Source organism: Actinocrinis sp. (assembly GCF_035946395.1).
In the GTDB taxonomy this organism is placed as follows: domain Bacteria; phylum Actinomycetota; class Actinomycetes; order Streptomycetales; family Catenulisporaceae; genus Actinocrinis.
Map to the genome: position 1 here is coordinate 1 of NZ_DASYZI010000119.1, position 51,112 is coordinate 51,112.

A 51,112-nucleotide genomic window follows, 5' to 3' on the forward strand; every position below is an offset into this window, starting at 1 on the left:
GCGAACCGGTACGCGGTGCTCTACCGGATCCACGACGCCAAGCGTCCGCAGACCCGCGCCGACCGGATCGCCAAGTTCGTCGCGATGCTCGAACGTGGCGAGACCCTGCATTGAGTGCATTGAGTGCACTGAAGATCTTGCACCGACCGCCCGGTCCGCTCCGGTTCGCCAGTGAACATCGATCGAGGCAAACCGGCATGAGCCGGGCGCGCTTCCAAGGTCTTCATCGGGCTTCCAGGCCACTTCTCGCCCACGGCTTTCCGGCCACAGCCCAACGCGCCGACAGCTATGGCTCAACCCGGAGCGCCGTCAGGCACGGCTCGGGTACAGCTCAGCCCAGGCAGGACGGGCCGAGCAGGGCCTTGAGGTCGCCCATCAGCGCCGGGGACGGCGTCACCCGCAGGTGGTCGCCGACCTTGAGCACCGTCGTCGAGGTCCGGCCGCGCATCCGTACCCTGACCTCGGTCATCCCCGGATGGCTGGCCAGCACCTCGCGCAGCCGGGGCGCCGACTGCGGAGTGATCTTCGCGTCGTGCACGTGCAGGATCAGCGGCGCGTTGGCCTCGGCCTGCGCCAGGTCCGGCACGGTCAGTTCGAGCGCCATCAGCCGCGGCACGTCCTCGCGCCGCTCCACCTTGCCCTTGACCAGCACCACCGCGTCCTCGGACAGCGCGGTCGCGTAGAGCTGGTAGCTGTTCGGGAAGAACATCACGTCGATCGAGCCCTCCAGATCCTCGATCGTCGCGATGGCCCACTGGTTGCCCTGCTTGGTCATCTTGCGTTGCAGGCCGCTGATGATCCCGCCGATGGTCGCGGTCGCGCCGTCCGGGTACATCTGCGCCTCGGCGTTGAGGGTGGCGATCGACGCGTCGGACTTCGAGGCCAGCAGGTGTTCGAGCCCGGAGAGCGGATGGTCGGAGACGTACAGGCCGAGCATCTCCCGCTCGAAGCCGAGCAGGATGCCCTTGTCCCACTCGGTGGCGGAGAAGTCCAGCTCCAGGCCGGGCGCGGCGCTCGACTCCTCCTCGCCGAGCAGCGCGCCGAACAGCGAGTCCTGCCCGATCGCCTCCTGCTTCTTGACCTCGACCACGCTGTCCACCGCGCGCTCGTGCTGCTCCAGCAGGCCGCGGCGGGTGTGGCCGAGCGAGTCGAAGGCCCCGGCCTTGATCAGCGACTCGATGGTGCGCTTGTTGCAGACGACCGCGTCCACCTTGTTGAGGAAGTCCTGGAACGAGGTGAACCGCCCCTTGCCGCGGCGCGAGGCCCGGACCGACTCGACCACGTTCACGCCGACGTTGCGGATCGCGGACAGCCCGAAGCGGATCTCGCTGCCGCGCGGGGTGAAGTCGGAGTCCGACTCGTTCACGTCCGGCGGCAGCACCTTGATGCCCATCCGCCGGCACTCGCCGAGGTAGACCGCGGACTTGTCCTTGTCGTCCTTGACGCTGCTGAGCAGCGCGGCCATGTACTCGGCCGGGTAGTTGGCCTTCAGGAACGCGGTCCAGTACGCGACGAGGCCGTAGCCGGCCGAGTGCGCCTTGTTGAAGGCGTAGTCGGCGAACGGGACCAGGATGTCCCAGATGGTCTTGACCGCCTCGTTGGAGTAGCCGTTCGCCTTCATGCCCTCGGAGAAGGGCACGAACTCCTTGTCCAGGACCTCTTTCTTCTTCTTGCCCATGGCCCGGCGCAGCAGGTCGGCCTTGCCGAGCGAGTACCCGGCCAGCACCTGCGCGGCGGCCATGACCTGCTCCTGATAGATGATCAGGCCGTAGCTGACGTCGAGGACCTCCTTGAGCGGCTCGGCCAGCTCCGGGTGGATCGGGGTGATCGGCTGGCGGCCGTTCTTGCGCTCGGCGTAGTTGATGTGCGAGTTGGCGCCCATCGGGCCGGGGCGGTACAGCGCGATGACGGCGGAGACGTCCTCGAAGTTGTCCGGGCGCATCTGGCGCAGCAGCGAGCGCAGCGGGCCGCCGTCGAGCTGGAACACGCCGAGCGTGTCGCCGTGGCTCATCAGCTCGTAGGTGGGCTTGTCGTCCAGCGGGATCCTCAGCAGGTCGACCTTGGTGCCGGTGGACTGCTCGATGTTGCGTACCGCGTCGTCGAGGATGGTCAGGTTGCGCAGCCCGAGGAAGTCCATCTTGATCAGGCCGAGCGATTCGCAGGTCGGATAGTCGAACTGCGTGATGATCACACCGTCGGCCGGTCGCATCATCACCGGCACATAGTCGGTGATCGGCTCGGCAGAGATGATCACACCGGCCGCGTGCACGCCGGGCTGGCGGATCAGCCCCTCGATGCCCTTCGCCGTGTCGACGACCTTGCGCACGTCGACGTCGCCCTCGTAGAGCGCGCGGAACTCGCCGGCCTCGTTGTAGCGCTTGTGTTCGGGGTCGAAGATGCCGGACAGCGGGATGTCCTTGCCCATCACCGCCGGGGGCATCGCCTTGGTGATCCGGTCGCCCATCGCGAAGGGGTAGCCGAGGACCCGCGAGGAGTCCTTCACGGCCGCCTTGGCCTTGATCGTGCCGAAGGTGGCGATCTGGGCGACCTTGTCCTCGCCGTACTTCTCGGTGACGTAGCGGATCACGTCGGCGCGGCGGCGGTCGTCGAAGTCGACGTCGATGTCGGGCATCGAGACGCGGTCGGGGTTGAGGAAGCGCTCGAACAGCAGGTTGTACGGGATCGGGTCGAGGTCGGTGATGCCGAGCGCGTAGGCTACCAGCGAGCCGGCCGCCGAGCCGCGGCCGGGGCCGACCGGGATGCCGTCGTCCTTGGCCCAGTTGATGAAGTCCGCGACCACGATGAAGTAGCTGGGGAACCCCATCTGGATGATGATGCCGAGCTCGTACTCCAGCCGCTGCCGGTAGGCCTCGGGGTCCGGGTAGCCGCCGGGGAAGCGCCGGTCCATGCCGTCGTAGGCGAGCTTGCGGAACCACTCGTCCTCAGCCATCCCGCCCGGCGCGGGCAGCCTCGGCATCAGGTTCTTGAACTCGAACATGCCCGCGGTGTCGACCTTCTCGGCGATCAGCAGGGTGTTGCGGCACCCCTCCAGCCACACGTCGCCGGACTCGACCGCGCGCATCTCGTCCGCGCTCTTGAGGTAGTAGCCGTCGCCGCCGAAGCGGAACCGGTTCGGGTCGTCGATGTTGGCGGCGGTCTGGATGCACAGCAGCACGTCGTGCGAGACCGACTCTTCACGGTAGGTGTAGTGAGAGTCGTTGGTGACCACCGGCGGGATGTTCAGCTCGCGGCCGATGCGCAGCAGGTCCTCGCGCACCCGGGTCTCGATGTCCAGGCCGTGCGACATCAGCTCCAGGTAGTAGTTGTCCCTGCCGAAGATCTCCTGGTAAGTCGCGGCGGCCTCGACCGCCTTGTCGTACTGGCCGAGCCGCAGCCGGGTCTGCACCTCGCCGGAGGGGCAGCCGGTGGTGGCCATCAGCCCCTCGTGGTGCTCGGCCAGGATCTCGCGGTCCATCCGCGGCCACTTGCGGTGGAAGCCCTCGGTGTACGAACGGGAGGACAGCTTGACCAGATTCGCCAGGCCGCGCGCGTTCGCCGACCAGATGGTCATGTGCGTGTAGGAGCCGGAACCTGACACGTCATCGGACTTCTGGCTGGGCTGGCCCCAGTAGATCTGCTTGGTGGTCTGCCGGGCCTCCGGGGCAACGTACGCCTCAATGCCGATGATCGGCTTCACCCCGGCGCCGACGGCCTGTCGGAAGAAGTCGTTCGCCCCGTGCAGGTTGCCGTGGTCGGTCATCGCGACGGCGGGCATCCCGAGCTCGGCGGCCCGTTTGAACATGTCCTTCAGCCGCGCGGCCCCGTCGAGCATCGAGTACTCGGTGTGAACGTGCAGGTGAACGAACTGATCTGCACTCACGCCACAGCCTCCGATGCCCGACCAGGAACTCTCCAGGAACTACGAGATACGGGCAACGCTATCGCGAGCGACCGACACGACTGCACCACACGGCGCTGCACGACGTACGAGCTTGCGGTAGACCTTGCCAACGTTGAACTCAGCGGTTTTCACGCCGGCTTGGAGCCCGTCGGCCACCTGCTGGTTGGTCAGTCCCGCCGCGACCAACCGCGCCACGCGGGACGACGCCGTCGCGACGTCACACGAGCGGCGGCCGGTCTCACCGCGCCGAGCAAGACCGGCCATTTCGCGCGTCCCGCGCGAGAACGAAGCTATCAGCCGAGCATCGCCGCCATACAGGGCGGGGTCCGCATCGAAGCAGGGTACTGCCGTTGCTCCGCTACCGGGTGTGGGACTGGATGAAGGCGTTGACCTTGGCCAGCAGCGTGCCGAGCAGGTCGAAGCCGTGCAGGTCGGTTCCGGGCACGATGTCGAGGACCTTGTCCTTCTCCAGCGTGGCGTTGTAGAGGTTCGTTTCCGCCGCCGCGAATCCCGTGTCGCCCGCGCCCGCCGAGTAGAAGACCGGGACGGCGAGCTTGGCCGCGGCGGCCGACGCGTCGAGCGGGTAGTACGACTCCGGGCCCGAGACGCTGATCACGGCCTGCACCGGCGGTTGCAGTTCGGCGGCCGTCTGGAGCACCGTCGTGCCGCCCATCGAGGCGCCGAGCAGGACGATCCGCGTCGCGCCGTGCGCCCGCAGGTACGCGACTGCGCCCTCGGTCTCGGTGACCTGGTTGGTGTCGTCGAGCGTCGGGGCGATCGCCCGGTATCCCTCCGCGGCGAACTGGTCCGCCCAGCCCATGCTGTCGCACAGGGTTTGGCCGGACTCGTGATCCACCACGATGCCCACCGTGGCCGAGCCGACCGAGCTGGCCGAGCCGGGGGACGCGGTCGCGGGGGCCGGGCTGCGTACGTATGCTTCCACGGTCTCGTTTCCGTCGGCCCTGCGGAAGTGCACGATCCGCTTCGCCAGCGCGTTGCCGGAGTAAATGCACGCCGCGGTGATCGAGGGTGAGGGTGATGCCGACGTGGCGGCCGCGGTCGGCGACTGCGCGCCGGAACAACCGGCCAGCCCCGACAGGACGGCGGCGGCCGACAGCACGCCGGCCGACCGCGAAGTTCTGGTATTGATGGCTCGTGCCATGTTTCGCTCCCGTTGGACCGTGGACATGGCGCGACCCGCACTCTCGCGCTCTGTGTCAGTGTGGTTGAGCAGGCGAAGCCAGGCACGGGAAGGCTACACAATGCCGCAGTACGAAGGCGGAAGGACCGGAAAGGCCACGGCGGCCGCCGAAGTCGTGAACACGGCGCAGTCTGAGGCATGGAACGGGGAGACCGGGCGGCACTGGGTGGAGTTCCGGGATCGGCGCGAGGCCCAGTTGCGCAACTTCTCCCCGCACTTGTTCGCCGCCGCGGACATCTCGGCCGGCGAGCGCGTCCTGGACGTCGGCTGCGGTTGCGGCGGCACGACACTGCAAGCCGCGCGGCGGGCCGCCGACGGAAAAGTGCTCGGGGTGGACCTGTCCGCGCCGATGCTGGCCGAGGCCCGCGGACAGGCAGCGGCCGAAGGCATCGGCAACGTCGTGTTCGAGCAGGCCGACGCGCAGGTCCACCCGTTCGCGCCCGGCGGTTTCGACGTGATGCTCAGCCGGTTCGGCGTGATGTTCTTCGCCGACCCGCACGCGGCCTTCGCCAACATCGCGAACGCCCTGCACCCCGGCGGACGATTGGCGTTCCTGTGCTGGCAGGCGGCGGACGCCAACGAGTACTTCACCCTTCCGCGCCGCGCGATCTCCCCGCACCTCGCGTTGCCGGACCGCAGCGGAGCACCCGGCGAACCGGGCCCGTACTCCCTGGCCGACCCCGCCGACGTTCGCAGCTTGCTGACCGGCGCCGGTTTCGTTGCGATCGGGATCACCGCCGTGGCCGAGCCCACGTGGATCGGCGCCGACGTCGAGGACGCCGTCAAGTACCAGCTGAGCACCCCGACGAACCGCGCCGCCTTTGGCGCAGCCGACCAGCATGCGCGCGACGTGGCAGCGGCAGCACTGCACGACGCCCTGCTCCCGCACGCGACGCCGCGCGGCGTCGAGCTGGGTACCGCCGCATGGCTGGTCACTGCGCGCAAGCCGCAGTCATAACGGTCAGCACAGCGGACCGGCGGCGGCCTGCCCGACGGCCGGAGAAGATCACGGCCGGGCCCCCACAGGCCGTCCGTAACACGCCCGGCGCCCGGGACGCCTGTCTCCTCGTGCTATTTCGATTGGCTACGAAAGTAGATGATGACCGTACGTTTCCAGCCGGGCACGGCCGGCTGCCGCGTGCTGGACGCGCGGAGGCGCTGTGTCGGGTGGTGACGACGAAGTGAGGGTGGTGGCACCGGACGGCCTGATCGCCGAGCGGTACCGGCTGCTCGGCCCGCTCGGCTCGGGGGCGAGCGCGACCGTGTGGGCGGCGGTGGACGAGACGCTGGGCAGGCAGGTGGCGCTCAAGGTCCTGTCCGGTCCGACGGCTGCCGACGAGGGCGAACGCGGCCAGTTGCGCCGGGAGGCGCGGGCGCTGGCCGCCTTGGCGCATCCGCACATCATCGTCGTGTTCGACCTCCTGGAGACGCCGGGCCTCGACGGAGCGGTGCAGCCGGTGCTGGTCACGGAACTGCTCGACGGCCGGAGCCTGGCCGCGCGGCTGGCCGAGGGGCCGCTGCCGTGGCAGGAGACGCTGTCGCTGTGCGGACAGCTCGCCGACGCGCTGGCGGCAGCGCACCGGGCCGGGATCACTCACCGGGATGTGACGCCCGCCAACATGATGCTCACCGACTCCGGGGTCAAGCTGCTGGACTTCGGAATCGCGCAAGCGACTGCGGAGGACGGCACGGTCGAGGGCGCGACCGTCGGAACTCCGGTGTGCATGGCGCCCGAGCAGCTGACCGGACACAGCGCGCTGCCGGCTTCGGACATGTACGCGTTCGGCTGCGTGCTCCACTGGTGTTTGACCGGTCAGCCGCCATACCGGGACCGAGACATCACCTGGCTCAGCCACGCGCACCTGCACGGCGCGCCGCCTCCGCTCGTGATCGCCGGGCTGCCGCAAGGCATCAGCGAGCTCTACCTCGCCTGCATGTCCAAGGACCCTACTCGGCGGCCCACGGCCGAGCAGGCCGTGCAAACGCTCGCGCTGTACGGCTCGGTGCCCGCTGCGGACAAGGCACGGGACGTGAATGCCACGCAGGTTCTGCCGTTGTACGGCACAGCGGACGCGGCCGACGCCACCACCGCTGCTACTGCGGGCCTCGGCATTCTCGGCATCGGTGCTGCGGAAGCTGGCACCGGGGGGACTGGCAGCGGCGGGACCGGGGAAGGTGACGCGGCGGACAACGCCACCGTCACGCCCCGCGTCGCGCGGCGGCACGCCGGGCCGAGCGCCGGAGTCGACCGGCGCAGGTTGGCCCCCGTCGGGCTGCTGGTGGCGGCGCTTCTCGTCATCGGGCTGCTGATGCTGGGGCTGGTACACACGATCACCGGCGGTGGAGCGCCCGCCGATCAATCGGCAAGCGGCGGTTCGGCAGCGGCCACTGCCGGTGCGTCCCCGACGTCCACCGTGGTTAGCGTGTCCCTGCCGAGCGGTTCCGCGGGCGCATCCTCGTCCGCGCAGCCGTCCGCGTCAGCGAGCCGGACCTCGTCCGCTCTCTCCGTGTCACCGCTGCCCGGCCCCGGGGGCGACCCGCTCGGCTACCTCCGGGCGCTCTCCGGCCAGATCCAGACCCTGGCCGCGCAGGGCCCCGGGACGCTGTCGGCGAACGCCGGGCAGAACCTGAGCAATTCGGTCGGGGGCCTTCAGAGCGCCGTGTCCTCGGCGCAGCAGAACGGCGGGCGGAAGCAGTGGCGCAACGTCAGCGGCATGATCGGCGGCGTGCAGCGGCAGGTCTCCGGCTACGCGTCCGCCGGGCAGATGTCCTCGGCCGCCGCGAATCTGCTGTCCGGAGAATTGCAGCGGCTGGCCGGAAGCCTGCCTGCCAATGGCGATTGACCACGCGGACCCGACCGAGTGCGCGGACACGGCGCGCCCGCGCACGCTGACCGCCGTGCGCCCGCGCCGGCCGCTGTCCTTCGCGTTCAGCGCATTCGGCGCGGATTCGCCGCGTGACGCGCAAGATCGCCCGCTTCCGCCGGCGAAAGAACCCGGACGTGGCGCGACAACGCTGACGTCTGAGTATCGTGTGTGGCCGGATCAGCGCGGCGGCGGTCGCCGCGTCCGCACGGGAGACCCGGGCGCCGAGAGCGAGGACAAAGGCGTGGACGCCGCCGGCTTGGACGACGCGCTGAACGCGGCGCGGCGGGGCGAGGAGCGCGGGTTCACGGACCTGTGGATCTTCCTCAATCCGCTGATATTGCGCTACCTGCGGGTCGTGGTCGGCCAGGCGGCCGAGGACGTCGCGTCGGAGACCTGGTTGCAGGCCGCTCGCGACGTGCGCGGGTTCCGGGGCGACGGCGCCGGGTTCCGGGTGTGGCTGTTCCGGGTGGCGCGCAACCGGGGGCTGGACGAGTTGCGGCGTTCGGGGCGCCGGCTGGAGGATCCGGTGGGCCTGCCGGGCGATTCGCCGCAGGCGCCGCGCGCGGGGTCCGCCGCGGACGACACCGCCGCCGAGGCCGTGGAGCGGCTGTCCACCGAGCGCGCACTGGAGTTGATCGCGCGGCTGCCGAAGAACCAGGCCGAAGCGGTCATGCTGCGCGTGATCATCGGCCTGGACGCGAAGCAGAGCGCGAACGTGCTCGGCAAGCGGGCTGGAGCGGTACGGATCGCCGCGATGCGCGGCCTGCGCAATCTCTCGGTTTTCCTGGCCGACGGGACGCCGCAGCCGGCTCGGCAGGACGCGCGCGAGTCAAGACAGGTCACGCGTGAACTCGGCGTCGAGCTCGAAAGCGCCGGGCCCCGAGGCCGCCGAATCGACGAGGTGACCTCGTGAGCGGCGCCGCGTTCCCGAACGGCACGCCGGACGACGGCCGGTCGCCGCGCCGCGCCGCGGCCCGGCGGACTGGGCCGCGGCGAATCGGGTGGCGCGCAGCGGGTCGCATCCTGAGCGGCCAGGATGGCGGGCGCGGCACGGAGGATCTGCGCACGCTGATCATGATCGCGTCAGAGCCCGTGCCCGCGCCGACCGGCCACGCCGGTACCGGGCATGCTCAGCCCGTGCTCCCGCACGGATTGCTCGCGGCGTTTCACGAAACCGCCGCAACCTCAGCGGTGGGTGCTGGAAGGCCCGTTCGCCGACGCTCCACGGCACGCGTGCTCGTCGTACGGTTCGCCGCGTCGATTCTCGTGGTCTGCGGCGTCGGCGTCGCCGCCGCGAGCGTGGGTGTGCTTCCGGCCGGAATGCAAAGGATTGCGCACGACTACCTCGGCGTCGGCGCAGCTCCTTCGTCGTCCACCGGCCACCCGTCGCCGAACGCTGCGACGAGCGGCACGCCGACCGGCGGCACGGCGACGACACCGCTCACGACAGGTGCGGTGCCCACGAGCGCGATGGCCGCGTTGTGCCGGCAGATCTCCCAAACCGGCTCCGACTGGCGTGGCGACCTCAGCGCCGCGGATCAGACGACGCTGATCACAGCCGCAGGCGACGAGCACAAGGTCAAGGCGTACTGCGCACGACTGCTCGAAACTCTGGGCAACGACGTGAAGGCAACACCGTCCCCTGAGACCAGCCCGCCGTCCTCGATACCCAGCGTCAAGCCGACGCAGACGCGCGGTAACCCACACGTCTCCCGCTCACCGACGCCGCGCAGCACCAATCACTGATCGCTGTCAACCGACACGCGCGGGCTGCCGAACGCACGTTCAGGCCAGCGTGGCAGAAGTAACAGCGCCCCGTGTAACACGGCGACCGCGCCAAGCGCCTCTCTCCCGCGAGACGCGCGCGGATTCGTCCCCCCCGGCATCCGCTATCGCATCTCCACAAGGGCCTGCGGCGCCGCGACCCCCCATCCCCTGGGCGCCGCAGGCCCGTCTCGGTGACATCGACAGCGAGGACCGGTGACAGAGGCGTGAACTACGACACGCACAGGACAGGCGTGGCTCCCATGCCTGCCTCCGCACCGGCGACCGCTCCCCCGCCCGGCTCCGAGCCCGATGTCGCGGATGTCGTGCCCGCACCGGTCTTCGTCGACGCGACCGGTCGGCGACGGCGCGCGATCCGTACCACCGCCTTCGCCTTCATCGCGCTCGTCGGCGCCTACGGGGTCGCGGTGGCCCTGAGCTTCCTCGGCGGCCCCGTGCCGCCGAACGCGCTGCTCCCGATTCCCGGCCCGCCGAGCGCCGCCAGCGGCTCGAACTCCACCGGCAAGCCGGACGCGTCGACGCCGCACACCGTCGCCGCGCACGCGGGATCCGGCACGCCCACTGGCACGGCACCCGTCTCCGGCCTCACGAACTCCCCGGGTTCGTCCCAGGCCGCCTCGCCGTCGCCCTCGCCGAGCGGCGACCGCCGCGTGCCGCCCGGCAAGGTCGGGAAAAGCGCCTCACCGGGCCCGAGCAGCGGGCACGGCCACTGATGGCCGGCAGACGGCGCGCCGCACGGGCCGTACCGCCGCGCGCGCACTGGCTGCTGGTCGCGTTCTCGCTGATCTCGTTGTTCGGCATGCTGCTGATCTACGGGCTCGTGCACCACGAGGTCGGCGGAGAAGGCTCCAGCGGCCCGCACATCCCCGTCTCGTCCGACCAGGTCCCCGCCGCGATCGCGCAGGGCGGCCCGGTGATCGACACCCGCGGCGGCGCGCAACGTTCCTACCCCGCCCTTCCCGGCCATATCGCGCTGTCCTTCGACGACGGCCCGGACCCGCAGTGGACGCCGCAGGTCCTCGCCGTGCTGGCGAAGTACCACGTGCCGGCGACCTTCTTCCTGGTCGGCGGCCGCGTCGCGCAAAACCCGCAGCTGGCCCGCGCCGAGGTGGCGGCGGGCAACCAGGTCGGCATCCACACCTTCACCCACGACGATCTGGCCATGGCGAGCGAGTGGCGGCGCAGCTTCGAGTTCTCGCAGACCCAGTCCGTGATCGACGCGGCCACCGGCGTGTCCACGGCGCTGCTGCGCCCGCCGTACTCCTCCGAACCCGACTCGCTCGACAACGCCGACTGGGCCGCGCTGCGGGACGCGGGCGCGCACGGGTACCTCGTCGTGCTCACCAACCGGGACAGCGAGGACTGGATGCGCCCCGGCGTCGCGCGGATCGTCGCGAACGTGCTGCCGGCGCAAGGAACCCCGGGGCTGCTGGTGATGATGCACGACGCGGGCGGCGACCGCTCGCAGACCGTCGCCGCGCTCGACCGGCTCATTCCGCTGCTCAAGGCGCGCGGCTACACGTTCACCACCGTCAGCGGGCTCATCGGCGCGCCTTCCCCGCAGACACCGGCCGTGTCCAGCCAGCAGTGGCGCGGACGAGTCCTGATCCTGGCCGTGCAGAGTTCCGATTTCACGGTCACCGCCCTCGGCTGGATCATCCTGGTGGCCGGCGTGCTCAGCATCCTGCGACTGCTCCTGCTGCTCGGCACGGCGCGCCGGCACGCCCGCCGCAGGCGCGGGCCGTGGGGCCCGCCGGTATGGGAGCCGGTGTCCGTGATCGTCCCCGCCTACAACGAGGAGGCCGGGATCGAGGCCACGCTGATCTCCTTGCTCGACAACGAGCACCCCATGGAGATCATCGTGGTCGACGACGGCTCGACGGACGGCACCTCCGCGATCGTGCGGCGTTTCGCGAACGACGGCGTCCGGCTGATCCGGCAGCCCAACGCGGGCAAGCCGGCCGCCCTGAACAACGGGATGGCGAACGCCCGCGGCCGCATCATGGTGTTGCTGGACGGCGACACGGTCTTCGCCCCGGACGCGATCCACCAGCTGGTTCAGCCGTTCTCGGATCCCGGGATCGGCGCGGTCTCCGGCAACGCGAAGGTGGCCAACCGCACCGGGCTGCTCGGCCGCTGGCAGCACATCGAGTACGTGGTCGGATTCAACCTCGACCGCCGGTTCTACGACCTGGCCGGATGCATGCCGACGGTGCCCGGCGCGATCGGGGCGTTCCGCCGCGAGGCGCTGGCGGACGTCGGCGGTCTGAGCGACTCGACGCTCGCCGAGGACACCGATCTGACCATGGCGATCATCCGCGCGGGCTGGCGCGTGGTCTACGCGCAGGACGCCATCGCGTGGACCGAGGCCCCGGCGAGCCTCGGGCAGCTGTGGAAGCAGCGCTACCGCTGGTCCTACGGCACGATGCAGGCGATGTGGAAGCACCGCCGCAGCGTGTTCGACGGCGGCGGCTCCGGGCGGCTCGGCCGCCGCGGCCTGCCCTACCTGGTGTTGTTCCAGATCCTGCTGCCGCTGCTCGCCCCGCTGGTCGACGTGTTCGCCGTCTACGGGCTCATCTTCGGCGACGTGGTGAAGATGACCGAGGTCTGGCTCGGCTTCCTCGCGGTGCAGACCGCCGCGGGCTGGTACGCCTTCACCCTCGACCGCGAACGGCACCGAGTGCTGTGGAGCCTGCCGCTGCAACAGTTCGTCTACCGGCAGCTGATGTATCTGGTGCTGATTCAGTCCGCGGTCACGGCGGTCATCGGGACGCGGCTGCGCTGGCAGCGCATGGACCGCCAAGGCGTGGCGCGGGCACTCGGCGGCGACCGAGTCGGCGGGCTGGAATAGAGCTCGTGCCCTGCGCTCACCAGCGGCGCGGTGAGCGCAGGGCACGTATGTTCTCGTATGTCCTGACCCGCTGTCGCTCGTTACTGCTGGCGCAGCGCGGGCATCGGAATCGGCACGCTGAGCGCGGTGGATCCAACGCCGACGCCGCCCAGGCAGGTGTTCGGCGGATCGGTGTTCACGCCGCGGGTCGACGAGACGTCCGCGGCCCAGAACATGTAGCCGAGCATTCCGGCCGTGGTGCCGGCACCGGCCGGGGCGACGGACTCGACCCAGGAGCTGGAGGCGTTCTGCACCGACGAGGCGAAGTTCGTGCACTCGGGACGCACCGTGTTGCCCTCGGAGATGAACAGCGAGCCGGTGAACTTGGCCGGGGCGAGCGGCGGGATCGGCGGCGAGTAGGTCGGCTTGCCGTCCACGTGCTCCAGCCAGTTGGACTCGGCGCTGCTCGCCGAGGGCTGCTTCGAGGGCACCATCGCGTTGGCGTAGTCGAGCACCGGGCTGCTCGTCTTCAGCCAGTTCGCGGTGGCGTACTGATCCAGGCCGACCAGCCAGCGGTCGCCGGCGGCCACGTCGATCGTCAGCCGGGCGGTCGGGTCGGCGCCGGTCGCATCATAGGGGTGCGCCGCGCGATAGGCCGTGACGAAGGCTTGCAGGCCCGTGAGATTCGGGCTGTTTCCGTTCTCGTAGTCGATCTCGATGCCGACGCCCAGCTGCGTGGCCAGCGCGGCGGCCTTCTGCCCGAGCAGGGTCCCGTTCTGCGCGAGCGCGGTGTCCCAGTCGTTGGTGTAGGTGATGCCGCCGATGGAGAGCATGACCCGGATGCCGTGGCTGGTGAAGTAGTTCACGATGGTGGAGGTCATGCCGACCGGGACGCCGTTGGCGTCGCCGCTGTCGTTGGTCCCGTTCAGCAGCCGCAGCGGGTTCACGAAGCTCAGCACGACCAGGTTCACCGACGGCTTGCCGTCGCCGCGGTCGATCAGCCAGTGGTTGTTGGCGTCGAAGTCGGCGATCGTGCGCACGCTGCCCCACAGGCAGGCGTCGTTGCTACAGTGCCAGGCGCCGTAGATCTGAATCGGTGTCCCGGTGGCCGCCGCGGCGCGCGGCGCGGCGGCGGCACTGCCGGGTGCTGCCACCGCGGGCAGCGCGACGGCAGCGGCACCAAGCAGCAGAGCGGCCGCGGACAGGTTGAACCTGCGCGTCAGCATGCGCATGTAAGCCTCCAGTCACGTGGGTATAGACCAATCTCGCACACACCATGCGACTGGTTTAGACCTTTGTCAATCAGCTCCCGGCCATGGCTCGATGGCGGACGCCGGGCGTGCCGGTCCGAGTGAAACCGGCACGCCCCGGATTCGCAGGCCGAGCCGGTGTCAGAGGTTGAACGCCGACGTCATCGTCGGGGCGGACGCGGCCTGGCCGAGGAACGGCAGGCCGAGCAACTGCTCGGCGGTGGCCAGCAGCGAGTAGTGGTTGAACAGCGTCCCGGACTTGGTGCCGGCCGGCGTGCTCGGGCTGATCACGATCGTGGCGACGTGGCAGCTCTGGTCGGTCGTGTTGGAAGCACAGCTCTCGCCGGTCGAGCCGCCGGAGCCCTCGTCCCAGGTGATGAAGACCGCGGTACCGCCGCTGGTGTACTCGGAGCTGTTCAGGATCGTCGGCAGGTTGCTCGACAGCCAGCTGTCGCCCTGCGCGACGGTGCCGTCGTGCATGTCGTCGATCAGGTTGGGCGTCACGAACGAGAAAGCCGGCAGGGTGCCTCCGGACAGGTCTGCGGCGAGCGTGCTGTAAGGCACGTCGAACGTGGAGCAGCCGCTGAGGGTCGTGAAGTAGGGCGGCGGGTTGTGCCGCACCGCGTACTCGCCCGAGTTCGACTTGTCACAGTTCGAGGGCATCGACTCCTCGTAACTCTTCCAGCTCTCGCCCTGGCCGAAGACACTGGCCGTCGAGGTGCTGCAACGCTTTGACGGGCTACAGTCGCTGTCGAAGGTCGACAACGAGCCGACCGCGAGCCCCGAGGTGGCGCCGACGTAGTTCGGCAGGCTCGGGTGGGAGAGGTTGAGGTAGTCGGTGGCCAGGCCACACCCATTTGCAATGCTATTGATGTACGGTGCCTGACTGCTGCCGATGATGTCGCTGTAGCTGTGGTTTTCCATCCACACCCAGATGACGTGAGTGTAGTGCGGAGCGGTGGCAAGTGTGCCGCACGGGCCTGTGGCAGCCGCTGCGGGCTGCGCCTCGTTTGCTCCGACGAGACCGCCGAGCGACAACAGCGCGGCGGCGGCCGTGGCGAGGATCCTGCTGCGCATGTCAGGTTCTCCAGGGGTTGCTGAGAGCATGGAATACGTTCCCTGATCCGCTTGGCGCGGTCGAGTCCACGTCGCAGCCTGCTGCCACTCCCCTGGCCGCGCAAGTCCGATCGGAAAGGGTTTGCCCCGTATTCGTCTACGCTTCGGCTGCGTTCCGCACAGATGCCGCACACCGCTTCCGACCCCAGACCGACAGCCCGATCGGGTTCTGATCGAGGGTCTGGTCAAGATCGGAACCAGGCCCGGGCTATGCCAGGCCGATACCCAGGCCGAGCGCCGCCGCGGCCAGTCCGGCGACCAGGCTCCCGGCCAGATTGGCCAGCGCGACCAGGCCCGAGCCCTCCTCCATCAGCCGCACCGTCTCGTAGGCGAACGTGGAGAAGGTGGTGTAGCCGCCGCACACTCCGGTGCCGGCGATCGCGACCGTGCCCGGCGCCAGCCCGTGGTGCGTGGCCAGACCCGCGAGCAGGCCGAGCACGAACGAGCCGCTTAGGTTGATCAGCCAGGTGCCAGCCGGGAACACCCGATCGCGTCGGCGTGCGACCGCCTGGTCCACCAGGTAGCGGGCCACCGCTCCCACCGCCGCGCCGAGCCCCACGGCCGCTGCCAGCATCATGCGGCGTCCCCCACCAGCTCGCGCTCTTCGTCACGCACGCTCGCGCGGACGCGTGCCCGGTGCGCCGCGATCGCCCGGCCGACCGTCAGGCCGAGGCTGGTGGCCGCCAGTCCGGCGACCAGCGAGCCGAACAGGTCGACCGCGGCCATACCGAAGCGGCCGGCGCCTATCAGCCGGTCGGCGTCGAGCATCCAGGTCGAGAAGGTGGTCAGCGCACCGCAGAACCCGACGCCGAGCAGCGGGCGCAGGTACACCGTCGGCGGCAGGATCTCCAGCACGACCACCACGAGCAGGGCGAGAATGAACGAGCCGGCAAGGTTGACGCCGAAGGTCGCGGCCGGGAAGCCCCCGCGCGACGTGGGCACGGCGAGCCCGACCTCGTACCGGGTGATGCCGCCGACGAACCCGCCGACCGCGATCGCCGCGAGTATGCGCAGGTGACGGCCACGGTCACGGTCGCCGCCCCGGTTCACGCCGGTGCTCCGGCCCGCGCCATCGCGGGATATACCGTGCCCGCTGCCGCCCGCCGATTCGATTCCGGTGTCCGGATCGATCGGCAGTTCATGATCGCCGTCGATCGCGGCCTCAGGACCGGTGTCTGGAGTCATCCGGGTACACCTCGCCTACTCGCGATAGACCTTCGTTCGAGTAGGGACCGTTGGCCGCAGGTGCTGGTCACGGCGGTTGACGGCGGGCCCCTCCGCCGGAAGGCCCGATTATATCGGATCATCCCGAATCGATGCCCGCCCGACCTTCGCCGCCCGGCCTTCGCCACGCAGCATCGCCGCAGGGCAGTGTCCCGAGTCTGCCGTCGCGCGCGGAAGCAGGAAAACGACCGCGATGGGCCGCGAAACGCCGGAAGGCTGGCTACGCGTTCCGGTGGGACCGGCCGCCGCGCACTGGACTGCCCGGGCCGACACGGCGCTCGTGCTGTTCGTCATCCACAACGTGACGTCGGCCACCACGCTGCTCGACCTACTGCCGCTCTTCGACGGTGACCTGCGCATCCAGTGCCTGACCACGTGCACCGGCTCGTCGCCGTACCAGGCAGGCGTACCGGAACTCCTTGCCGACTTGGGCCTGCCGGTCCTGCCATGGGAGCAGGCGAAGGCGACACCGGTGCATCACGGCACGGGAGAGCACGAGGATTCGGCGGCGGAACGGTCCCGGTCAGCTCTCTTCGGCGATCAGGTCGAGGGCGTGCCGCAGGTCGTCAGGGTACGGCGACTCGAATCCGACGCGCTCGCCGCTTGCCGGGTGGTCGAACGCGAGCCGCACGGCGTGCAGCCACTGCCGGGCGAGGCCGAGCCGCTTGGTCAGCACCGGGTCCGCACCGTACGTCAGATCGCCCACGCACGGATGGTGCAGCGCGGACATGTGCACCCTGATCTGGTGCGTGCGGCCGGTCTCCAGCTTGATGTCGAGCAGGGTGGCGTGCCGGAAGGCCTCGACCGTGTCGTAGTGGGTGACCGAGTCCTTGCCGTCGGCGGTGATCGCCCACTTGTAGTCGAGCTTGGGGTGCCTGCCGATCGGCGCGTCGATCGTCCCGCTCATCGGGTCGGGATGGCCCTGGACGAGCGCGTTGTAGGTCTTGTCCACCTCCCGATCGCGGAACGCCTGCTTGAGCATCGTGTAGGCGAGCTCTGACTTCGCGACCACCATCAGACCCGAGGTGCCGACGTCCAACCGGTGCACGACGCCCTGGCGTTCCGCCGCGCCGGAGGTGGAGATCCGGTAGCCCGCCGCCGCGAGGCCGCCGACCACGGTCGTGCCCAGCCAGCCGGGGCTGGGGTGCGCGGCCACGCCGACCGGCTTGTCGACGACGACGATGTGGTCGTCGTCGTGGACGATCCGCATGCCGGGCACCGGCTCCGGGAGCGTCTGCCCGAGCGGGACCGGAGGCGCCGGGAGTTCCACCTCAAGCCACGCGCCGCCGCGCACCTTGTCGGATTTGCCGACCATCGAGCCGTCGATCGCGACACAGCCGTCCGCGGCCAACTCCGCCGCCTTCGTGCGCGACAGGCCGAACATGCGCGACAGTGCCGCATCCACGCGTTCGCCGTCGAGTCCTTCAGGCACAGGCAGCGACCGGAGGCTGCCCACGGGGCCTACGGAGGTCACGAGGCGGCCCCGTCCGCACTGGACCCATTGGACGCACGATGCGCGGCGCGCTCGTCCGTGCCGTCGGGGTGCAGGCCGCGGAAAGCGAGCAGCACCATCAGCGTCCCGCCGACGACGATGGCCGAGTCGGCGAGGTTGAAGATGGGCCAGTGCGGCACGGAGATGAAGTCCACGACCCAGCCGCGGAACAGGCCGGGCGCGCGGGTCAGCCGGTCGGTCAGATTGCCGAACGCCCCGCCGAGCAGCAGGCCGAGCGCGACCGCCCACGGCAGGCTGAACAGGCTGCGCGACAGCCGGAGGATCACCACGATGACGCCGACCGCGATGGCGGTGAAGAAGACCGTGTAAGCCTCGCCGATGGAGAAGGCCGCGCCCGGATTGCGCGTGTAGTCCAGTTCAAGCACCGATCCGAGCAGCCGGATCGGCTGTCCGTAGTGCATCGTGGCGACCACGAGGGCTTTGCTGCCCATGTCCAGCGCGTAAACGGCCGCCGCCACCGCCAGCAGCACGCCGATCCGGCGCACCCGTCCCCGTCCCCGTCCCCGTCCCCGTCCCTGTCCACTGTCGGCAGTGCCGGTAGAGCGTGGAACGTTGTTCTCGACAGTCAGTGCCTGGTCGCTGAGAGCCTGGTCAGCGGCCCGGTCACTGGCCGGTCGGCGGTCGGATCCGGCCGCCGACGCGGAATCCTGCCCGTTCGCGGTATCCATACGTTCCACGCCGCGACCTTACCTGGTCGAACGGCGTGAGTCGCACGCCTACCGGCGCTCCTGCTTCTGCTTGCAGCTCACGCACAGGGTCGCGCGCGGGAAGACCTGGAGCCGCGCCTTGCCGATCGGCTCGCCGCAGCTCTCGCAGGCACCGTAGGTGCCGGCGGCGATCCGGGCCAGCGCGCGCTCGGACTGGATGAGCATCTCCCGGGCGTTCGCCGCGATGGACATCTCGTGCTCGCGCTCGAAGTTCTTCGACCCGGCGTCCGCCTGATCGTCGCCCGCGCCGTCGCTGGCGTCGCGCAGCAGGTCGGCCAGGGCCGTGTCGGCCGAGGCCACGTCGGCGCGCAGGCGGTCGACCTCGGTGCGCAGGTCCGCCACGACCTCCGCGATCTCCTGCGCGGTCCACGGGTCCTCGCCCGGACGCACCGGGAGGGTCTCCGGGGCGCCACCGCCTGCGGCCACGGCCACCGCCGTCGCAGACTCCACTGCCTCGGACGCCGGAAGCGTCTCGTTCTTCGGCTTGGCCGCCGCCCGGCCTGCGCGCGAGGCTGGCACCTTGTTCGCCGGGCCTGATGCGGCCGGGCGCTGCGCGGGCTTGGCCGCCGTCTTCTTCACAGCCTTCTTGGCGGCCGGTGCAGACGCCGTCGTCGCGGCGGACGCGGAATTGCGCGCGGTGGTGCTCACTGCTGCATCCCTCGCTCTCATGTCGGAAAGGGCCGCACCGACGGCGAAAAGGGAAGCTACCGGGCGGCTCGGGTGCGGGCGTGTGTGTGGGGTGGGGAGCGCTCCGACGCCCGTCACCCATTCCGCACAACGGGTTACGCGTGCGATTGGTGCCCGGCCGTCTCCGCCCCTAATCACGAAAGGGCAAAGAACTTTTTTCGACGGGCGCCTGCGCCGCCCGGGTGAACCGGGGCGTACCGGCCTCAACCTGCGCGGAGACTGTCCAGGCGCTGTCGGAGTCCGGGGGGTGGGTCCAGAATCTCGACTATCTTGTCCCGACTGGTGAGCCCGGAAACCAGCCGGATCTTGCGGCCCGGGACATCGAGCGCGGCGGCGAGCGCCTTGAGCGCCGCGTTGGTGGCTTTACCCTCCACCGCACGCTCCTGTACGGCCACCACCAGCGCGCCTTCCGCGCCCTGCGCATCGTCCGCTCCGTAGGTACCGCCGACGCGCGTGCGGCTCGCCCCGGGTTTGACGCGTATCGCGATGCGGATGGTCGGCGATGGAGGTAATGGAGTCGGCTGCGCTGCTGGCATGGCCGTACACTATGAGCCGCGGTCCGAAAAGGCGTGGAAGGGGAGCAGTAACGTCGTACGCAGCCGTGAGCGAGCCAGGGATGGTGTGAGCCTGGCGGCGTGCGCGATGTGAAGATCACCCCAGAGCCGCCGGAAGAACAGCGGGACGGTCTCGGCCAGTCCCCGCCCAGTAGAACCGGCCGGGCAACACAAAGAGTGGGCCCGTGGCGTGTTGTTTGTCACACGGTTGTTCGTCATATGTGAGTGTGACGCCACTGTGTCGGACATCACCGCGTGCGGACCAAGAAGGGTGGTACCGCGGGACTCCGCCAAGTGTTAGCGCACGGCGGTCGCCTCGTCCCTTCGCGAACGCTGTGTTTTGACGAACACCGTGCACGCTCGCGAGCGAGAGGGACACAGAGAGCATGTATCGCCCGGTACCCGCCCAAGTCGACTTGGTCGCCATGGAGCACGATGTGCTCGGCTTCTGGCGGACCGGCTCGATCTTCCACAAGTCCCTGGCCGCCACCGCCGGCGGGCCGCGCTGGACCTTCTACGAGGGGCCGCCGACCGCGAACGGCACGCCGGGCACCCACCACATCGAGGCCCGCGTCTTCAAGGACGTCTTCCCGCGGTTCAAGACCATGAAGGGCTACCAGGTCGAGCGCCGGGCCGGCTGGGACTGCCACGGCCTGCCGGTGGAACTGGCCGTGGAGAAGGAACTCGGCTTCACCGGGAAACAGGACATCGAGGCGTACGGCGTCGCCGAGTTCAACGCGAAGTGCCGCGAGTCGGTCAAGCGGCACGTCGGCGAGTTCGAGAAGATGACCGAGCGGATGGGTTACTGGGTCGACCTGTCCGAGGCCTACTGGACCATGAACCCCGGCTACATCGAGTCGGTGTGGTGGTCGCTCAAGCAGATCTTCGACAAGGGTCTGCTGGTCCAGGACCACCGGGTCGCGCCTTACTGCCCGCGCTGCGGCACCGGACTGTCCGACCACGAACTCGCGCAGGGCTACGAGACGGTGGTCGATCCGTCGGTGTACGTCCGCTTTCCGCTGACGTCCGGCCCGCTGGGCACCGGCGTCAATGAATCCGGCGACAACGAGCACCGTGCCGATGAACACCGTGCCGCGCTGCTGGTGTGGACGACAACGCCGTGGACGCTGGTGTCGAACACCGCTGTCGCCGTGCATCCGGACGTCAAGTACGTCGTCGCGACGGACGGGAACGAACGGCTCGTCGTCGCCGAGCCGTTGCTGGCCGGTTCACTCGGCGAAGGCTGGGAGGCGACCGGCGAGTCGTTCACCGGCCGCGAGATGGAGCGCTGGAGCTACCAGCGGCCGTTCGAACTCGTGGACGTGCCGGACGCGCACTTCGTCGTTCTCGGCGAGTACGTGACGACGGAGGACGGCACCGGCCTGGTACATCAGGCTCCGGCGTTCGGCGAGGACGACCTGCGGATCTGCCGCGCCTACGGTCTGCCGGTGGTCAACCCGATCCGGCCTGACGGGACCTTCGAGGAGAACGTACCGCTGGTCGGCGGGGTGTTCTTCAAGAAGGCCGACGAGCAGCTGACCGCCGACCTCCAGCGGCGCGGCCTGTTGTTCCGGCACCTTGAATACGAGCACTCATACCCGCACTGCTGGCGCTGCCACACCGCGCTGCTCTACTACGCTCAGCCGTCCTGGTACATCCGCACGACGGCCGTGAAGGACGCGCTGCTGCGGGAGAACGAGCGCACCAACTGGTTCCCGGAGAACGTCAAGCACGGCCGCTACGGGGACTGGCTGAACAACAACATCGACTGGGCGCTGTCCCGCAACCGGTACTGGGGCACGCCGCTGCCGATCTGGCGGTGCAGCGAGGGCCATCTGACCTGCGTCGGCTCGCTGGCCGAGCTCGGCGAGCTGGCCGGGCGCGACCTGGCCGGCCTGGATCCGCACCGGCCGTACATCGACGAGGTCTCCTTCACCTGCCCGGCGAAGGCCGGCGGCGGCGAGGCCTGCGGCCGGCCGGCCGAGCGTGTGCCCGAGGTCATCGACTGCTGGTACGACGCCGGATCGATGCCGTTCGGGCAGCTCGGCTACCCGCACGCGCCGGGCTCGGTCGAGGAGTTCGCGCAGGCGTACCCGGCCGACTACATCTGCGAGGCGATCGACCAGACCCGCGGCTGGTTCTACACGCTGATGGCCATCGGCACGCTCGTGTTCGACCAGTCCTCGTACCGCAACGTGCTGTGCCTCGGGCACATCCTGGCCGAGGACGGCCGCAAGATGTCCAAGCACCTGGGCAACATCATCGAACCGATCCCGCTGATGGACCGGCACGGCGCGGACGCGCTGCGCTGGTTCATGCTCGCCGGCGGCTCGCCGTGGTCGGCGCGCCGGGTCGGCGACACGACGATCCAGGAGGTCGTGCGCAAGACGCTGCTGACCTACTGGAACACGGTCGCCTTCCAGGCGCTGTACGCGCGCACCGGCGGCTGGTCGCCGTCGCCGTCCGACCCGGCCCCGGCGGACCGGCCGGTACTGGACCGCTGGGTGCTCTCCGAGCTGGGCCGGCTCGTGGCCGACGTGGACGCGGCGCTGGAGAACTTCGACACACAGCAGGCGGGCAAACTGCTCGCGGCCTACGTGGACGACCTGTCCAACTGGTACGTGCGCCGTTCGCGCCGCCGGTTCTGGGACGCGGATCCGGCGGCGCTGGCGACGCTGCACACGGTGCTGGAAACGGTCACCCGGCTGATGGCCCCGCTCGTGCCGTTCGTCACCGAGCGGGTCTGGCAGGACCTGGTGCGGCCGGTCACGCCGGACGCGCCGGAGTCGGTGCACCTGGCTTCCTGGCCGACGGCGGTCGAGTCCGGCGCGGCTGACACGCAGCTGGGCGAGCAGGTGGCGCTGGTGCGCCGGCTGGTCGAACTCGGCCGGGCCACCCGCGCCGAGTCCGGGGTGAAGACCCGCCAGCCGCTGGGCCGCGCGCTGATCGGCGCGAACGGCTGGGCGCGGCTGAGCGGGGAACTGCGCGCGCACGTGGCCGAGGAGCTGAACGTCGAGGACACCGGCGCGCTGGCCGAAGCGGGAGCCGGGGAAGACGGGCACAGCCTGCTGGAGTACCACGCGAAGGGCAACTTCCGCGCGCTCGGCAAGCGCTTCGCCAAGCGCACACCGCTGGTCGCCGACGCCATCGCGGCGGCTGACGCGGCTTCACTCGCGGCGCAGCTGCGCGAGAGCGGCGCGGCGACGGTGCTCGTGGAGGGCGAAACGGTCGAGGTCACCCCGGACGAGGTCATCGTCACGGAGACTCCGCGCGAGGGCTGGGCAGTGGCCACCTCGGACGGCGAGACGGTCGCACTCGATCTCGCGATCACTCCCGAGCTGCGGCTGGCCGGGATCGCGCGGGACGCGGTCCGGCTGATCCAGGACGCGCGCAAGACCAGCGGCCTGGACGTGTCCGATCGGATCAGGATGCGGTGGGCCGCGTCGAAGCCGGAGACCGGCGAGGCACTGCGCGTGCACGGCGAGGCCATCGCCGAGGACGTGCTCGCGGTCGAGTTCACGGCGGTGGAAGCCACCGGCGACGGCATGCAGGCGTTCGAAGACGCCGAGCTCGGGCTTGAATTCGCGCTGGAGAAGGCCTAAGGCCTGACGCACGACGGCTCCGGCTCCCTTCTCGGAGCCGGAGCCGTACCCGGTACGCCTACCGTGTCATGCGATCAGCTGTGTCCGCGCCGGAGCTCCAGCGCCCGGACAGTGCAAAGGTTGGGCAGTGCAAGGGTTGGCCAGTGCAAAGGTTGGACAGCGCAAGGGTTCCTCAGGAGTCGGGGTCCTCGTCGATCAGGAAGCCGCGCATCGGCGACGGCGCCTGCGGATAGACGGGGGCCGGCTGCGGGGGCACGCCGGGCCGGATCGGCGCCATGGTCTGAGTCATCTGGCTCATCGCGGAACCGGCCATCGCGGGCGCCGGCATCGGCGGCGGGAAGCCCTGCGATCCGGGCGGTGGCGCCATTCCGGCACCGACCATCGCGGGAGAGGGAGCCGAGGCCTGCGCGGGAACCGGGGCGCCCGGGCCGAGCTGCGGGAACGGCGAGCCGCCGCGGGAGGCCAGCATCGCGTCGTCGCTGCTGTTCGACTCCAGCTGCCGCATCTGGCTCTCCAGGTACGACTTGAGCCGCTGGCGGTATTCGCGCTCGAAGGCGCGCAGGTCCTCGACCTTGCGCTCAAGCGAGGCGCGGGCCTGCTCCAGGGTGCCTATCGCCACGCGGTGCTTCTCCTGCGCGTCCCGCTCCAGCGCGTCCGCCTTGCCGCGGGCCTCGCGCTCCATGCCGTCGGCGCGAGTACGCGCCTCGCCGACGATCTTGTTGGCCTCGTTGCGCGCCTCGGCGATCGCCTGGTCCGCGGTCTGCTGGGCCAGCGCGAGCACCCGGGCCGCCGAGTCGCCGCCCGGCTGGAACTGTGGCGGCTGCGGTTGCGGCACGGGCACCGGCATCGGTGCCGGTAGCTGGGGGGGTATCGGGACCGGTTCTCGCCGGGCCGGCATCCGGTCCATCTGCCGATCCATCGGCGGGCGGTCCATCGGCGGCTGCTGTTGCGCGGCCGCCGCGGCGCGCGTGGCCGCGGCTAGCTTCGCACGCAGTTCCTCGTTCTCCCGCAACAGCCGGGTGAGCTCGGCCTCCACCTCGTCAAGGAAGGCGTCGACCTCTTCCTCGTCGTAGCCCTCCCGGAGGCGGACGGTCGTGAACTGCTTGTTGTGCACGTCCTCGGGGGTCAACGGCATCTCTTCACCTCAGCGTGGATCGTCGGCGTACCGGACAGACAATATCTCGTGTCCTGGCTGTTATGTCTTGTCACAGGCGGCCCACCACCCCGATCAACAGCCACATGATGAGCAACAGCAGCATAAACGCCAAGTCCAGCGCGACGCCGCCGAGCCGCAGCGGCGGAACGTACCGGCGCAGGAACTTCAGCGGGGGATCGGTGACCGTGTAGGCGGACTCCACGGCCACCAGCATGACACCGCGCGGCTCCCAGGAACGGGCGAATTGGAAAACCATCTCCATGATCCACCGGAAGATGAGCACGATCCAGTACGCCCGCAGCACCGCTGTGATCAGTTGTATCCCCAGGTGTCCCATCGCGAGAACGCCGCCCATCCGGATGCCGCTGTCACCGGTGGCACCCGGTCGGATACCACCTGTCAGCTTTGGTTGAAGAACCCGCCCTCTGCGATGCGGGCCTTGTCCTCCGCCGTCACATCGACGTTAGCAGGTGAAAGCAAGAAGACCTTCTGAGTCACCCGCTCGATAGACCCGCGCAGCCCGAAGACCAGGCCCGCTGCGAAGTCGACCAGCCGCTTCGCGTCCGCGTCACCCATCTCGGTGAGATTCATGATGACCGGAGTGCCGTCGCGGAAGTGCTCGCCGATGGTGCGCGCCTCGTTGTAGGTGCGCGGGTGCAGCGTCGTGATCCGGTAGGCGTCGATCGACGAGTCGCTTCCGCCGCCGCTGCCGCCGCCGAAACCGTGCGGGACACTGCCCATCATCGCGGCGACGGAGGCCTTGCCCGCGTACCGGTCGGACCGCTCGGGCAGCAGCGAGATCGCCGCCGGGCGGGAGGTCGGGTAGCCGGCGGCCTCCGCGTGGAACGCGGAATCGCGGCGTTCGGGCTCGCGGCGGTCCGGCTCGCGGCGGTCCGGCTCGCGCCGCTCAGCGGGACGCTCGGTCTCGCGCGGGCGCCGCTGCTCGGACAGGAACAGCGGACGGGCCTCGTGCTCGGCGGCGGAGTCGGCGTAGCGCTCCGGCTCCTCTTCGCCGTCGGCCGGGTGCCCGGGACGCGCCTCCTCGTCGCCCTCCTGGGCGTACTCCTCATAACCGTAGGGGTCGTCCCCCTCCATCAGCCCGAGGTAGACGGCCGTCTTCTTCATGAATCCGGGCATGCCCGTCCCTCCTGGTTCGAACTGATGGACCATCCGGTCCCCCGGGCACCCGCCGGACTTCGCGTCCGGTTCCGGGCGATCGGCGCTTTTCGTTCGGGTACTGGATCAGACGTTACCGCAGCGGTGGCCGCCGGCCGAGCAAGGCGGAGCCGACGCGCACGTGTGTCGCGCCCGCGGCGACGGCCTCCTCAAGATCCCCGCTCATCCCCGCAGAGAGTGACACAGCCTCAGCGTGGGCGCCACGTACTTTATCGGCAATCTCGGCGAGTCGTTCGAACGCCGCGCGGGGATCGGCGCCGAGCGGCGCGACGGCCATCACGCCGCCGAGGCGTAGCGCCTCGGCACCCGCGACGGCGTCGGCTATCCGCTCCACGTCGCCGGGTTCTGCGCCGCCCCGGCCGATCGCATCAGGGTCAAGATTCACTTGCACAAGACAGGTGGGCCTGCGCTCAGCCCGCCGTGCCGCCTCGTCGAGTGCGGCGACGAGCTTGAGCCGGTCCACCGATTGGATGACGTCGGCGTAGGAGACGACCGAACGAACCTTGTTGGTCTGCAACTGTCCGATGAAATGCCAGATCGGCCTCACCAGGTCGGGATACGCGAAGTGCAGCATCGAGTTCAGGTCCAGGCTTTCGGCGACCTGCGCCGCCTTCGCCGACGCCTCCTGGTCGCGGTTCTCCCCGAATTCGAGCAGCCCGAGACCCATCAGCCGCAGCACGTCATCGGCCGGGAAGAACTTGGTCACCGCGACAAGCGTCACCTCGTCCGGATCACGATGCGTGGCGGCGCAGGCAGCGCCGATGCGAGCACGCAGCGTCGCAAGGTTCCGCTCCAGCTCGGCCACGCGCTGCGCGTCAGCCTGCGTTTGACCGCTTGACACAGGTCCTCAGCCTTCGGCCGCTTCGTCGTGCAGCCAGATGAAACCGGCGAAACGACCGGTGACCCCGTCCCGGCGATAGGAGAAGTATTGCGGCGACTCGATCGTGCACCCGGCGGCGATCTCGATCCGCTTCTCCCGGACCCCGGCACGCCGCAACTGCGCCGAGACCCCGGCGGGCACGTCAACCGCGGGCGTGCCCTGACGGGTCGTCGCCCAGGAGTCCGGTTCGCGTTCGGCCACTTCCGCGCGCATCTGCTCGGGCACCTCGTAGCAGGACCCGCAGACTCCCGGCCCGGTGTATGCCTCCATCCGGGACGGCTGCGCGCCGAGTTCCCGCATCGCCTCGATCGTGGCGGTCACCACTCCAGCCGCCATCCCGGGCCGCCCGGCGTGCGCCGCGCCGACCACCCCGGCGGTCTGGTCGGCCAACAGCACCGGAGTGCAGTCGGCGACGAGCACGGCGAGCACCAGTCCGGGCCGGTCGGTGACGAGGGCGTCCACGCTCGGCGCCGCCTCGTCCGGCCACGGTTCGCGGGCCACGACGACTTCGGCCCCGTGCACCTGCCTCATGTAGACGACCCGGTCGCGCGGCACGCCGAGCATCTTGGCGGCCAGACGGCGATTGGTGCGCACGGCCTGTGGATCGTCGCCGACATGGTCGCCGAGGTTGAGCGAGTCATAGGGCGGCAGGCTCACGCCGCCCTGGCGATCCGTGAAGGCGAAGCGCAGCGAGCCGTCAAAGGCGATAGGCACACCCTGAGCTTGTCAGATCGGCGCGCGATCACCAACTGTCGGCAGGCTCGGCGGCGGCCCGGCACCTCACCGCAGTGCGCTCGACGTCACATTGCGTGTAGCGCAGCGCCGCAGCGCGCCAGTTACGCGCGTTGCGTCAGTTGCCTTCCTTGAGGAAGTCCGGGATGTCCAGCTCGTCGGCTGCCATCGAGGAGTCCGCGGAACGGCTGCCGGGGAGGGTGGCCGCCAGTTCGTCCTCTTCTTCCTTGGGCCGGGGCAGCGAGCCGAGCATCCCGTTGTGCACGGTCGTGTTCACCGGGTTCGGATCGTCCGCGCGGCGGGTGCCCTCCCGGCGCTTGGCCGGCTGGCCGCCGTCGAATCCGGCGGCGATGACGGTGACCCGCACCTCGTCGCCGAGCGCGTCGTCGATGACCGCGCCGAAGATGATGTTCGCGTCCTGGTGCGCCGCCTCCGAGACCAGCTGCGCCGCCTCGTTGATCTCGAACAGGCCGAGGTCGGAGCCGCCGGAGATGCTCAGCAGCACGCCGCGGGCGCCGTCGATCGAGGCTTCCAGCAGCGGCGAGGAGATCGCCATCTCGGCCGCCGCGACCGCGCGGTCGTCGCCGCGGGCCGAGCCGATGCCCATCAGCGCGGATCCGGCCTCGGACATGACCGACTTGACGTCGGCGAAGTCCAGGTTGATCAGGCCGGGGGTGGTGATCAGGTCGGTGATGCCCTGGACGCCGGAGAGCAGTACCTGGTCGGCGGACTTGAACGCGTCGAGCACCGTCGCGCCGGGGGCGGAGATGGACAGCAGCCGGTCGTTCGGGATGACGATGAGGGTGTCCACCTCCTCGCGCAACTGAGCGATCCCGGCCTCGGCCTGCGCGGCGCGCCGGCGGCCCTCGAAGGTGAACGGCCGGGTGACCACGCCGATGGTCAGCGCGCCGAGCGAGCGGGCGATCCGGGCCACCACCGGAGCGCCCCCGGTGCCCGTGCCACCGCCCTCGCCGGCGGTGACGAACACCATGTCGGCGCCCTTGATGACTTCTTCGATCTCCTCGGCGTGGTCCTCGGCGGCCTTGCGGCCCACGTCCGGGTCCGCGCCGGCGCCGAGGCCGCGGGTAAGTTCCCGGCCGACGTCGAGCTTCACGTCGGCGTCGCTCATCAGCAGGGCCTGCGCGTCCGTGTTGATGGCGATGAACTCGACGCCCTTGAGCCCGACCTCGATCATCCGGTTGATCGCGTTGACGCCACCGCCGCCGATCCCGACGACTTTGATCACGGCGAGGTAATTCTGCGGTGCACCCACGGTTCGAAGGCCTCTCGCGCTGGTGAGTACGGATGGTCGGCGCTCGGTGAAGATTCGCGAACGACCTTATCGCCCTCGGACTGAGTCAACATCAATTAGGGTCAACATCAACTGTGGTCAGTCATCAAGGTGACGACTCGATCGACGAATCGACAGTAGGTCTCCCGGAGCGCACGTTCAACGAACACGCCGAGACTTCCCCAACAGCAGTTCAACTGAGCCGCCGTCAATCGGTCATATCATCCGGACATCGTGGGAGCATCTGGGGCACTGACGTCGTATCGGGCGGCCTTGCCGAGCCGTAGCAGAGCCACGAGGTCAGCGGCTTTGGCCGTCGCGTCGTCACCCCCTCCCCAATCGACCGTGATACCGCCGCGCAGCGTGAGTGAGATCGAATATGCGCTCGAAGCGGAGATTCCCGTCACCTGATGCGCCATATCCGCCGGGAGTGCCTTGAGCGCGGCGAGCGCTCCGGGCACGACGGCTGCTTTAACCGCCGGACTGCCCTGGATCTGAATGACCGCCAAACCAGCGGTCGGGCGCGTGGCCGTCCCGAATACCACGCCTGATACGTCGACGATGTCGTAACCCGCGCCGTTAGGAACGAGCGCGGCGGGGACGCGTTCCGTGACGGAGATCACCACGGTGTGCGGCCAAGAGAGCGACACCTGTGCCGAGGCGACCTGCGGCAACTGCTCTACGCGCGTCGCGGCTCCCGCAGTGTCGACCGACACCAGCGCGGTACCCGTACCGAGAGCGGCCACGCCGATCACCTGCTGCGCGGAGACGTTCTTCTCTCCCACGACGCGCACGCTCGTCAGCGCGAAGAACGACGTATGCCAGACAACTACATAGGCCGCGACGAACACGAGGATGACCACGATGGTCACGGTCACCGAGAGCCGCCGCCACCGCTCGCGTGAGCGCATCCGGGCCGCGTAAAGCCGCGCGGGAAGCGTCGAAACCTTCGGCCGCGCAGTACCGACTGAACGCGCAGTGTCGTCGCCGTCGACTTCGCCGCTCACGGACCCGATCCTGCTCCCTACCGCACAGATTCCGGCGCTGCCGCGCCGTCGCGGGCGGCGAGCAGTTCCAGGAGCTTCGGGCCGAGGGTGGTGACGTCGCCAGCTCCGGCGGTGACCACGAGGTCGCCGGGCCGGGCCCAGTCGGCGAGCCGGGACGGCACGGCCGCCGAGTCGGCCTCGAACACGACGCGGTCGGCGGGGAGCGGTACGTCCTGGGCGATGACCGCTCCGGTGACTCCAGGGACCGGATCCTCGCCCGAGCCGGGGTAGACCTCCATCACGACCACGGCGTCGGCCGCGCCGAGCGGAGCGCCGTATTCCCGCAGGAACGCCTGCGCGCGCGAATACCGCTGCGGCTGGAATGCGACGATCAGTCGCCCATCGCCGGCCAGCACGCGGAAGGCTGCCAAGGTCGCGGCGATCTCGGTCGGATGGTGCATGTAGTCGTCATAGACGCGTACGCCGTCGGCTTCGCCCTTGAACTCCATGCGGCGTCGCGCACCGGTGAACATGGCGAGTGCGGCGGGTACGCGCGCAAGGTCCGCCCCCACCTCGTCGAGGACGGCGAATGCGGCTGCCGCGTTCGCGGCGTTGTAGGCACCAGGAATGCCAAGTTCCAGCCGATGCGTCCGGCCCTTGGCCGCCAAGCCGAACCGCGCGAACCCCGTCGCCGCGTTCAGCTCCAGTTCGGTGATCCGATAATCAATCGGCTGGCCGTCGACGGTCCCGTTGTCGGCAGCCCGGCCGTACCAGACGACCCGGATGCCGCTGTCGCGGGCGGCCCGGCCGACCGCGATCGCACCGGGCTCGTCGGCGCAGACGACCAGCAGGCCGCCGGGCTTCAGCCGGTCCACGAAGGAGACGAAGGCCTTGTGCACGTCGTCGAGGGAGGCGAAGTAGTCGGTGTGGTCGAGTTCGACGTTGGTGACCACCGCGACGTCGGGTTCGTAGTGCCGGAACGTGCCGTCCGACTCGTCGGCCTCCGCGACGAAGATCTCACCGCGGCCGGCCAGCCCGCTGACCCCGGACGCGCCGATCTCGCCGCCGATCGCGTACGAGGGCTCAAGGCCGAGCGCCTCCAGGGCCACGGCCAGCATGGACGTGGTCGTGGTCTTGCCGTGCGTCCCGGCCACGAGCACTGCGGTGCGCCCGACCATCAGCGAGGCGAGCGCCGTGGCGCGGTGGATGATCCGCAGGCCGCGCCGCACGGCCTCGGCGATCTCCACGTTGTCGGGACGCACGCCGGTCGTCGCCACCACGGTGTCGACGCCGTCCAGGTTCTCCGGCGCCTGCCCGATCCGGACGATCACGCCGGCCGCGATCAGCGCCTCGATCACCGGGGTTCGCTTGATGTCGCTGCCGGAGACCGGCAGGCCGCGTTCCACCGCGATCCGCGCGACCGGCGCCATGCCGACACCGCCGACGCCGACGAAGTGGATGCGCCCCAGGTCCTCGGCGGCCGGCACGAACGCGGGCGGCTCGTAGCCGCGCGGGTCGTTCGAACCCGGGCCACCCGGCGTCCGCGGATCGAAGCCGAGGGTCACGCGCCGACTCCGGCCGGACCGAGCCGCTGCGGGCCGGCGGCGACGGCCGCCGCGCTGCCCGCGGCCTCGAAGACCAAGTCCGCCAGCGCCTCGTCGGCGTCACGCCGGCCGAGTTCAGCCGCCGCACGGCCCATCCGCTCCAGCTGCTGCCGGTCCTGAGCCAGCGGAATCAGCTCCTGGATCAGCCAGTCCGAGGTGAGGTCGGCGTCGTCGATCATCAGGCCGCCGCCGGCGCGCACCGCCGGCTGGGCGTTGAGGCGCTGCTCGCCGTTGCCGATCGGCAGCGGTACATACGCGGCCGGCAAGCCTACCGCCGCCACTTCGGCGCACGTCATCGCGCCGCCGCGGCAGAGCACGAGGTCCGCGGCCGCATAGGCAAGATCCATCCGGTCAAGGTAGGGCACCGCGACGTAGGGAGACGCAGCGCCTTGCGCGCCCTCGATCTCGGGTGGCGGCGCTTCGTCGAAGTTCTTGCGGCCGACCGCGTGCAGGATCTGGATTCCGGCGGAGGCGAAGGCCGCGGCGGAGGCGAACACGGCCTCGTTGAGCCGCCGCGCACCCTGGGAGCCGCCGTAGACCAGCAGCGTCGGCCGGTCCTTCGCCAGTCCGAAGGTCTCGCAGGCCTGCGAGCGCAACGCGGCCCGGTCGAGCGTGGCGATGGCGCGGCGCAGCGGCATGCCGATGTACTTGCCGCCGCCGATCCGGGTGTCCGGCGAGCCGGTGGCGACCCGGTCGGTCATCCGCGCGCCGACCCGGTTCGCCAGGCCGGGGCGCACGTTCGCCTCGTGCAGCACGATCGGCACGGCGCGGCGGCGGGCCGCGAAGTACGCGGGCAGCGCCACATAGCCGCCGAAGCCGACCACCACGTCGGCACCGACCCGGTCGAGCACCTCGGCGGTCCGGCGCACCGTCCCGGCCAGCCGGCCCGGCACGGTGAACAGCTCGGCGGTGGGCTTGCGCGGCAGCGGCACGGCCGGGATCAGTTCGAGGTCGTAGCCACGCTCCGGGACGAGCCGGGTCTCCAGGCCCTTGGTCGTGCCGAGCGCCGTGATGCCGATCCGGGAGTCGCGTCTGCGCAGCGCGTCGGCCAGGGCCAGCGCCGGCTCGATGTGCCCTGCGGTGCCCCCGCCGGCGAGCACGACATGGATCGGGCGGGCTACGTCGGTCACGGTTTGCGTCCCTCTTCTCGCTCTGCCTGCGGGCGCCTCGCACCGCCCGCGGCTGCCGCCGCCGGGCGCGCACGGCCGGCGCCGGCGACCGCCGAGGGCGCCGCACCGGCCCGAGCAGAGAGCTTATCCGTTCGTTCCGCGCCGCCGTCACCGGTTCGGACGTCACTGGTCCGGGCGAACGAGACGAGCATGCCGATCGCGGCCATCGACGGCAGCAGCGAGGAGCCGCCGTAGGAGACGAACGGCAGCGGAACCCCGGCGATGGGCAGCACGCCGAGCACGGCGCCGAGGTTGATCATGACCTGCGCCATCAACCAGGCGGTCACGGCGCCGGAAGCGAGCCGCACGAAGCTGTCCTGCGCGCGCAGCGCTATCCGCACGCCCGCGTATCCGATCAGCCCGAACAGCAGCAGCACGGCGACGGCGCCGATCAGGCCGAGTTCCTCGCCGATGATCGCGAAGATGAAGTCGGTCTGCGCCTCGGGCAGCGAGCCCCACTTCTCGCGGCTGGCGCCGAGCCCGACGCCGAACCAGCCGCCGGTGGACAGGGCGCTGAAACTGTGCACGGCCTGGAATCCGGTGCCCTGCGGATCGGCGGTCGGGTCGAGGAACGCGGTGAAGCGCCGTACTCTGCTGGGCCGTAAAAGCACCGCGACGGCGGCCAGACCCGCCGCGGAGCCGGTCAGCACGGCGAAAAGCCGCCCGGGGGCGCCGACGACCCACAGCAGCGCGAAGGCGATCGCCGCGATGATCATCGAGGTGCCCATGTCACCGCCGAGCATGACCAGTCCGATGATCAGTCCGGACATCGGCAGCAGCGGCACGATCAGATGGTCCCAGCCGACCAGCCGCTTCTCCTTGCGGGCCAACAGGTCCGCGCCCCACAGCACCAGGGCGAACTTGGCGAACTCGCTGGGCTGGATGGTCAGCGGGCCGAAGACCAGCCAGTTCTTGTTGCCGCCGGTGGAGACCTGCCCGAGTATCAACACCAGCAGAAGCATCACGAGCGTCACGAGCAGCAGCGGGTAAGCGAGCGCGCGGTAGAAGCGCACCGGCAGCCGGGCGGCGGCGATCAGTATCGGCACGCCGATCACCGCCGACACGGCTTGGCGCTCGACGGTGCCGAGCTCCGGCTTTCCGGTGAGCAGGTTGTGCACCGTCGAGGCCGAGTACACCTCAAGCAGCCCGACCACGATGAGCAGGAAGGTCGCGCCGATCAGAAAGTAGTACGGAAGCGAGGGATGCGGACCCCGGCCGGAGCCGCGGCGTCCCGGCCGCAGCCGGCTCAGCGTGCTGCGCAGCGCGAGCGTCGTTCCGACCGTGTCACGTGCACCGGGGCGACGAGGTCCGGCCTTCGCACGAGCCTGCGCCGCTCCCGCCGCGTCGCGCGCGCTGCCAATCCGTTCGGCCGCCCCCTTGCGCACCGGGCGAAGTCTCGTGGGCCGGTCCCGCTGCTCAACCACGCTGCCCGCCCACCTCCCGACATCACGTTCGGGCTCTTCGAAATCAACCGGGGCTTCTTGTGACGGCTGTAGACCCGCCCACCGCTGCCTGTCGGCCGACCCTGCACCGCCGGCCCCGGTTGACTTCGAAGAGCGACATCCAGGCCGGCTGTCCGCAGTGCATCCGGTTCGTCAGCGCACGTTACTCGCGCTCGGCCTTCAGTTCGCGTACGGCGCGCGCGAACAAGTCGCCGCGCTCCCCGTAGGAGACGAACATGTCCATCGACGCGCAGGCGGGGGCGAGCAGGACGGTGACCGGCGGCGCGTCGGCCGCAGCGGGGCCCAACTCGGCTGCCTTGCCCGCAGCCAGCCGTGCCGCCTCCCGCACCGCACGGGTCATCGCCTCGGCTCCGGTCAGTCCGTCTCCAGCTCCGCCGATGTCCACGAACGGCAGGTCCGGGGCGTGGCGCGCGATCGCCTCCGCGATCAGCGCGCGGTCCTGACCCAGCAACACCGCGCCGCGCAACCGCTTGGCCGCGCCGGAGACCAGGTCGTCGAACGTTGCGCCCTTTGCCAGGCCCCCGGCGATCCAGACGACGTCCTCATACGCGGCCAGTGATGCGGCGGCTGCGTGCGGATTGGTCGCCTTCGAGTCGTCGATGAAGTCCACGCCGTCCAGCGCCGCGACGAACGCAATGCGGTGCGGATCGGGCCGGAATGCACGCAGGCCGTCGCGTACAGCCTCCGGGCGCACGCCGTACGCGCGGGCCAGCGCCGCGGCGGCGAGGGCGTTGGCGACATTGTGCGGTGCATGCGGCTCGACGTCGTAGATCGTGCCGAGTTCAGCGGCGGTGTGCTGCCGGTTGTCCACAAAGGCACGGTCGGCGAGGATGCCGTCCACGACGCCGAGCATCGACAGGCCGGGCGTGCCCAGCGTGAAGCCGATCGCGCGGCAGCCCTCGATCACGTCCGCGTCCTCGACCAGCGTGCGGGTGACCTCGTCGGCGACGTTGTACACGCAGGCGATCTGGCAGTTCTCGTAGACGCGCCCCTTCGCCTTCTTGTACTCGTCATACGAACCGTGCCAGTCCACGTGGTCCGGGGCGACGTTGAGCACGGCCGAGGCTAGTGGGCTCAGCGATTCGGTCCAGTGCAGCTGAAAGCTCGACAGCTCGATCGCCAGTACCTCGTACGGCTCCTCGGCAAGAACGGCGTCGACGATCGGCAGGCCGACGTTGCCGCATGCGACAGTGCGTTTCCCGTCCGCCTCAAGCATCGCGGCGAGCATCTTCACGGTCGTGGTCTTGCCGTTGGTGCCTGTGATGGGCAGCCACGGTGCGTAAGAACCGTCGGGCAGCGGCTTACGCAGCCGCCACGCGAGTTCCGCGTCACCCCAAACCGGGATCCCCGCCTCACGGGCAGCCGCGACGATCGGCGCACCCGGAGGGATGCCGGGCGACAGTACGAGCAGTTCGCTGCCCTCGGGAAGGGTCGCGTCATCTCCCAGGCGGACATGAATGCCCTCATCGACCAGAGGCGCGGCACGCTCCGTGGTGACCTGGTCGTCGTAACGGTCGACGATCGTCACCTCGGCGCCGAGCCCGCGTACCGCACGCGCGGCGGACAGCCCGACGACGCGTGCGCCGACGACGCAGACCCGCAAACCCTGCCACGGGATCGCGGCACGGCCCTCGATGTCGGGCTGCCGCCAGTCCGTCATGAACCGGTCACCCATCCGGCGTAGAACACGCCGATCCCGAGCGCCACGCAGAGCCCGGCGATGATCCAGAAGCGGATGACGATGGTTTCCTCGGCCCAGCCCATCAGCTCGAAGTGGTGCTGGAGCGGGGCCATCTTGAACACCCGTTTACCGCGCAGCTTGTACGAGCCGACCTGGATGATCACCGACATGGTGATGATCGCGAACAGGCCGCCGAGCAGCGCGATCAGCAGTTCGGTGCGCGAGCAGATGGCCAGGCCGGCCAGCGCGCCGCCGAGGGCGAGCGAGCCGGTGTCGCCCATGAAGATCTTCGCCGGCTTGGCGTTCCACCACAGGAAGCCGAAGCAGGAACCCATCAGCGCGGCGGCTACGATCGCCAGGTCGAGCGGATCTCGCACCTCGTAGCAGCCTGAGCCGGGGGCGTTGACGCAGCTCTGTCCGTACTGCCAAATGCCGATCAGGACGTACGCGGCGAACACCATCGCGGAGGCGCCGGTGGCCAGCCCGTCGAGGCCGTCCGTGAGGTTGACCGCGTTCGACGTGCCGGAGATCAGGAAGTACGCCCAGACGACGAACAGCACCGGGCCGAGGGCGAGCGCGGTGTCCTGGAGGAACGAGACGCTGGTCGACGCCGGGGTCAGGCCGTACTGGTCCGGGAAGTGCAGCACCAGGACCGAGAACGTCACCGCGACGATGGCTTGACCGATCAGTTTGGCCTTGGCACGCAGTCCGAGCGAGCGCTGCTTGTAGATCTTGATGAAGTCGTCCACGAAGCCGACCGCGCCCAGGCCGGTCATCAGGAAGAGCACCAGCAGCGCCGAGGCGCTCGGCCAGTGCTGGGTCGCGATCTTGGTCAGACCGTAGGCGATCAGCGTGGACAGCACGATGACGATGCCGCCCATGGTCGGCGTGCCGCGCTTGGTCAGGTGGTTCTTCGGGCCGTCGTCCCGGATCAGCTGGCCGTAGCCGCGCTTGACCAGCACCCTGATGATCAGCGGCGTGCCGACCAGCGAGCAGAAGAGCGCGATGACGCTCGAATACAGGACCGCCCTCACCGGTCGCCCTCCACCGAGACGACATCGTCGAGCAGCGCCCTGGCGATCCGGCCGAGGCCGATCGAGTTGGACGCCTTCACCAGGACCACGTCTCCGGGCCGCAGCTCGGCGCACACCACCGCCAATGCCGCATCCGGGTCGGCCACCATCACGGATTCCTCTCCCCACGAGCCTTCGTGGCTGGCCCCGGCGTGGATGCGCGCTGCTCCCTCACCGACCGCGACCAACCGATCGACGCCCAGCCGGACGGCGAGCCGCCCGACCGCGTCGTGTTCCTCGCCGGACCGCTCGCCCAGCTCCAGCATCGGCCCGAGCACCGCCCACGCGCGGGCGCCGGGCCGGGCGCGGGCCAGCGCGATCAGCGCCTTGAGCGCGGCCCGCACCGATTCCGGGTTCGCATTGTAGGCGTCGTCGATCACGACTACGCCGTCCGAACGTTCTGACACAGCCATCCGTCCTGCGCTCAACGCGACGGCGGCCGACAACTCGCGCGCCACCGCGTCCAGCGGCAGGCCGAGGCCGAGCGCCGTCGCCGCGACCGCAAGGGCGTTGGCGACCTGATGTTCTCCGACGACACGCAGCGCGACCGGGGCGGGTTCACCGTACCGGTCCGCGTGTAGCAGGAAGTGTGCACGCCCGTCCGCTCCGAGTTCGATCTCGGTAGCGCGTACATCGGCGTCTGCCGACTCACCGAACGTGATGACGCGTGCGGCAGTACGGCTCCGCATCGCCACCACGAGCGGATCGTCCGCGTTGAGCACTGCGACGCCGTCCTCAGGCAGCGCCTCGACCAACTCGCCCTTGGCCAAGGCGGTCTGTTCCTTCGAACCGAACTCGCCGACATGAGCCGTGCCGACGTTGAGTACAAGACCGACCGACGGCGGCGCGATCTCGCAAAGGTACTTCAGATGGCCGATCCCGCGGCTTCCCATCTCCAGCACGAGGTAACGCGTGCTCTCGTCGGCGCGCAGGACGGTCAGCGGCAGACCGATCTCGTTGTTGAAGCTGCCCTTGGGCGCGATCGTCGTGCCGTGAGCGGCAAGGACCTGACCAAGCATGTCCTTGGTCGAGGTCTTCCCGGATGAGCCGGTCAGTGCGATGACGGTGATTCCGGTGGCAGGAGTGCCGGGCAGCCGGTTCAACACGGCACGCGCCAACCTGCCGAGCGCCTCCTGCACGTCTTCGACGAGCACAGTCGGAATGGACACAGTTGGGGTGGGCACTGCTGGAGTGGGCACAGCCGGAATGGGCACTGTTGGAGTGGGCGCAGCCGGAACCGACTGGCCCGATCCGGTGACCTGTCGGCTCGACAGAACCGCCACCGCGCCGCGTTCGACGGCCGAAGCGGCGAAGTCGTGCCCGTCCGCGTGCTCGCCGACGAAGGCCGCGAACAGACCGCCGGGCTCGACCGTCCGCGAGTCCACGGTGACCGGCCCGGTGACGGTGAGCGCGCCGTCGGTGTCCTGTCCAAGAGTGCCGCCGACTGCTTCCGCGATCTCGGCGAGGGTCATCCGGATCACTGTGGCATCGACCGCGCAGACTTCGCTTGACGGGGCTCCGACTTCCCAGGCTCCGATTTCCCGCGCTCCGACCGCTCGATCGCCGCGCGCAGCACCGCCACGTCGTCGAAGGGGTGCACCACGCCCGCGATCTCCTGCCCCTGTTCGTGGCCCTTGCCCGCCACCATGAGCGTGTCGCCCGCCTGGCTGGCCGCGACCGCGGCGGCGATGGCCTCGGCACGGTCCGCCACGACTCGAACGGACGACAGGGCTCCCGCCGCGATCGCCCCGCGAGCACCCAGTTCAGCGGCTTCAAGAATCGCGAGCGGATCCTCGGAGCGAGGATTGTCGTTGGTGAGAATGACCTCGTCGGCGCCTCGGGCTGCGGCGGCGCCCATCAGCGGCCGCTTGCCTCGGTCCCGGTCGCCGCCACAGCCGACGACGATACGCAAGCGGCCGTGCGTTACCGGCCGTACAGCGGCCAACAGCGTGTCGATCGCGTCAGGCGTGTGAGCGTAGTCGACCACCGCGAGGTACGGCTGCCCCACGTCGACGCGCTGCATCCGCCCGGGGACGCCGGGAACAGAGGCGACGCCGGCGACGGCCGCGTCCGCGTCCACTCCAGCGGCGATCAACGTGATGACTGCTGCCATGGCATTTGAGACGTTGAATCCCCCGGGAAGTTGCACGGACGCGTCCAGACGAGTGTCGTCCGGGCCGACGAGCGTGAACCGCGAGCCCTCGGTGGCGGGCTCGATCCGCTCGGCACGCCAGTGCGCGGAGGCCTCGCCGCTCGGTGAGTACGTCCAGTGCGGCAGATCGGCGTCCGTCAGCCGCTGCGCGATCCGGCGGCCGTGCGCGTCGTCGGTGTTGATAACCGAGAACTCGGTGTAGCCGGGAGTGAACAGCTTCGCCTTGGCCTCGAAGTAGTCCTCAAGGTCAGCGTGGAAGTCCAGGTGATCCTGGGTCAGGTTGGTGAAGGCGGCAACGGCGTAACGGATCCCGGCGGTGCGTCCGTACGCCAACGCGTGACTGGAGACCTCCATCGCCACCGCACCGACGCCGTCCTCACGCATCATCGCCAGCAGCGCTTGCAGATCGGGGGCTTCCGGCGTGGTGCGTGTGGACTTTATCGTCCGCTCGCCGACCCGCGTCTCAACAGTGCCGATCAGGCCGGTCAGGTAACCGGCGGCACGCAGACCCCCGTCGATGAGGTAGCTCACGGTGGTCTTGCCGTTGGTACCCGTGACGCCCACCATCAACAGGTGAGCCGCCGGCTCGCCGTAAAGGCGCACCGCGATCGGGCCGAGCGCCGGACGCACTGACGGCACGACGAGCACCGGCAGGCCGGTTGCAAGGGATCGGTCCACGCCCTCACGGTCCGTCAGGACAGCCACGGCGCCGTGCTCAGCGGCCTGTGCGGCGAACTCGGCGCCGTGCACGGTCGCACCGGCCATCGCCGCGTACAGATCTCCAGGCTGCACTGCGCGGGAGTCGTGCGTGAACCCGGTGACAAGGACCGTGCCCGCGTCGACGAACTCCGCGCCCGCGTCATGCGATCCCGTGATCAGCGCTCCGGGCACCGCCTCGGCCAAGTCCGCGAGGGTGCGGTGTGGGGCGTGGCCGGGCCTCGGGCGGCCGGTCGCCGGGGGTGGTTGTTTGAGCGGGTTCGGCACGACGGGCAGGCTACCGTGTCTCGGCACGCCCGCGTGCCAGCGACCCCTCGACGTCCGGCCCCGGGTTCTGCGCTGTTCGCGGGCGGCTGTCCGTTCTGCAACTTTCGGCACATATCGCGTACCGCGTATCCAGGGCTTGGATCGGCCATACCCCGACCGGAGGGCGGGGTGTATCCGTTTTCTTCTATGCCGCGCTGCGTGGTCTTATTGGCTCGCACATCGCCACGTCACTCGATGATCTGTACGGTTCGGTGTGCGCACCCGCGAGCGTACGCCCAGAGCGAACGCAGGTTTCACGCGATACGACGGCAAGAGGAGAGAAGACGAACACGCTGCGCAGCGTCACGCTTTACAGCAGCACGGCCAAGGACGAATCGACACGGCAGGACCCCGGTGTCGGTATACCGGTGACGACGACTCCGCCACTCTTCGCGGCGTCAGCACACCGGTGGCCCGCCTCGGCGGCGGATATATGTGCGGTGCTGGAGCGTATGCCGAACCCGGCGGACGCCGACCCGTCCGGTCGATCGAGACAACCATTTCCGAGAATTACCGCCACCGTGGGGGTTTCATGCTGACGTCTCGATTCGATGAACTGGGCCATCCGCCGCGCTGCTACCGCGCGCCGCACGGCCTCTCGACAGGACCGCACGGTCGGAGGTCGGCATGACCACAACAAGTACGAGCTCTGATAAAGAGCTCGAAACAGCCGAACCCGACGCCGCGGACGCGGTGGTACAGGTCCCGTTCCGCAAGTACATCGAGTACTTCCTGCGCCTGGGCACGACCGGATGGGGCGGCCCGATCGCCGTCATCGGTTACATGCAGCGCGACCTGGTCGACCGGCGCCGCTGGATCTCCAAGGAGGACTTCCTCGACGGCGTAGCGCTCGGCCAGACCCTGCCCGGACCGCTCGCGGCGCAGGTGGCGGTGTGGGTCGGCTATCTCAGGCGCGGTGCGATCGGCGCGCTGGCGGTCGCCATCGCGTTCATCCTGCCCTCGGCCCTGATGGTCGGGGCCGTCGCCGTCGTCTACGCCCACTACCAGGGGCTGTGGCAGGTGACCTCGGCCTTCCACGGGATCACCCCGGTCGTCATGGCCATCATGGGCGTGACCTCCTACCGGCTGCTGTTCTTCACCAACAAGGGCCGCAGCGCCTGGGCCATCAGCGCCGTCGTGTTCGTCGTGACGGCGATCACCCAGAACGAGCCGGTCGAACTGGTGGTCGCCGCCGGCCTGCTGATGATCTTCGTGGGGGCGCGGCCCGAGTCCGGCTGGCGGCTGCGCCGGCCCGCCAAGAGCGCGCTGGCCCAGCTCGACAGCCCCACCCGGCTGCCGGCTCTGGCCGCGCCGGTGCTGGCCCTCGGCCCGGCGGCCACCGCCAGCAAGCTGAGCTCGCTCATCCTGTTCTTCCTCAAGGTCGGCGCGTTCACCTTCGGCTTCGGCCTGGCGAGCGTCCCGGTGATGCATGCCGGCGTGGTCGACCACTACCACTGGCTCAACCAGCGCCAGTTCATCGACGCCGTCGGCGTCGGCCTGGTGACCCCCGGACCGGCGATCATCGGCGCGACGTTCATCGGTTACCTGGTCGCCGGGGTGCCGGGCGCCCTGGTGGCCACCGCCGCCACCTTCGCGCCGATCTACCTCGCCATCGTCATTCCCGGCCGCTGGTTCGTCCGCTACCGCGACAACAAGCAGGTGAAGGCCTTCGTCAAGGGCGCGACCGCAGCCGCCGCCGGCGCGCTGGCCGGAATGGTGGTCGCGCTGCCGACGCAGTTCAACCTGCACGGGCCGAAGGACATCATCGGCATGTTCGTCATGACCGGCGTGGCGGTCACGCTGCTGCTGGTCTTCAAGAAGAGAGCGCCCGAACCGCTGCTCGTCCTGATCTTCGGGATCATGGGCGTCGCGGGGCACATCTAACTCCAGCACTTCCCAAGCGGGCTGTGACCGGCGGATACTCGGCCACAGCCCGCTTACGTATGCAGTCGGGCTATTCAGGCGATATGTGTCTCAAGCTGTGTCTGCCTAAAGCGCCGTGCCTGTCTGGAGCGCCGTGTCTGTCTCAAGCAGAGCCCGTCACCAGGTGACCGGAAGGTCCGGCGGCTTGGTCCCGGTCGGCGGGATCGCCAGGCTCTGCAACGCGAACGACATGACCTTCTGGAAGACCGGAGCGGCGATCGAGCCGCCGAAGTGCGGCCCGCTCGTCGGGTTCTGGAGCACCACGGACACGACGAGCTGCGGATTGTCGGCCGGGGCGAAGCCGATGAACGACGCCGTGTAGCCGCAGTATCCGTTGCAGCGGCTGTCATACCGGTTCGCGGTACCTGTCTTGCCGGCGACGCGGTATCCGGCGATCTTCGCGGCGGGCGCGGTGCCCTTCTCGGAGACCACGGATTCCATCATCTGCTCGACCTCGTGCGCGGTCTGCGGCGAGACGACCTGGGTGCGCACGGGCGTGGCGGCCGGGGTGAACTTCCCGTTCGCGTCCACGTATCCCTTGACCAGGTTCGGGGTGACCCGCACCCCGGCGTTCGCGATCGTCGCGAAGACGCTGGTGGCCTGGACCGCGTTGAGCGAGAGGCCCTGCCCGAACGGGATGGTGTAACGCTGCGACCCGCTCCACTTCGACGGCACGGCGAGGATGCCCGGCGACTCCCCGGGCAGGTTCAGGCCGGTCGGGCGGCCGAGCCCGAACGCGGTCAGGTAGTCGTAGAGCGTCTGGTCACGGTGCGGGCCGAGCCGGTCGGCGGTTTCGATCGTGCCGATGTTGCTGGACTCGGCCAGCACGCCGGTCAGCGTCAGCTGCTCGGTGCCGTGATAGGTGTCGTCGTGGAAGGTCGTACCGCCGCGCACGATCAGACCGGGCACGATGACGCGGGTGCCGGGGTCGGCGATGCCCTGCTGGATGGCCGCCGCCATCGTGATGACCTTCGCCACCGAACCGGGTTCGTAGACCTCGGAGACGGCGCGGTCGCCGAGCGCCGCGGGATCCGCGGCGGCCAGGTTCGACTGGTCGTAGCTCGGCGAGGTCGCCAGGGCCAGCACCGCCCCGCTGCGCGGGTCCATCACCACGACCGTGCCCGATTCCGCCCTCGACGCGGCGACCTGCTCGTCGATCGCCTTCTGCGCGGCCCACTGGATCGAGCTGTCGATGGTCGTCTCGATCGAGGTCCCGGGCATCGGCGCCTGCTCGTTGATGCCCGCAGCAGGGATCTCGATGCCGTCCGCGGCCTGGTAGGAGATCCGGCCGCCCCGGCCCGCCAGCACGCCGTCGTAGGCGCCCTCAAGCCCGGCGGCGCCCTTACCGGAGCTGTTGACGAAGCCGACCAGGTTCGAGGCCAGCGCACCGCTCGGGTAGACCGTGCGCGCGTCCGGCACGCCGTAGACGCCGGACAGGCCAAGCGCCTTGATCTGGCTCCAGACCTGCGGGGTGACCTGCTTGGCCAGCAGGACGTAGCGGGTGGTGACGTTCGACAGCTTGCCGCGCAGCGCGGCGACGTCCACGCTGCCGGGCGGGTTGCCGAGCAGCGCGGCCAGCTTCGAGGCGTAGACGGCCGGATCCTGCTTGAGGGTGCTGATCTGCACCGGGTCGGCGGTGATGTCCACCGCGTCGGCGGATTCGGCCAGCGGCTGGCCGGAGGAGTCCAGTATCGAGCCGCGCGTCGCGGTCAGCACGTAGTCCTGGGTGCGTTCGGCTGAGGCGGCTGCCCCGTAGTTCACGCTGTTGACGGCTTGGAGCTGGACGAGCCGGCCGGCGAAGAGCGAGAAGACGAAGGCGATCACGACCAGGACGATGCGCAGGCGGCGCATCGGGTCGCCGAGCCGCAGTGGCTTGGAGGGCGCCGACGGCGCGGCCACGGCCATCCGGCGCAGGCGCTGCGCGGCCGCCTTCGCGCTCTGAGCGCCGCGCGCGGGAGGCGGAACAAGCCGGTTCTCCGCCCGCACCGGGGTCGCGGGCCGCTTCTTCGCGGGCTGACCCGGCTGGCGGCGCGGCGGCGGCGAGCCGCGCCGCTCGCGCTCGGAGGTCACGGCCGCGTTCCGGAGGCGGAGGGCGACGCGGTCGCCGACGTCACGGGGGAAGCAGACGTGGAAGTGGACGCGGCGGCCGTCGCCGAGGGCGTCGGCACGGCGGTGGTCGCGGCCGCGGTCGGCACGCCGAGGATCGCTCCGGTGTTCGGATTCAGGAACACCGGCCGCGGGTCGGGCACCATGCCGAGCGCCGCGGCCTGCGAGGCGAGCGCGTTCGGCGCGGAGAGCCCGGCGAGGCTCAGCTGGAGTTCCTGCTGTTGGTCCGTCAGCTGGCTCTGCCGCTTCTGCGCCGCCTGGAGCTCGAAGGCGCCGCGGTCCATGGCCGTGTTGAGCAGCAGGAGGACGACCAGTCCGGTGGCCAGCAGGCCGAGGATCAAAATGGCGAACGGGATCACCGAGCGCCGTCCGGCGAAGCCCTCGATGACCGCGACCGGGCCGACCCGCGTCGGACGATCCACCATGGCGGCCAGTATTCCGCAACGGCCTCGCCAGTCGGCGCAACGGCGCGGGCCGGAGCCACGATTTTCAGATTCAGGGCCAGTCTCAAATTCAAGGCGAGCCTCAGCTTCAAGGCCATTCTCAGATCCACGGCCGGATTTTCAGCTTCGCCGATTCCCCGTGCGCCGATGCTTCTCGCCTCGTTCGCCGCCACCGGGCATGCGCTGCGCCACCGCGCCCTTCCGCACCCGCTCGGCGGCGCGGAATTTGGCGGACGCCGCCCTCGGGTTCTGCGCCACCTCGTCCTCGGCGGGCTCCTGCGCTCCGCGCGTCAGCAGTCTGAGCAGCGGCTCGGTTCCGGGCGGGGCGATCGGCAGCCCCGGCGGCGCGGTGGACGAGGCTCCGGCCGCCAGCACCCGCTTCACCGGCCGGTCCTCCAACGAGTGGTAGGCGAGCACGGCGATACGGCCGCCGACCGCCAGCGCGTCGACCGCCGCCGGGATGGCCCGCTCCAGGACGGTGAGCTCGGCGTTGACCTCGATGCGCAACGCCTGGAACGTACGTTTGGCCGGGTGCCCGCCGGTACGCCGCGTCGCCGCCGGGATCGACTCGCGCACCAGTTCCGCCAGCGGCCCGGTCGTGGTGAACGGCTCCTTGGCCCGGGCCGCGACGATCGCGGCGGCGACCCGCCCGGCGAAACGCTCCTCGCCGTACTCGCGCAGGATGCGCGCCAGGTCCTGCGCCGAATACGTGTTGACGACCTCCTGTGCGGTCAGCGGCGCCGTCTGATCCATCCGCATGTCCAGCGGCGCGTCGTACGCATACGCGAAGCCACGCTCACGCACGTCGAGTTGCAGCGACGAGACTCCGAGGTCGAACAGGATCCCGTGGATCTCCGGGACGCCGAGCCGGCCGAGCACCTCGGGCAGTTCGTCGTAGACGGCGTGCACGAGGTCGGTCCGGTCGGCGAAACGGGCGAGCCGCCCGCCCGCGCGCGCAAGCGCCTGCGGATCACGATCCAGCCCGATCAAGCGAATTCGCGGCAATCGGGCGAGCAACGCCTCGCTGTGGCCGCCGAGTCCGAGCGTGGCGTCCACGAAGACCGCGCCGGGCACGGCCGCCGGGGCGAGCGCGTCGACGCAGCGTTCGAGCATGACCGGGACGTGCCCCGCCTCGCGTTCTCCGACCGCCGCCACGCCCGCCAGTATCCCATCCCAGGCGACACGCCCTGCCCGTCCCGACTCAGCGCGTCTCGCTCAACGTTGGTCTCGCTCAACGCGCTGCGGCCGCAGGTCCCCGCCCGCTCGGATGTACTCACGGACGCTCTGAAACCGGGGAAGGGGCTTCAGAACGCGGGTGAGCGGGTGGAGGCCTGCGGCCGCGCGCTCGCTACTGCGATTCAGGGCCTACTGCGGGTCAGGGCAGATCGGTCACCCCCCGGAACAGGTCGTCCTGGTCCAGGTCGGCGAAGGCCGGCTCCCTGTCGGAGAGATAGCGGTCCCACGCCTCCGCGTCCCAGAGTTCGAAGTGCGTGTCCGCACCGACCACCGCGACCTGCGCGGTGAGCCCGGCGTATTCACGCAGCGCGGGCGGCAGGGTGATCCGGCCCTGCTTGTCGAAGGACTGTTCGCTGGCGCCCGCGTAGAGCACCCGCAGGTAGTCGCGAACCGCGCGCGGCGAAGCCAGCGGTCCCACGGACGGGGCACGGCGGATCCGGTCGGCCGCCTCGGCGAAGGCCGACGCCGGCCACACCGCCAGGCACCGCTCCTGCCCCTTCGTGATCACCAGCCGCTCCGTTTCGTCGATGCGGGCCGCCTCCTCGCGGAACCGGGCCGGCAGGATCAGCCGGCCCTTGTCGTCCAGGCGCGGGACGAAGGTGCCGAGGAACATTCGGCGCCTCCCACCAAGCCGGGACGGACCGACCACGCGTAGGGCGCGCCGGTCAGCAGACGGTTCCGTGCCGGACCCGGCGGTACACGACCAAGCTCTCCACGCGCCTTGACGTCTGGGCGCCTAGGTCAGCGCACCGCGATTCAAGCCGCCGTGTTCAAGCCGTCACGTCGTTCCAGCCACCGCGTCCCACGCAGCCTCCACTTCCCTCCACTCTACTCCACAAACCGCCCCTTACGCCGTCCGAGTGCTCCACTTCACCTCCCCGAGCGCTCCCGAAGACAAGGCGGCCCATCACGGATTCGATCAATATTCGGTTCAGCTTCAAGCGCACGCTGAAAGGCGGTTCCAAGCTCTTGCACACAGACGGTCTTCATCGGGCAAGATGACCCCAACGGCCACCGGAGGAGACGCGGCCGTGAACGAGGGGAGGGCCCGGTGCCCGGCAGCGCACAGACGCACGAAAGCGACATTCCGCGGCACGTCGCGCCCGGACGGGACCGGGTCGACCGGATCTCCGAGATCACCCACCGGATCCAGGAGCGGATCGAGTCGGTGATCGAGGGCAAGGGCGACGTGGTCCGCCTGGCGCTGACCGTGTTGCTGGCCGAGGGGCACCTGCTGATCGAGGACGTGCCCGGCGTCGGCAAGACGATGCTGGCCAAGGCGCTGGCGAAATCGATCGACTGCACGATGCGGCGCATCCAGTTCACCCCCGACCTGCTGCCCTCGGACGTCACCGGGGTGACCGTCTTCGACCCGCAGCGCCGGGAGTTCGAGTTCAAGCCCGGGGCGGTCTTCGCGCACATCGTGCTCGGCGACGAGATCAACCGGGCCTCGCCGAAGACCCAGTCCGCGCTCCTTGAGTGCATGGGCGAGCGGCAGGTGACCGTCGACAGCGTCAGCTACACGCTGGAGACGCCGTTCATGGTCATCGCGACACAGAACCCGGTGGAGATGGAGGGCACCTACCCGCTGCCCGAGGCGCAGCGGGACCGGTTCATGGCCCGCATCGCGATGGGTTACCCGGCGCCAGCCGCGGAGCTGCGGATGCTCGACGGGCACAGCGCCGCCAACCCCCTCGACGAACTGGTACCGGTCGCCGACACACAAGACTTGGTGAAGCTCATCGAGGCGGTGCGCACCGTGCACGTCTCGGAAGAAGTCAAGCGGTACGTCATCGACCTGGTGACAGCGACGCGCGCGGCACCTGACGTCCGGCTCGGCGCCTCGCCGCGAGCCGCGCTGCACCTCGTGCGGGCCGCGCGGGCGAAGGCAGCGCTCGAAGACCGGGAGTTCGTACTGCCCGACGACGTGAAGACACTGGCGGTGCCAGTCCTCGCGCACCGGCTGATACCCACCGCCGAGGCGCGGGTCGCCCGGCGCAGCCCCGAGCAGATCGTCTCCGACCTGCTCGACCAGATCCCGATCGACGGCCAGTCGCCCCGGCGCACGCGATGAGTGCCCGCAGCCCGCTCCGCAGAGGTGACCCGCGATGAACGGCCGCCCGCAGTCGGTGCTGCGCTCCACGCTCCGGACCTTCTCGGCCGGGTTGACGACTCGCGGGCGCGCTTTCCTGTCCGCGGGCCTGGTTTCCGCCGCCTGCGCGATCGTGCTCGGTTACGGGCCGCTGTTGCGAGTGGCGATCCTGCTGGTCGCGCTGCCGCTAGCGGCCGCCGGGATCACCTCCGCATCCCGGTACCGTATCGCCTGCCGCCGCAGCCTGGAGCCCGCACGGGTACCAGTGGGCTCCCCGGCGCGAGTGCATCTGCGATTGGAGAACGCCGCACGGCTGCCGAGCACGCCGCTGTTGGTCGAGGACCAGGTGCCTTACACGCTCGGCTCACGCCCTCGTTTCATCCTGCGCCGCATCGAGCCCGGCGGCAGCCGCCGGGTCGCCTACCGCGTCCGCTCGGACAGCCGTGGGCGCTACCAACTCGGTCCGCTCACCCTGCGCAGCGCCGACCCGCTCGGCCTGTTCGAGCTGACCCGCTCGTTCACCGCGCAGCACACGCTGACCGTCGCGCCCAAGGTGGAGCAGCTGCCCGCGATCACGCTCGGCACGGTGTGGGCCGGGCACGGCGACGGTCACGCGGCACACGCCGCGGCAGCTGGCGAGGACGACGTCGGCGTGCGCGAGTATCGCTACGGCGACGAACTGCGGCGCATCCACTGGCGGGCCACCGCTCACCACGGCGAGATCATGGTGCGCCGCGAGGAGCAGACCTGGCACAGCCGCTGCACGATCCTGCTGGACAACCGCTCAGGGGCGCACCGCGGCACCGGGCCCACCGCCTCGCTTGAGTGGGCAGTCTCCGCCGCCGCGAGCAGTGCGATCCACTTGCTGCACAGCGGCTACACCGTCCACCTGACCACGGGCAACGGGGGCGGTTCTGTACTGACCGACACCGAGGATGCCGTGCTCGACACGTTGGCCGTGCTGAAGCCAGTACACGCGGTGACGCTCAGCCTCAGCATGGCAGCCGCGGACGACACCGCGGACAGCCTGATCATCGCCTTCCTGGGCACCCTTTCCGGCACCGACGCGGCTGATCTGGCCCGCGCCAAGCCGGCCACCGCGAGCGCGGTCGCCTTCCTACAGGACACCCAGACGTGGGCCGGCGGCACGCCGGTCCCGGTGCCGCCGGGTTTCGAGGACGACCAGAGCCGCGCCGGCGCGGTCCTCGAATCCGGTGGCTGGCAGGTCGTCATGGTGCGCGCCGGCGACCGCTTCCCGGACCTGTGGCGGGTCGCTTCACGGCACACGGCCGCGCGGGTCGGCGCCGAAGAGACGTCGGTCGTGCAGGCCACCACGGCAGGGGCGGTCGCCGGAGAGGTCGCGCGATGACTGAAGCGACACGGGCTCCGCTGCGGCTGACCGTCGCCGCCGGGCTGGCGACCGCCGCAGCCATGTTCGGCCTGGAGCGGTTGGTGCAGACCGGCTCCTGGGTCTCCGTCTGCCTGCTGGTGATCGTCGTCATCGGCGCAGCCGGGCACCTTGCCCGCACCTACCGGCTGCCGCGGCCGGTGGTGATCATCGCGCAGCTGTTCGCCGCGCTGCTCGCGGTGACCCTGCTGCGCGCATCGGACAGTGCGATCGCGCTGTTCATCCCCGGGCCAGGCGCGCTGCACGAGCTCGGCAGCCAGATCGCCGCCGGACAGGCCGACATCGCGCACGAGTCGCCGCCTGCCGCAGTAACCCCTGGGATCACCACGATCCTCGCGATCGGCTGCGCCGCCTTCGCGACCCTGATCGACGCGCTGTCGGTCACCTATCGGCGCGCCGTGCTGGCCGGCCTGCCGCTGCTCGCGGTCTACCTGGTCCCGGCGACCCGCCGCCCCGGGGGCATGAGCTGGCTGGCTTTCTGCATCTCGGCGGTCGGATACCTCTCGCTGGTCAGCGCCGAGGGGCACGACCGGCTCAGCCGCTGGGGCCGCGCCCTCGGCGGCCCGGCACGCCTGCCCGGCGAGCTGTCCGGCCCGGCCGGCAACCCGACCGCCTCGCTGTCCCGGCGGATCACCAGCACGGCGATCGCCGCCGCGCTGATCCTGCCCTGGTTCATCCCGACGCTGCCCGGAATCATCAAGACCAACGGTGGCAACGGGGCCGGCGGCAGCGGCACCATCAGCATCAAGCAGAGCATCGACCTGCGGGCATCGCTGACGTCCTCGACCGCGACGCCGCTGCTCAGCTACACAAGCACCGCGCCGAACGTGCGCTCGCAGTACCTTCAGATGTCGGTGCTCGACAAGTTCGACGGCAACAGCTGGACGTCCAGCTCCACCCCGGCCAGCCCGTTCGACGCGAACGCGCACGCCGTAATCCCGGGCCTGACCGCCTCGGACATCACGCAGAACTCGGTCACCACGAAGATCTTGGTCGTCGGGGACCTGGCCTTCAACGCGGTCCCGGTGCCATACGCCCCATCCAGCATCACCGGGGACATCATCCAGCCGCTCTATGACCCGAGCACGCTTGAGGTCATGCCCGGCGATTCCACCTCGCGCTCGCGCAACGGCGAGCGTTACACGGTGACCAGCACGGATATCGAACCCACCGCCAGCCAGCTCGACTCGGCGCCGACGACGTATGACCGCTCACTGGCGCGTTACCTGACGCTGCCCGCGAACTTCCCGGCCGACGTGAAGGCGAAGGCGCAGGAAATCACTGCGGGCGACTCGACCCTGTTCGAGAAGGCGCTGGCCCTACAGGAGTACTTCCTCGCCAACTTCACCTACAGCCTGTCGGTCGCGGCCGGCGACGGCAACTCCGCGATCGAGGCGTTCCTGAAGGACCGCAAGGGCTTCTGCCAGCAGTTCGCGGGCACGATGGCCGCGATGGCCCGCTCGCTGGGCATTCCGGCGGTCGTCACGGTGGGGTTCACCCCGGGCACGGCGCAGATCGGCGGGACGTACATCGTCACCACGCACGACGCGCACTCCTGGCCGATGCTGTACTTCACCGGTCTCGGCTGGATCAGGTTCGAGCCGACCGTGAGCATCCAGAGCTCGGGCCGCGGCAGCTCGCCGGGCTGGACCCTGCTCAGTCCGGCGCAGTTGCACCAGTCCGGCGGGGCCAGCGGCGCGGTGCCGAGCTCGACCGACAACCCGAGCGCGTCGGCCAGCCAGTGCGCCGCACAAGTCCGGCGCATCTCCGGCGGCTGCGAGGGCAGCGACAGCACCGGCCCGCTGAACGCCGCGAGGCCGTTCGCGTCCTGGGGTCCGTTCGGCGTGTTCCCGCGCTGGTTCGAGCACTGGTTCCTAACCGGAAGCCCGGCCCAGATCGGCGGCAAGCTGGCGGTGCTGGTGCTGCTCGCGCTGGCCGCGGTGCCCGCGCTTGGCCGCTTCGGCCGCCGCCGCAAGCGCCGGATCCTGGTCAGACAGGCCGAGCGCTACCTGGCTCGGGTGGCACGCGGCGAGGTCCCGGAGGCGGCACAGCCCCGGCGGTGGCGCACGGACGGCGCGCCGACGTCCCCGATGGCGACGATCGCGCTCGCGGCGTGGGCCGAACTGCGCGAATGCGCGGACGACCTCGGCTACGCCTGGGTGGACAGCGACACGCCGCGCCAGGCCGCCTCACGGCTGACCACGGCCGCGCGCATGGACGCGGAGGCGACCGAGGCGATCGGCCGGGTGACGACGCTGACCGAGCAGGCCCGGTACTCCGC

Annotated in this window: 40 protein-coding genes; 12 read left to right on the forward strand and 28 right to left on the reverse strand. The window is 70.1% G+C overall.

The genetic code is table 11. The features are described from left to right. The coding region (locus tag VGS97_RS29460; RefSeq protein WP_349262027.1) for a YdeI/OmpD-associated family protein at nucleotides 1-114 on the forward strand (114 nt) is incomplete at its 5' end. Between the two features lie 217 nt (nucleotides 115-331). On the opposite strand, the gene dnaE is transcribed toward VGS97_RS29460, so the two are convergent. Both dnaE and VGS97_RS07555 read right to left on the reverse strand, forming a co-directional pair. Next, the gene (gene dnaE / locus VGS97_RS07550; protein ID WP_326852531.1) at nucleotides 332-3,880 is read right to left on the reverse strand and encodes a DNA polymerase III subunit alpha; all 3,549 of its coding nucleotides are present in this window, start codon (nucleotides 3,878-3,880) and stop codon (nucleotides 332-334) included. A gap of 379 nt (nucleotides 3,881-4,259) precedes the next feature. Then, entirely contained in the window at nucleotides 4,260-5,063 is an 804-nt protein-coding gene (locus tag VGS97_RS07555) for a dienelactone hydrolase family protein (RefSeq protein WP_326852533.1), read from the reverse strand. A gap of 100 nt (nucleotides 5,064-5,163) precedes the next feature. On the opposite strand from VGS97_RS07555, the gene VGS97_RS07560 reads away from it, so the two are divergent. The 6 genes from VGS97_RS07560 (at nucleotide 5,164) to VGS97_RS07585 (ending at nucleotide 12,605) form a co-directional block, all read left to right on the forward strand. After that, nucleotides 5,164-6,060 carry a class I SAM-dependent methyltransferase gene (locus tag VGS97_RS07560; protein WP_326852534.1) on the forward strand — a complete coding sequence of 299 codons (897 nt, stop codon included), beginning with the start codon at nucleotides 5,164-5,166 and terminating at the stop codon, nucleotides 6,058-6,060. 229 nt (nucleotides 6,061-6,289) lie between these two features. Further along, on the forward strand, nucleotides 6,290-7,945 hold the full coding sequence (locus tag VGS97_RS07565; protein WP_326852535.1) for a serine/threonine-protein kinase: 1,656 nt from the start codon (nucleotides 6,290-6,292) through the stop codon (nucleotides 7,943-7,945). Beyond that, nucleotides 7,935-8,882 carry an RNA polymerase sigma factor gene (locus VGS97_RS07570; RefSeq protein ID WP_326852537.1) on the forward strand — a complete coding sequence of 316 codons (948 nt, stop codon included), beginning with the start codon at nucleotides 7,935-7,937 and terminating at the stop codon, nucleotides 8,880-8,882. The genes VGS97_RS07565 and VGS97_RS07570 overlap by 11 nt, the downstream gene beginning before the upstream one ends. Continuing rightward, nucleotides 8,879-9,715, forward strand: a complete 837-nt coding sequence (locus VGS97_RS07575; RefSeq protein WP_326852538.1) for a hypothetical protein — start codon at nucleotides 8,879-8,881, stop codon at nucleotides 9,713-9,715. Before VGS97_RS07570 ends, VGS97_RS07575 begins: the two co-directional genes overlap by 4 nt. Before the next feature lie 281 nt (nucleotides 9,716-9,996). Then, nucleotides 9,997-10,467, forward strand: coding sequence for a hypothetical protein (locus VGS97_RS07580; RefSeq protein WP_326852539.1), 471 nt, complete (start codon nucleotides 9,997-9,999; stop codon nucleotides 10,465-10,467). After that, on the forward strand, nucleotides 10,467-12,605 hold the full coding sequence (locus VGS97_RS07585; RefSeq protein ID WP_326852540.1) for a bifunctional polysaccharide deacetylase/glycosyltransferase family 2 protein: 2,139 nt from the start codon (nucleotides 10,467-10,469) through the stop codon (nucleotides 12,603-12,605). The genes VGS97_RS07580 and VGS97_RS07585 overlap by 1 nt, the downstream gene beginning before the upstream one ends. Nucleotides 12,606-12,685: 80 nt before the next feature. Here VGS97_RS07585 and VGS97_RS07590 read toward each other — a convergent pair whose 3' ends face one another. From VGS97_RS07590 to VGS97_RS07625, 8 genes are all read right to left on the reverse strand, one after another. Beyond that, a complete protein-coding gene (locus VGS97_RS07590) occupies nucleotides 12,686-13,816 on the reverse strand; it encodes a glycoside hydrolase family 18 protein (protein WP_326852541.1) in 1,131 nt (376 codons plus the stop codon). Nucleotides 13,817-13,975: 159 nt separating this feature from the next. Continuing rightward, complete coding sequence (locus VGS97_RS07595) at nucleotides 13,976-14,911, reverse strand: alkaline phosphatase family protein (RefSeq protein ID WP_326852542.1); 936 nt, start codon at nucleotides 14,909-14,911, stop codon at nucleotides 13,976-13,978. Nucleotides 14,912-15,158: 247 nt separating this feature from the next. Next, nucleotides 15,159-15,527: a fluoride efflux transporter CrcB gene (gene crcB / locus VGS97_RS07600; protein ID WP_326852543.1), complete on the reverse strand. Its 369-nt coding sequence runs from the start codon at nucleotides 15,525-15,527 to the stop codon at nucleotides 15,159-15,161. After that, nucleotides 15,524-16,135 carry a CrcB family protein gene (locus tag VGS97_RS07605; protein ID WP_326852544.1) on the reverse strand — a complete coding sequence of 204 codons (612 nt, stop codon included), beginning with the start codon at nucleotides 16,133-16,135 and terminating at the stop codon, nucleotides 15,524-15,526. The genes crcB and VGS97_RS07605 overlap by 4 nt, the downstream gene beginning before the upstream one ends. 562 nt (nucleotides 16,136-16,697) lie before the next feature. Continuing rightward, complete coding sequence (locus tag VGS97_RS07610; protein WP_349262025.1) at nucleotides 16,698-17,630, reverse strand: RluA family pseudouridine synthase; 933 nt, start codon at nucleotides 17,628-17,630, stop codon at nucleotides 16,698-16,700. A gap of 14 nt (nucleotides 17,631-17,644) precedes the next feature. Further along, a complete protein-coding gene (gene lspA / locus VGS97_RS07615; protein ID WP_326852546.1) occupies nucleotides 17,645-18,172 on the reverse strand; it encodes a signal peptidase II in 528 nt (175 codons plus the stop codon). Nucleotides 18,173-18,403: 231 nt separating this feature from the next. Then, nucleotides 18,404-19,042, reverse strand: a complete 639-nt coding sequence (locus VGS97_RS07620; RefSeq protein WP_326852547.1) for a TraR/DksA family transcriptional regulator — start codon at nucleotides 19,040-19,042, stop codon at nucleotides 18,404-18,406. Between the two features lie 242 nt (nucleotides 19,043-19,284). Then, a complete protein-coding gene (locus tag VGS97_RS07625) occupies nucleotides 19,285-19,575 on the reverse strand; it encodes a DUF167 domain-containing protein (protein WP_414641662.1) in 291 nt (96 codons plus the stop codon). Between the two features lie 446 nt (nucleotides 19,576-20,021). Between VGS97_RS07625 and ileS the strand changes: the two genes are divergently transcribed. Continuing rightward, nucleotides 20,022-23,237, forward strand: a complete 3,216-nt coding sequence (gene ileS / locus VGS97_RS07630) for an isoleucine--tRNA ligase (RefSeq protein ID WP_326852549.1) — start codon at nucleotides 20,022-20,024, stop codon at nucleotides 23,235-23,237. Nucleotides 23,238-23,409: 172 nt separating this feature from the next. Here the strand turns inward: ileS and VGS97_RS07635 are convergent, their stop codons facing one another. The 14 genes from VGS97_RS07635 to VGS97_RS07700 all read right to left on the reverse strand — a co-directional run bounded on the left by VGS97_RS07635 (nucleotide 23,410) and on the right by VGS97_RS07700 (nucleotide 39,584). Further along, the gene (locus tag VGS97_RS07635) at nucleotides 23,410-24,372 is read right to left on the reverse strand and encodes a DivIVA domain-containing protein (RefSeq protein WP_326852550.1); all 963 of its coding nucleotides are present in this window, start codon (nucleotides 24,370-24,372) and stop codon (nucleotides 23,410-23,412) included. A gap of 70 nt (nucleotides 24,373-24,442) precedes the next feature. Continuing rightward, on the reverse strand, nucleotides 24,443-24,748 hold the full coding sequence (locus VGS97_RS07640) for a YggT family protein (protein WP_326852551.1): 306 nt from the start codon (nucleotides 24,746-24,748) through the stop codon (nucleotides 24,443-24,445). Nucleotides 24,749-24,792: 44 nt separating this feature from the next. Then, the gene (locus VGS97_RS07645) at nucleotides 24,793-25,530 is read right to left on the reverse strand and encodes a cell division protein SepF (RefSeq protein ID WP_326852552.1); all 738 of its coding nucleotides are present in this window, start codon (nucleotides 25,528-25,530) and stop codon (nucleotides 24,793-24,795) included. A gap of 112 nt (nucleotides 25,531-25,642) precedes the next feature. Beyond that, nucleotides 25,643-26,410 carry a YggS family pyridoxal phosphate-dependent enzyme gene (locus VGS97_RS07650; protein WP_326852553.1) on the reverse strand — a complete coding sequence of 256 codons (768 nt, stop codon included), beginning with the start codon at nucleotides 26,408-26,410 and terminating at the stop codon, nucleotides 25,643-25,645. A 6-nt stretch (nucleotides 26,411-26,416) separates the two neighbouring features. Further along, nucleotides 26,417-27,163, reverse strand: coding sequence for a peptidoglycan editing factor PgeF (pgeF, locus tag VGS97_RS07655; RefSeq protein ID WP_326852554.1), 747 nt, complete (start codon nucleotides 27,161-27,163; stop codon nucleotides 26,417-26,419). A gap of 136 nt (nucleotides 27,164-27,299) precedes the next feature. Beyond that, nucleotides 27,300-28,454 carry a cell division protein FtsZ gene (gene ftsZ, locus VGS97_RS07660; protein WP_326852555.1) on the reverse strand — a complete coding sequence of 385 codons (1,155 nt, stop codon included), beginning with the start codon at nucleotides 28,452-28,454 and terminating at the stop codon, nucleotides 27,300-27,302. 239 nt (nucleotides 28,455-28,693) lie between these two features. Then, the gene (locus tag VGS97_RS07665) at nucleotides 28,694-29,479 is read right to left on the reverse strand and encodes a cell division protein FtsQ/DivIB (protein WP_326852557.1); all 786 of its coding nucleotides are present in this window, start codon (nucleotides 29,477-29,479) and stop codon (nucleotides 28,694-28,696) included. Between the two features lie 17 nt (nucleotides 29,480-29,496). Beyond that, nucleotides 29,497-31,023, reverse strand: a complete 1,527-nt coding sequence (gene murC, locus VGS97_RS07670) for a UDP-N-acetylmuramate--L-alanine ligase (RefSeq protein ID WP_326852558.1) — start codon at nucleotides 31,021-31,023, stop codon at nucleotides 29,497-29,499. Further along, nucleotides 31,020-32,171: an undecaprenyldiphospho-muramoylpentapeptide beta-N-acetylglucosaminyltransferase gene (murG, locus tag VGS97_RS07675; RefSeq protein ID WP_349262031.1), complete on the reverse strand. Its 1,152-nt coding sequence runs from the start codon at nucleotides 32,169-32,171 to the stop codon at nucleotides 31,020-31,022. Before murG ends, murC begins: the two co-directional genes overlap by 4 nt. Before the next feature lie 17 nt (nucleotides 32,172-32,188). Beyond that, complete coding sequence (gene ftsW, locus VGS97_RS07680; protein WP_326852560.1) at nucleotides 32,189-33,616, reverse strand: putative lipid II flippase FtsW; 1,428 nt, start codon at nucleotides 33,614-33,616, stop codon at nucleotides 32,189-32,191. 220 nt (nucleotides 33,617-33,836) lie between these two features. Then, nucleotides 33,837-35,354 (reverse strand): UDP-N-acetylmuramoyl-L-alanine--D-glutamate ligase, encoded by a 1,518-nt coding sequence (gene murD / locus VGS97_RS07685; protein ID WP_326852561.1) that lies wholly within the window; start codon nucleotides 35,352-35,354, stop codon nucleotides 33,837-33,839. Next, nucleotides 35,351-36,409: a phospho-N-acetylmuramoyl-pentapeptide-transferase gene (gene mraY, locus VGS97_RS07690; RefSeq protein WP_326852562.1), complete on the reverse strand. Its 1,059-nt coding sequence runs from the start codon at nucleotides 36,407-36,409 to the stop codon at nucleotides 35,351-35,353. Before mraY ends, murD begins: the two co-directional genes overlap by 4 nt. Further along, the gene (locus VGS97_RS07695; protein ID WP_349262026.1) at nucleotides 36,406-37,929 is read right to left on the reverse strand and encodes a UDP-N-acetylmuramoyl-tripeptide--D-alanyl-D-alanine ligase; all 1,524 of its coding nucleotides are present in this window, start codon (nucleotides 37,927-37,929) and stop codon (nucleotides 36,406-36,408) included. Before VGS97_RS07695 ends, mraY begins: the two co-directional genes overlap by 4 nt. Further along, nucleotides 37,926-39,584, reverse strand: coding sequence for a UDP-N-acetylmuramoyl-L-alanyl-D-glutamate--2,6-diaminopimelate ligase (locus tag VGS97_RS07700; protein WP_326852564.1), 1,659 nt, complete (start codon nucleotides 39,582-39,584; stop codon nucleotides 37,926-37,928). The genes VGS97_RS07695 and VGS97_RS07700 overlap by 4 nt, the downstream gene beginning before the upstream one ends. Nucleotides 39,585-40,250: 666 nt before the next feature. On the opposite strand from VGS97_RS07700, the gene chrA reads away from it, so the two are divergent. Further along, nucleotides 40,251-41,507 carry a chromate efflux transporter gene (gene chrA / locus VGS97_RS07705; RefSeq protein ID WP_326852565.1) on the forward strand — a complete coding sequence of 419 codons (1,257 nt, stop codon included), beginning with the start codon at nucleotides 40,251-40,253 and terminating at the stop codon, nucleotides 41,505-41,507. Between the two features lie 156 nt (nucleotides 41,508-41,663). Here the strand turns inward: chrA and VGS97_RS07710 are convergent, their stop codons facing one another. The 4 genes from VGS97_RS07710 to mraZ form a co-directional block, all read right to left on the reverse strand. Then, complete coding sequence (locus VGS97_RS07710) at nucleotides 41,664-43,616, reverse strand: penicillin-binding protein 2 (protein ID WP_326852566.1); 1,953 nt, start codon at nucleotides 43,614-43,616, stop codon at nucleotides 41,664-41,666. Beyond that, nucleotides 43,613-44,077, reverse strand: a complete 465-nt coding sequence (locus tag VGS97_RS07715; RefSeq protein WP_326852567.1) for a hypothetical protein — start codon at nucleotides 44,075-44,077, stop codon at nucleotides 43,613-43,615. The genes VGS97_RS07710 and VGS97_RS07715 overlap by 4 nt, the downstream gene beginning before the upstream one ends. Before the next feature lie 138 nt (nucleotides 44,078-44,215). Continuing rightward, nucleotides 44,216-45,250, reverse strand: a complete 1,035-nt coding sequence (gene rsmH, locus VGS97_RS07720; RefSeq protein ID WP_326852568.1) for a 16S rRNA (cytosine(1402)-N(4))-methyltransferase RsmH — start codon at nucleotides 45,248-45,250, stop codon at nucleotides 44,216-44,218. 220 nt (nucleotides 45,251-45,470) lie between these two features. After that, the gene (gene mraZ / locus VGS97_RS07725; protein WP_326852569.1) at nucleotides 45,471-45,944 is read right to left on the reverse strand and encodes a division/cell wall cluster transcriptional repressor MraZ; all 474 of its coding nucleotides are present in this window, start codon (nucleotides 45,942-45,944) and stop codon (nucleotides 45,471-45,473) included. 513 nt (nucleotides 45,945-46,457) lie between these two features. On the opposite strand from mraZ, the gene VGS97_RS07730 reads away from it, so the two are divergent. The 3 genes from VGS97_RS07730 to VGS97_RS07740 form a co-directional block, all read left to right on the forward strand. Then, nucleotides 46,458-47,405: a MoxR family ATPase gene (locus tag VGS97_RS07730; protein WP_349262032.1), complete on the forward strand. Its 948-nt coding sequence runs from the start codon at nucleotides 46,458-46,460 to the stop codon at nucleotides 47,403-47,405. 34 nt (nucleotides 47,406-47,439) lie between these two features. Beyond that, on the forward strand, nucleotides 47,440-48,792 hold the full coding sequence (locus tag VGS97_RS07735) for a DUF58 domain-containing protein (RefSeq protein ID WP_326852571.1): 1,353 nt from the start codon (nucleotides 47,440-47,442) through the stop codon (nucleotides 48,790-48,792). Then, on the forward strand, nucleotides 48,789-51,112 hold a 2,324-nt coding region (locus VGS97_RS07740; protein ID WP_326852572.1), incomplete at its 3' end, for a DUF3488 and transglutaminase-like domain-containing protein. The genes VGS97_RS07735 and VGS97_RS07740, both read left to right, overlap by 4 nt.

What these genes read in the sequence shown, in the direction of transcription:
- VGS97_RS07635 (WP_326852550.1), bottom strand. Translation starts at nt 24,372, where the DNA reads ATGCCGTTGACCCCCGAGGACGTGCACAACAAGCAGTTCACGACCGTC.
- VGS97_RS07580 (WP_326852539.1), top strand. Translation starts at nt 9,997, where the DNA reads ATGCCTGCCTCCGCACCGGCGACCGCTCCCCCGCCCGGCTCCGAGCCC.
- VGS97_RS07585 (WP_326852540.1), top strand. Translation starts at nt 10,467, where the DNA reads ATGGCCGGCAGACGGCGCGCCGCACGGGCCGTACCGCCGCGCGCGCAC.
- ileS (WP_326852549.1), top strand. Translation starts at nt 20,022, where the DNA reads ATGTATCGCCCGGTACCCGCCCAAGTCGACTTGGTCGCCATGGAGCAC.
- VGS97_RS07645 (WP_326852552.1), bottom strand. Translation starts at nt 25,530, where the DNA reads ATGCCCGGATTCATGAAGAAGACGGCCGTCTACCTCGGGCTGATGGAG.
- mraZ (WP_326852569.1), bottom strand. Translation starts at nt 45,944, where the DNA reads ATGTTCCTCGGCACCTTCGTCCCGCGCCTGGACGACAAGGGCCGGCTG.
- VGS97_RS07560 (WP_326852534.1), top strand. Translation starts at nt 5,164, where the DNA reads ATGCCGCAGTACGAAGGCGGAAGGACCGGAAAGGCCACGGCGGCCGCC.
- VGS97_RS07605 (WP_326852544.1), bottom strand. Translation starts at nt 16,135, where the DNA reads ATGACTCCAGACACCGGTCCTGAGGCCGCGATCGACGGCGATCATGAA.
- VGS97_RS07640 (WP_326852551.1), bottom strand. Translation starts at nt 24,748, where the DNA reads ATGGGCGGCGTTCTCGCGATGGGACACCTGGGGATACAACTGATCACA.
- VGS97_RS07595 (WP_326852542.1), bottom strand. Translation starts at nt 14,911, where the DNA reads ATGCGCAGCAGGATCCTCGCCACGGCCGCCGCCGCGCTGTTGTCGCTC.
- VGS97_RS07555 (WP_326852533.1), bottom strand. Translation starts at nt 5,063, where the DNA reads ATGGCACGAGCCATCAATACCAGAACTTCGCGGTCGGCCGGCGTGCTG.
- VGS97_RS07735 (WP_326852571.1), top strand. Translation starts at nt 47,440, where the DNA reads ATGAACGGCCGCCCGCAGTCGGTGCTGCGCTCCACGCTCCGGACCTTC.
- VGS97_RS07590 (WP_326852541.1), bottom strand. Translation starts at nt 13,816, where the DNA reads ATGCGCATGCTGACGCGCAGGTTCAACCTGTCCGCGGCCGCTCTGCTG.
- chrA (WP_326852565.1), top strand. Translation starts at nt 40,251, where the DNA reads ATGACCACAACAAGTACGAGCTCTGATAAAGAGCTCGAAACAGCCGAA.
- murD (WP_326852561.1), bottom strand. Translation starts at nt 35,354, where the DNA reads ATGACGGACTGGCGGCAGCCCGACATCGAGGGCCGTGCCGCGATCCCG.
- VGS97_RS07570 (WP_326852537.1), top strand. Translation starts at nt 7,935, where the DNA reads ATGGCGATTGACCACGCGGACCCGACCGAGTGCGCGGACACGGCGCGC.
- VGS97_RS07715 (WP_326852567.1), bottom strand. Translation starts at nt 44,077, where the DNA reads ATGGTGGATCGTCCGACGCGGGTCGGCCCGGTCGCGGTCATCGAGGGC.
- crcB (WP_326852543.1), bottom strand. Translation starts at nt 15,527, where the DNA reads ATGATGCTGGCAGCGGCCGTGGGGCTCGGCGCGGCGGTGGGAGCGGTG.